This is a genomic window from Aeromonas sp. Marseille-Q7275 (assembly GCF_965119515.1).
Genome location: NZ_CBCPLW010000013.1, coordinates 56,193 through 112,219 on the forward strand (window position 1 = coordinate 56,193; position 56,027 = coordinate 112,219).

General features: G+C 63.7%; 53 protein-coding genes, 2 pseudogenes and 1 riboswitch (2 of these 56 cut by a window edge). Of the genes and pseudogenes, 38 read left to right on the forward strand and 17 right to left on the reverse strand.

Going from position 1 to position 56,027, the window contains the following annotated elements; genetic code table 11:
* The 20 genes from mshE to tldD form a co-directional block, all read left to right on the forward strand.
* On the forward strand, positions 1-201 hold the final stretch of the coding sequence (gene mshE / locus ACWPWQ_RS13455) for an MSHA fimbrial ATPase MshE (protein WP_265435466.1). 1,509 nt of this gene lie to the left of the window's left edge; the window shows 201 of its 1,710 coding nt (coding positions 1,510-1,710); its start codon lies beyond the left edge, outside the window; it ends in the stop codon at positions 199-201.
* Positions 202-204: 3 nt separating this feature from the next.
* On the forward strand, positions 205-1,425 hold the full coding sequence (locus tag ACWPWQ_RS13460; RefSeq protein WP_454010014.1) for a type II secretion system F family protein: 1,221 nt from the start codon (positions 205-207) through the stop codon (positions 1,423-1,425).
* Between the two features lie 220 nt (positions 1,426-1,645).
* On the forward strand, positions 1,646-2,107 hold the full coding sequence (locus ACWPWQ_RS13465) for a hypothetical protein (protein WP_454010015.1): 462 nt from the start codon (positions 1,646-1,648) through the stop codon (positions 2,105-2,107).
* Positions 2,108-2,183: 76 nt separating this feature from the next.
* Positions 2,184-2,843, forward strand: coding sequence for a type II secretion system protein (locus ACWPWQ_RS13470; protein ID WP_454010016.1), 660 nt, complete (start codon positions 2,184-2,186; stop codon positions 2,841-2,843).
* Between the two features lie 18 nt (positions 2,844-2,861).
* Positions 2,862-3,308, forward strand: a complete 447-nt coding sequence (locus ACWPWQ_RS13475) for a prepilin-type N-terminal cleavage/methylation domain-containing protein (protein WP_408839308.1) — start codon at positions 2,862-2,864, stop codon at positions 3,306-3,308.
* 67 nt (positions 3,309-3,375) lie between these two features.
* On the forward strand, positions 3,376-3,858 hold the full coding sequence (locus ACWPWQ_RS13480; RefSeq protein WP_454010017.1) for a pilus assembly FimT family protein: 483 nt from the start codon (positions 3,376-3,378) through the stop codon (positions 3,856-3,858).
* Positions 3,845-4,420, forward strand: a complete 576-nt coding sequence (locus ACWPWQ_RS13485) for a type IV pilus modification PilV family protein (RefSeq protein ID WP_454010018.1) — start codon at positions 3,845-3,847, stop codon at positions 4,418-4,420. Before ACWPWQ_RS13480 ends, ACWPWQ_RS13485 begins: the two co-directional genes overlap by 14 nt.
* Positions 4,420-5,262 carry a PilW family protein gene (locus ACWPWQ_RS13490; protein ID WP_454010019.1) on the forward strand — a complete coding sequence of 281 codons (843 nt, stop codon included), beginning with the start codon at positions 4,420-4,422 and terminating at the stop codon, positions 5,260-5,262. Before ACWPWQ_RS13485 ends, ACWPWQ_RS13490 begins: the two co-directional genes overlap by 1 nt.
* Positions 5,252-5,722, forward strand: coding sequence for an MSHA biogenesis protein MshP (locus ACWPWQ_RS13495; protein WP_454010020.1), 471 nt, complete (start codon positions 5,252-5,254; stop codon positions 5,720-5,722). The genes ACWPWQ_RS13490 and ACWPWQ_RS13495 overlap by 11 nt, the downstream gene beginning before the upstream one ends.
* 200 nt (positions 5,723-5,922) lie before the next feature.
* A complete protein-coding gene (locus ACWPWQ_RS13500) occupies positions 5,923-9,189 on the forward strand; it encodes a DUF6701 domain-containing protein (protein ID WP_454010021.1) in 3,267 nt (1,088 codons plus the stop codon).
* 216 nt (positions 9,190-9,405) lie between these two features.
* Positions 9,406-10,446: a rod shape-determining protein gene (locus ACWPWQ_RS13505; protein ID WP_005308111.1), complete on the forward strand. Its 1,041-nt coding sequence runs from the start codon at positions 9,406-9,408 to the stop codon at positions 10,444-10,446.
* A 41-nt stretch (positions 10,447-10,487) separates the two neighbouring features.
* On the forward strand, positions 10,488-11,396 hold the full coding sequence (mreC, locus tag ACWPWQ_RS13510; protein WP_139439229.1) for a rod shape-determining protein MreC: 909 nt from the start codon (positions 10,488-10,490) through the stop codon (positions 11,394-11,396).
* The gene (mreD, locus tag ACWPWQ_RS13515) at positions 11,396-11,881 is read left to right on the forward strand and encodes a rod shape-determining protein MreD (protein ID WP_025325450.1); all 486 of its coding nucleotides are present in this window, start codon (positions 11,396-11,398) and stop codon (positions 11,879-11,881) included. The genes mreC and mreD overlap by 1 nt, the downstream gene beginning before the upstream one ends.
* Positions 11,882-11,932: 51 nt before the next feature.
* On the forward strand, positions 11,933-12,520 hold the full coding sequence (locus ACWPWQ_RS13520) for a Maf family protein (protein WP_202047758.1): 588 nt from the start codon (positions 11,933-11,935) through the stop codon (positions 12,518-12,520).
* 79 nt (positions 12,521-12,599) lie between these two features.
* Positions 12,600-14,069 (forward strand): ribonuclease G, encoded by a 1,470-nt coding sequence (rng, locus tag ACWPWQ_RS13525; protein WP_025325452.1) that lies wholly within the window; start codon positions 12,600-12,602, stop codon positions 14,067-14,069.
* Positions 14,070-17,972, forward strand: a complete 3,903-nt coding sequence (locus ACWPWQ_RS13530) for a YhdP family protein (RefSeq protein ID WP_454010022.1) — start codon at positions 14,070-14,072, stop codon at positions 17,970-17,972.
* A 34-nt stretch (positions 17,973-18,006) separates the two neighbouring features.
* Complete coding sequence (locus ACWPWQ_RS13535; RefSeq protein ID WP_454010023.1) at positions 18,007-18,339, forward strand: Dabb family protein; 333 nt, start codon at positions 18,007-18,009, stop codon at positions 18,337-18,339.
* Complete coding sequence (locus tag ACWPWQ_RS13540; RefSeq protein ID WP_454010024.1) at positions 18,336-18,923, forward strand: nucleotidyltransferase domain-containing protein; 588 nt, start codon at positions 18,336-18,338, stop codon at positions 18,921-18,923. The genes ACWPWQ_RS13535 and ACWPWQ_RS13540 overlap by 4 nt, the downstream gene beginning before the upstream one ends.
* 19 nt (positions 18,924-18,942) lie before the next feature.
* Positions 18,943-19,749 (forward strand): carbon-nitrogen hydrolase family protein, encoded by an 807-nt coding sequence (locus ACWPWQ_RS13545; RefSeq protein WP_202047754.1) that lies wholly within the window; start codon positions 18,943-18,945, stop codon positions 19,747-19,749.
* Positions 19,750-20,038: 289 nt separating this feature from the next.
* The gene (gene tldD / locus ACWPWQ_RS13550) at positions 20,039-21,487 is read left to right on the forward strand and encodes a metalloprotease TldD (RefSeq protein WP_162519299.1); all 1,449 of its coding nucleotides are present in this window, start codon (positions 20,039-20,041) and stop codon (positions 21,485-21,487) included.
* Positions 21,488-21,620: 133 nt separating this feature from the next.
* Here tldD and ACWPWQ_RS13555 read toward each other — a convergent pair whose 3' ends face one another.
* The 3 genes from ACWPWQ_RS13555 to ACWPWQ_RS13565 all read right to left on the reverse strand — a co-directional run bounded on the left by ACWPWQ_RS13555 (position 21,621) and on the right by ACWPWQ_RS13565 (position 24,141).
* Positions 21,621-21,824, reverse strand: a complete 204-nt coding sequence (locus ACWPWQ_RS13555) for a hypothetical protein (protein ID WP_247627392.1) — start codon at positions 21,822-21,824, stop codon at positions 21,621-21,623.
* Between the two features lie 159 nt (positions 21,825-21,983).
* Positions 21,984-22,694, reverse strand: coding sequence for a MarC family NAAT transporter (locus tag ACWPWQ_RS13560; protein WP_342058946.1), 711 nt, complete (start codon positions 22,692-22,694; stop codon positions 21,984-21,986).
* Positions 22,695-22,824: 130 nt separating this feature from the next.
* On the reverse strand, positions 22,825-24,141 hold the full coding sequence (locus tag ACWPWQ_RS13565) for an MFS transporter (protein ID WP_429162029.1): 1,317 nt from the start codon (positions 24,139-24,141) through the stop codon (positions 22,825-22,827).
* 154 nt (positions 24,142-24,295) lie between these two features.
* On the opposite strand from ACWPWQ_RS13565, the gene ACWPWQ_RS13570 reads away from it, so the two are divergent.
* Positions 24,296-24,973: a Dph6-related ATP pyrophosphatase gene (locus tag ACWPWQ_RS13570; protein WP_454010025.1), complete on the forward strand. Its 678-nt coding sequence runs from the start codon at positions 24,296-24,298 to the stop codon at positions 24,971-24,973.
* 96 nt (positions 24,974-25,069) lie between these two features.
* Here ACWPWQ_RS13570 and ypfJ read toward each other — a convergent pair whose 3' ends face one another.
* Both ypfJ and ACWPWQ_RS13580 read right to left on the reverse strand, forming a co-directional pair.
* On the reverse strand, positions 25,070-25,924 hold the full coding sequence (gene ypfJ, locus ACWPWQ_RS13575) for a KPN_02809 family neutral zinc metallopeptidase (RefSeq protein ID WP_139439220.1): 855 nt from the start codon (positions 25,922-25,924) through the stop codon (positions 25,070-25,072).
* A 74-nt stretch (positions 25,925-25,998) separates the two neighbouring features.
* On the reverse strand, positions 25,999-26,262 hold the full coding sequence (locus ACWPWQ_RS13580) for a hypothetical protein (RefSeq protein ID WP_454010026.1): 264 nt from the start codon (positions 26,260-26,262) through the stop codon (positions 25,999-26,001).
* A 214-nt stretch (positions 26,263-26,476) separates the two neighbouring features.
* Between ACWPWQ_RS13580 and ACWPWQ_RS13585 the strand changes: the two genes are divergently transcribed.
* On the forward strand, positions 26,477-26,998 hold the full coding sequence (locus ACWPWQ_RS13585; RefSeq protein ID WP_202047748.1) for a GNAT family N-acetyltransferase: 522 nt from the start codon (positions 26,477-26,479) through the stop codon (positions 26,996-26,998).
* Positions 26,999-27,111: 113 nt separating this feature from the next.
* On the opposite strand, the gene ACWPWQ_RS13590 is transcribed toward ACWPWQ_RS13585, so the two are convergent.
* On the reverse strand, positions 27,112-27,288 hold the full coding sequence (locus ACWPWQ_RS13590) for a hypothetical protein (RefSeq protein ID WP_139439218.1): 177 nt from the start codon (positions 27,286-27,288) through the stop codon (positions 27,112-27,114).
* A gap of 449 nt (positions 27,289-27,737) precedes the next feature.
* Positions 27,738-29,015, reverse strand: coding sequence for a cation:proton antiporter (locus tag ACWPWQ_RS13595; protein ID WP_139439217.1), 1,278 nt, complete (start codon positions 29,013-29,015; stop codon positions 27,738-27,740).
* A 202-nt stretch (positions 29,016-29,217) separates the two neighbouring features.
* On the opposite strand from ACWPWQ_RS13595, the gene metH reads away from it, so the two are divergent.
* From metH to rimK, 4 genes are all read left to right on the forward strand, one after another.
* Complete coding sequence (gene metH / locus ACWPWQ_RS13600) at positions 29,218-32,913, forward strand: methionine synthase (protein ID WP_454010027.1); 3,696 nt, start codon at positions 29,218-29,220, stop codon at positions 32,911-32,913.
* Positions 32,914-32,952: 39 nt separating this feature from the next.
* A complete protein-coding gene (locus ACWPWQ_RS13605; RefSeq protein ID WP_454010028.1) occupies positions 32,953-33,369 on the forward strand; it encodes a hypothetical protein in 417 nt (138 codons plus the stop codon).
* A 134-nt stretch (positions 33,370-33,503) separates the two neighbouring features.
* On the forward strand, positions 33,504-34,568 hold the full coding sequence (locus ACWPWQ_RS13610; RefSeq protein WP_454010029.1) for an oxidoreductase: 1,065 nt from the start codon (positions 33,504-33,506) through the stop codon (positions 34,566-34,568).
* Positions 34,569-34,681: 113 nt separating this feature from the next.
* Positions 34,682-35,578: a 30S ribosomal protein S6--L-glutamate ligase gene (gene rimK / locus ACWPWQ_RS13615; RefSeq protein WP_025325466.1), complete on the forward strand. Its 897-nt coding sequence runs from the start codon at positions 34,682-34,684 to the stop codon at positions 35,576-35,578.
* A gap of 131 nt (positions 35,579-35,709) precedes the next feature.
* On the opposite strand, the gene ACWPWQ_RS13620 is transcribed toward rimK, so the two are convergent.
* Positions 35,710-36,939, reverse strand: coding sequence for a sensor histidine kinase (locus ACWPWQ_RS13620; protein WP_454010049.1), 1,230 nt, complete (start codon positions 36,937-36,939; stop codon positions 35,710-35,712).
* 29 nt (positions 36,940-36,968) lie between these two features.
* Positions 36,969-37,637 carry a response regulator transcription factor gene (locus ACWPWQ_RS13625; protein ID WP_319912307.1) on the reverse strand — a complete coding sequence of 223 codons (669 nt, stop codon included), beginning with the start codon at positions 37,635-37,637 and terminating at the stop codon, positions 36,969-36,971.
* A 90-nt stretch (positions 37,638-37,727) separates the two neighbouring features.
* Between ACWPWQ_RS13625 and ACWPWQ_RS13630 the strand changes: the two genes are divergently transcribed.
* Together ACWPWQ_RS13630 and ACWPWQ_RS13635 are read left to right on the forward strand one after the other, a co-directional pair.
* Entirely contained in the window at positions 37,728-38,144 is a 417-nt protein-coding gene (locus ACWPWQ_RS13630; protein WP_202047744.1) for a hypothetical protein, read from the forward strand.
* 85 nt (positions 38,145-38,229) lie between these two features.
* The gene (locus ACWPWQ_RS13635) at positions 38,230-38,700 is read left to right on the forward strand and encodes a hypothetical protein (RefSeq protein ID WP_454010030.1); all 471 of its coding nucleotides are present in this window, start codon (positions 38,230-38,232) and stop codon (positions 38,698-38,700) included.
* A 36-nt stretch (positions 38,701-38,736) separates the two neighbouring features.
* On the opposite strand, the gene ACWPWQ_RS13640 is transcribed toward ACWPWQ_RS13635, so the two are convergent.
* A complete protein-coding gene (locus tag ACWPWQ_RS13640) occupies positions 38,737-40,275 on the reverse strand; it encodes an aryl-sulfate sulfotransferase (protein WP_454010031.1) in 1,539 nt (512 codons plus the stop codon).
* A gap of 87 nt (positions 40,276-40,362) precedes the next feature.
* Positions 40,363-40,476, forward strand: a riboswitch (TPP riboswitch).
* A gap of 266 nt (positions 40,477-40,742) precedes the next feature.
* On the opposite strand from ACWPWQ_RS13640, the gene thiC reads away from it, so the two are divergent.
* The 7 genes from thiC to ACWPWQ_RS13675 all read left to right on the forward strand — a co-directional run bounded on the left by thiC (position 40,743) and on the right by ACWPWQ_RS13675 (position 48,457).
* A complete protein-coding gene (gene thiC, locus ACWPWQ_RS13645; protein ID WP_454010032.1) occupies positions 40,743-42,737 on the forward strand; it encodes a phosphomethylpyrimidine synthase ThiC in 1,995 nt (664 codons plus the stop codon).
* Positions 42,734-44,293: a thiamine phosphate synthase gene (gene thiE, locus ACWPWQ_RS13650; protein ID WP_454010033.1), complete on the forward strand. Its 1,560-nt coding sequence runs from the start codon at positions 42,734-42,736 to the stop codon at positions 44,291-44,293. The genes thiC and thiE overlap by 4 nt, the downstream gene beginning before the upstream one ends.
* The gene (locus ACWPWQ_RS13655; protein WP_454010034.1) at positions 44,283-45,062 is read left to right on the forward strand and encodes a HesA/MoeB/ThiF family protein; all 780 of its coding nucleotides are present in this window, start codon (positions 44,283-44,285) and stop codon (positions 45,060-45,062) included. The genes thiE and ACWPWQ_RS13655 overlap by 11 nt, the downstream gene beginning before the upstream one ends.
* 2 nt (positions 45,063-45,064) lie before the next feature.
* A complete protein-coding gene (gene thiS / locus ACWPWQ_RS13660) occupies positions 45,065-45,265 on the forward strand; it encodes a sulfur carrier protein ThiS (protein WP_139439208.1) in 201 nt (66 codons plus the stop codon).
* Between the two features lies 1 nt (position 45,266).
* Entirely contained in the window at positions 45,267-46,034 is a 768-nt protein-coding gene (locus ACWPWQ_RS13665; RefSeq protein ID WP_454010035.1) for a thiazole synthase, read from the forward strand.
* 17 nt (positions 46,035-46,051) lie between these two features.
* Positions 46,052-47,266 carry a 2-iminoacetate synthase ThiH gene (gene thiH / locus ACWPWQ_RS13670; RefSeq protein ID WP_454010036.1) on the forward strand — a complete coding sequence of 405 codons (1,215 nt, stop codon included), beginning with the start codon at positions 46,052-46,054 and terminating at the stop codon, positions 47,264-47,266.
* A 651-nt stretch (positions 47,267-47,917) separates the two neighbouring features.
* A complete protein-coding gene (locus ACWPWQ_RS13675; RefSeq protein ID WP_454010037.1) occupies positions 47,918-48,457 on the forward strand; it encodes an REP-associated tyrosine transposase in 540 nt (179 codons plus the stop codon).
* A 104-nt stretch (positions 48,458-48,561) separates the two neighbouring features.
* Here the strand turns inward: ACWPWQ_RS13675 and ACWPWQ_RS13680 are convergent.
* The 3 genes and pseudogenes from ACWPWQ_RS13680 to ACWPWQ_RS13690 form a co-directional block, all read right to left on the reverse strand.
* Positions 48,562-48,924 (reverse strand): annotated as a pseudogene (locus ACWPWQ_RS13680) (GNAT family N-acetyltransferase); the annotation flags it as partial.
* Entirely contained in the window at positions 48,924-49,340 is a 417-nt protein-coding gene (locus ACWPWQ_RS13685; RefSeq protein WP_454010038.1) for a GNAT family N-acetyltransferase, read from the reverse strand. The gene ACWPWQ_RS13685 and the pseudogene ACWPWQ_RS13680, both read right to left, overlap by 1 nt.
* A gap of 28 nt (positions 49,341-49,368) precedes the next feature.
* Entirely contained in the window at positions 49,369-50,004 is a 636-nt protein-coding gene (locus tag ACWPWQ_RS13690; protein ID WP_454010039.1) for a Vat family streptogramin A O-acetyltransferase, read from the reverse strand.
* 221 nt (positions 50,005-50,225) lie between these two features.
* Here ACWPWQ_RS13690 and ACWPWQ_RS13695 point away from each other — a divergent pair, with 221 nt between their 5' ends.
* Both ACWPWQ_RS13695 and ACWPWQ_RS13700 read left to right on the forward strand, forming a co-directional pair.
* Positions 50,226-50,813, forward strand: coding sequence for a penicillin-binding protein activator LpoB (locus ACWPWQ_RS13695; RefSeq protein ID WP_319916785.1), 588 nt, complete (start codon positions 50,226-50,228; stop codon positions 50,811-50,813).
* A 266-nt stretch (positions 50,814-51,079) separates the two neighbouring features.
* Positions 51,080-51,970 (forward strand): sensor domain-containing diguanylate cyclase, encoded by an 891-nt coding sequence (locus ACWPWQ_RS13700; protein ID WP_139439198.1) that lies wholly within the window; start codon positions 51,080-51,082, stop codon positions 51,968-51,970.
* A gap of 74 nt (positions 51,971-52,044) precedes the next feature.
* On the opposite strand, the gene ACWPWQ_RS13705 is transcribed toward ACWPWQ_RS13700, so the two are convergent.
* Positions 52,045-52,683, reverse strand: a complete 639-nt coding sequence (locus ACWPWQ_RS13705; protein WP_454010040.1) for an exopolysaccharide biosynthesis protein — start codon at positions 52,681-52,683, stop codon at positions 52,045-52,047.
* A 239-nt stretch (positions 52,684-52,922) separates the two neighbouring features.
* Between ACWPWQ_RS13705 and ACWPWQ_RS13710 the strand changes: the two genes are divergently transcribed.
* Entirely contained in the window at positions 52,923-53,519 is a 597-nt protein-coding gene (locus tag ACWPWQ_RS13710) for an outer membrane beta-barrel protein (RefSeq protein ID WP_406569503.1), read from the forward strand.
* 168 nt (positions 53,520-53,687) lie between these two features.
* On the opposite strand, the gene ACWPWQ_RS13715 is transcribed toward ACWPWQ_RS13710, so the two are convergent.
* The 3 genes and pseudogenes from ACWPWQ_RS13715 to ACWPWQ_RS13725 form a co-directional block, all read right to left on the reverse strand.
* On the reverse strand, positions 53,688-54,722 hold the full coding sequence (locus ACWPWQ_RS13715) for an acyltransferase family protein (protein ID WP_454010041.1): 1,035 nt from the start codon (positions 54,720-54,722) through the stop codon (positions 53,688-53,690).
* 173 nt (positions 54,723-54,895) lie between these two features.
* Positions 54,896-55,515: pseudogene (locus ACWPWQ_RS13720) on the reverse strand (PepSY-associated TM helix domain-containing protein).
* Positions 55,516-55,579: 64 nt separating this feature from the next.
* Positions 55,580-56,027, reverse strand: partial view of a TonB-dependent receptor gene (locus tag ACWPWQ_RS13725; RefSeq protein ID WP_454010042.1) — the final stretch only. Its footprint extends 1,595 nt past the window's final position; 448 of the gene's 2,043 nt are visible here — the last part of the coding sequence; the start codon falls outside the window, past its right edge; it ends in the stop codon at positions 55,580-55,582.

Here is a 56,027-nt window from a genome sequence, read left to right on the forward strand (position 1 = left end):
GGCCGGATCGGGGTCTACGAGCTGCTGGAGCTGGATCAACCCATGATGGATGCCCTGCGTCGCAACGATGCGGAGAGCTTTGCCCGGGCGGCGCGCGAGCACGAGCACTACCGGCCCCTGGCCCTGACGGCGTTGGACTATGCCCGGGAGGGGATCACCTCGGTGGACGAGGTGCTCAGGCTGGCCGAGGATCTGGGATAAGCCATGGGCAGCTTCAACTACAAGGGGCGCGACAGCCAGGGTCAGGCCGTCAGCGGCGTGGTGGAGGCCGCCAGCGAGCTGGCCGCCGCCGAGCAGCTGATGCGCCGCGGCGTGATGCCCACCGAGCTGAAGGCGGGCAAGGCCAAGGCGGCCGGCATCGACTGGTCGCTGCTGCTGGAGGGGAGCGTCAAACTGGAGGAGCTGGTGGTGTTCAGCCGCCAGATGTATGCCCTGACCCGGGCGGGGATCCCCATACTGCGCGCCATCGCCGGGCTGGAGGAGAGCGCCCACGGCAAGCCCCTCAAGCGGGCACTCCATGCCCTGGGGGAGGATCTCGGCAACGGGCGGCCGCTGTCGAGCTCGATGCAGGCCCATCCCAAGGTGTTCAACAGTCTGTTCGTCGCCATCATCCACGTCGGCGAGAACACCGGCCAGCTGGAGGAGGCCTTCCTGCAGCTCGCCAACTATTTCGATCTGGAGCTGGAGACCCGCAAGCGGATCAAGACCGCCATGCGCTACCCCAGCTTCGTGATGATGGCCATCGGCATCGCCATGGTGATCCTCAATATCATGGTGATCCCGGTGTTTGCCGGCATGTTCGCCAAGTTCGGGGTGGAGCTGCCGCTCGCGACCCGGATCCTGCTCGCCACCTCCCACTTCTTCGTCCACTACTGGTGGCTGCTGCTCGCCATCCTGGCGGGCATGGTGTTTGGCTGGCGCCGCTGGGTCGCCAGCCTCCAGGGCAAGCTGACCTGGCACCGCTGGCAGCTCAAACTGCCCATAGTCGGCACCATCATAGAGCGCTCCCTGCTGGCCCGCTTCGCCCGCAGCTTCTCCATGATGCTCAAGGCCGGGGTGCCGCTCAACACGGCGCTGACCCTGGTGGCCGATGCGGTGGACAACGCCTATATGGCGGGGCAGATCCGCGACATGCGGGCGGGCATTGAGCGGGGCGAGAGCCTGCTGCGCACCGCAGGGGCCAGCGGCCTGTTCACCCCCCTGGTGATGCAGATGATCGCGGTGGGGGAAGAGACGGGTCAGGTGGACGAGCTGCTGCACGAGGCGGCCGAGTATTACGAGCGGGAGGTGGATTATGACCTCAAGAGCCTCACCGCCCGCATAGAGCCGATCCTCATCGGCATAGTGGCCGTCATGGTGCTGGTGCTGGCGCTCGGTATCTTTACGCCCATGTGGGACATGATGCGAGCGGTGCGGGGTCAATGATAGGCCGCGGCATCTTCACTCCCCTGATGGTGGGACATGATGCGAGCGGTTCGCGGCCAGTAAGGTGGTTCAGCATCTTCACTCCTCCTGGTGGGGGGCGTGATGAGTGCCGTTCGCGGTCAATAGACGGTATCTTCACTCCCCTGATGGTGGGACATGATGCGAGCGGTGCGGGGCCAGTGATGCATGCTGTTTGTGGTAGACAAGGTGCGGGGGAGGCATGAGCAGACAGTCCGAGCAGGATGAGCGCTGGCTGGGGGGTTACAGGCGGCTGATCGCCTGCGTCCTGCTGCTGGTCATCCTTGCCACCCTGGCCCTGAGCTATCGCAGCCACAGGGAGGAGGCGCTGGCGGTCAGCCTGAGCCTGCTGGGGGAGCAATTTGCCGAGCGGGCCCAGCGACTGCACGGGCGCTGGCTCGATGAGCGGCGCCCCGAGGTGCTGCATGCAGAAGGGGTGGCCTGGCAGTTCGATGGGCGGGGCTGGCCGCTGGCGGTGTTGCCGCTGCAGTCACCCTCCGCCAACTGCCGCCAGCTCTGGCTGACGCTGATTGGCCCCGAGGATCCGGGGTTGCCCTCCTGGCAGGCACTCGCCAGCTCGCATGGGGACGGCTGCGAGTTTGGTTGGGAAGGGCACTGGCTGTTCTACCGTTTCAGCGATGGCCGGGTACTGACGAAGCCTTGAGTCGATCTCTCAAGTGCTTCAGCAACATGATTTTTTTCTATCTGCATGAAATAATGCGGACCGTTACGGAGGCAGCATGGCAGCAAATAGAGTGAGCGCCGGTCAGGGACCGGGTCAGATGGCCGGTTTTTCCCTGATCGAGCTGGTGATCGTCATCGTGATTCTGGGGATCCTGGCCGTCACCGCCTTGCCCCGTTTTCTCGACGTGACCGACGAGGCGAAGAAGGCCAGCGTGGAAGGGGTATCCGGCGGTTTCGCCACAGCGGTCTCTCTGGTGCGGGCCCAGTGGGAAGCCGAAGGGCGTGCCAAGCAGGACAGCCTCAACACTGTGCTGTACGACGGTTCCCGTTTCTATCTGACCACGCCGACCGACAGCCAGGTCAGCAACGGCGAGCTCTCCCCCGGTTATCCCATGGACACGGTGGCGAGCGGCGCTCCAGATGTGGATCCGGCCAATCTGACGGCGGCCCGCTGCCTCAATATTTGGGAGGGCTTGTTGCAGAATCCTCCCAAGGCTACTGCCAACTTTGACGAGGTGCGCGGTAGCGGCAATGACCTGAAGTTCTATGCCACGGTGAGCAACAATGGACTGGATTCGGTCTGCCGTTACTATCTGGTCAACAGCCTGAGCAAGGGAAGTGATGGGCGCTATCAGGACCCGCAAGGGAGCACCGATGCCTACATGAGTTTCAGTTACCGCCCGGCCTCCGGCCAGGTGACTACCAATATCAATTGATAAACAGAGGAAAACGTAATGAAAAAGCAATCGGGTTTTACCCTGATCGAACTGGTGATCGTGATCATCATCCTGGGCATTCTGGCGGTCACCGCCGCGCCCAAGTTCCTGAATCTGCAGGATGATGCCAAGAAGTCTGCCGCGCAGGGCGTGCAGGCTGCATTGTCCAGCGCTGCCAATCTGGTCTACAGCAAGGCGGCTCTGAATGGGCAGGAAAAGGCATCTGCAGCAGGTGGTACAGACTTGACCGGGATGACTGGTGTCAAGGTCATCTATGGCTACCCGACCGCAAATACCATTTCCGCTGCAGTGACTCTGGATGGTTGGGTCGCAGCTTCTGGCGCAACCGCTCTCGAGTCAACTTTTGCTCCTGCGAATACCAGCGGCAATACCTGCACCGTAAAATACACTGCTGCAACCAGTGAAGACGCTCCCTTCAAAACTGAGCTGCAGAACTGCGATTAATTGTCTTGGTAAGCGAGGCTTCGGCCTCGCTTTTTCTTTATCCACGATATTCCCGATGAGAGCGTGAATGACGACAGCCAAGGGCTTCACCCTGATTGAACTGGTGATCGTGATCCTGTTGCTCGGGATTCTGGCCGCCTTTGCCGTGCCCAAGTGGCTGGGCAAAGGCGGCTTTGAAACCCATACCCTGCGTGACGAGCTGGTGACCCGGCTGCGGCTGGTGCAGACCATGAACATGCATGAAGGGGAGGCGCGCTGCACCCAGCTGGTGCTGGAGCAGAGTCGCTTCGCTCACCTGACCCAGGCGGGCAGTTGTGCGCCCGGGTCCATCATAGATAAATGGAATGCGGACGAGCGGAGCCGGGGACGCGTCGTCACGGCCTCCGGCGGCATCACCCTGCCGCAAGGCAACTTTACTTTCGACAAGCGCAGCGGCCGGCCGCTCTCACCCTCCACCTGCGTCAATGGTTGCAACCTGGTGGTGAGCAGCGGGCAGGAGAGCGCCCGGCTGCGCATCGAGCCGGAAGGGTATATCCATGCGATCCCCTAAGGCCCGTCGCGGCTTCACCCTGATCGAGTTCGTGGTCGGCATAGTGCTGCTGGCCATCGCGCTGACCGGCATCCTGGGGCTTCTCATCAATCAGGCACCCCAGGGGGTGGATCCGGTGCAGCAGGTGCGGGGCGCCCAGCTGGCCCAGCGGATCCTCGGCGAGGTGCTGCAAAAATCCTTCGATGAACACTCGGATCACAATGGCGGCCGTTTTCGCTGCGCCGAGACCGTCGGCACCCCTGCGATAACCTATCCCGCCTGCACCCCGGTCGCCGATTACGGCCCGGATGGGGGCGAGACGCGCCCCTACGAGTTCAACGACGTGGATGATTTCGATACCGCGGGCAACTGGGTGGACGCCAACCAGTTTACCCAGACGGACGCAGAGGGGGTCAGCGACCAGGAGTATCGCCACTATCAGGTCAGGATCGCCGTCACCCCGGATACCCTGTTCGGGAGCCCGGGCCTGGGGGCCGAATCCATCGGCAAGCGCGTCGCCCTGACAGTGCGGCTGCCGGACCAGAGCGAGCTGGCTTTCACCCTCTACCGGGGGAACTACTGATGGGCAAGCCGCATTCCCGTTATGCCGCGTCCGATGACGCATCTGTTACCACAGCCCGGTACCGCGTCCGACCTGGGCGGGCACGGGGCTTCACCCTGGTGGAACTGGTGATGGTGATCTTGCTGCTCGGGGTCATGGCCACCTTTACCAGCCAGTTTATCGGCATCGGCACCCAGATTTACGGGGATGTCAGCCGCCGGGAGCAGCTGATGAGCGATGCCCGCTTCGCCCTGGAGCGGCTCAACCGCGAGCTGCGCGATGCGGTGCCGGGCTCGGTGCGTATCGAGGATGAGGGGGGCAATCCTCTGGATAAGGGGGCCTGCCTGCGCTTCTGGCCCATCGCCACCGCCAGCCGTTATCTGGGCTCAGCGGCCAGCGGCGGGCTCACCATAGTGGAGCCCGAGGTGCTGCCCCGGGAGGAGGACGAGGCCATCGTCTACCCCCTTGCCGATCCGGCTCTCAACCTGGAGCAGGGGTGCCTCCATGGCAACTGCGTGGCCAGGGTTATTTCGGTGGGGAGCCCGGTCTCGGGGGCCTTGCCGCTGACGATGGATGACACCTTCGCCAAGGAGTCGCCGGGGCAGCGCATCTATTTTGCCCGTCAGCAGGTGCGTTACTGCGTGACGAATGCCGCCCTGACCCGGGCCAGCGCCGCCATAGGCACTGACTTTCACGGGAGCACGCCGGCCCTGATGGCCGAGCATATCCGCCCTGCGCTCTATTACTTCTACCGTGAACCTGCCGCCTTCAGCCAGAGCGAGGTGGGACTGCGGATGGAGCTTGAGCAGCGCGGCGAGCGCGTCCTCTTCAACCACAAGCTGGAGACGCTCAATGTTCCCTAGGCACCCCCGCAGGCTGGCGCCCCAGCGTGGCAGCGCCATCATGGTCGCCCTCTTCGTCATCGTCATCATGGCCCTGCTGGCGGCGGCCATGGGCCGCTTCCTGGTGGACAGCGGCGAGAAGAATACGGTGGAGGTGCGCGGGGTGCGTGCCCTGATGGCGGCCCAGAGCGGGCTGGAAATCGCCCTCTATCAGCTGTTTCCCAATCGCAGTGGCGCCGAGTTGCCCGCCGCCTGCACCAGGGTGGCGGCGTCCCGGGCATTCGACAAGGATCCCGGCCTGAGCGGGTGCCGGGTCTCGGTGAGCTGCAATGAGATCCAGGCCAGCCAGGGGGGAGAGACCAGCACCACCTACCGGCTCACCAGCCTGGGCACCTGTGGCACAGAGGCAGCGGGCGCCAACCCGGGCTTTGCCGTCAGCCGCACCCTGGTGGCGGAAGCCTTTGATGGAGTGATGCCGTGATAGGTCGTCTTTGTTCCGTTCTGTTTTTACTGCTGTTCGGCTTGCCTGTGCAGGCAGCACTGGATTGCAACAGCATCTTCCCTGGCCCGATCCAGAGCCATGACGCGGCTGGCACGCTTTACATGCAGTCAGGTGCACGGGTGGAGAATTACAATGGCCTGGAGGTCTGTTTCAAACGTGTCGCTGGTTATGACTATGAAATGAATTCACAAGCCTGTGGTTCGGGCAAATGCCAGATAACCGGCGTTGCCAGCTTGAAGCAGACTCGGCCCACATTTCCAGGCAGTACGGATTCTGCCAGTTATACAGTTGCGAATTGGACTACTCCCACGGTCATCCTCGGTACCACTCCGAATTACGGCAAGCCAGCCAGCGGCAGTCGCTGGGATCTGGGCAACCTGACCATAGATGGTTCGGTCAATTCCAATGAGTCGGGTAATGTCAGCTTCTCGGACAGTTACACCACCTATGTGATGAAAAATCTGACCATGCAGAATCGTGGCGTGATGACGCTGACGGCGGGCAAGACCTATATCATCGAGGGGGACCTGAATCTGAATGGGGGCAGCCTCATCAAGCTAGTTGGTACTGGCACGACCTCGTTTTATGTTAAGGGCAATATGTCCGCCCACAACGACTCGCAACTGCAGACGGGATCTGGTTTCAAGGCCTATGTGGTCGGCAGCATGACGCTGACCGGCAGCGACCAACTGGCGGGAACCTTCTATGCGGAAGGGGATGCCACCTTCGAAAATCAGGTGGTGTTGCGTGGCCAGCTGAGCGCGAAGAACGTCAGTCTGAAAGGAAACAGCAAGGTTATTTATGAGGAGGCCTTCTCCACCTGCAAAGATATTTTCACCGATCCCCCGATGGAGGGGGTCAGCATGACACCGCCCCCCGGTGTGCTGGTGCCACCCCTTGGGGACCTGGTGTGCAGCAAGCAGGGGAGTGGCACCAGCTGTACCGGCCACAGTGGCAACAGCTTTGGGCCCGGGGATCACGACTTCGACGACGGCAGCATCAGCAACCAGGCCGAGATCATCGCCACCGGCGTGACGGCGAGGATCTATTTCAACAACCTCGACCTGAACAACGCCAGGCTCAACCTCCGCAATCCGCCCGAGCATCTCTTCATCTACGTGAAGGGTGATCTCTCCATCGCCGGCCAGAACCAGATCAATGCCGTCGTCTATGTGGCGGGCAATGTCCGCATGGCCGGCAACTCCACCCTCGAGGGGGCGCTGGCGACGGGAGGCAATGTCGATATCAGCGGAAACGGTGACTACTACTTCGATCAGGATGCCGTCGACAAGGTGGACCTCGGTGGTAACAGCTGCGGGGGGAGCACGGGCGGAACCCAGATCGATCACTTCGAGTTCGATCACTCCGGCCAGGCGCTCACCTGCAACCCCGAGACTGTGGTCATCAGGGCATGTGCCGATGCGAGCTGTTCCCGGCTCGTCACCGAGCAGGTCAGCGCGGTCCTTAGCCTCACCCCCGACACCGCCAGCAATGGCTGGGTGGGGGGCAACCAGCTGACCTTCAGCGGGGGCTCGGCCACGGCCCGGCTGCACAACAACACGGCGGGCACCGTGACCATGGGCGTGGCCGGCTCGACGCCGGTATTCCAGCACCAAACCCTGTGCCGAGCGGGTAGTGGTGCCCTGAGCGCCGCCGCCTGTACCTTGAGCTTTGCCGACAGCGGCTTTGTGTTTGATGTGCTGGATACCTATGCCAACAAGCCACAGGATGTGGTGATCAGCGCAGTCAAGAAAGACGATATTACCAAGCAGTGCGTTCCCGGTTTTGCCAGCGTGAGCAAGCCGGTCAGCTTCTGGGGTTCTTATGTCACCCCGAATGCCAATACATTTGGCAGTCAGGTCACGATAGAGGGAAATTCGGTCTCGACTTATGCCGCCAATGTGGCTTCGCCGACGGGCACTGTCATCAACGTGAACTTCGATAGTCAGGGCAAGGCGACGCTGAAAAATGTCAACTATCCGGATGCGGGCCAGATGCGGCTCCACGCCCGTCACGATGGCAGCGGGGATACCGCGGGTCTGGTGATGACGGGCTCGGATCTGTTTGTCAGCCGCCCGGTCGGGCTCTGCATCAAGGCACCACAGGGAGAGTGTATGCGCGGCGCCAATGCGACCAACGCTGACTACGCCGCCAACTGCCCGGTATTCAAGAAAACCGGGGAGACCTTCTCACTGAATATCCAGGCCGTGGCCTGGCAGGCCAACAAAGACGGCGATCTCTGCAGTGGTAACCTGGCAACCCCCAACTTCGCGCTGGCCAATATTGCCCTCGGCAGCGAGCTGGTGGCACCCAAGCCCGGGAACGGGGCGGTGGTCGGCACGTCCCGCTACGACCACTCCAACCAGAAGGGCAGCAGCAACCTCAACACCGTCGGCCAGTCGGTCAACGAGGTCGGGGTGTTCCGGATGACGGCGACCCCGCCGGCGGCAGGTTATTTCAACTACACCATACCGCCCGCAGCCAGCGTGCCTGTGGGGCGTTTCATCCCGGTGGACTTCAACCTGGTGAGCGGCAACATAGTCCCCGCCTGCGATGCGTTTTCCTATATGGGTCAACCCTTCCTGGCGGAGTTGAATATTCAGGCCCGCAATCAGTTTGGCGAGACAACCCAAAACTATCGAGGGGACTTCGCCAAGGGGGATGCCTACCTGAGTGCGGCCAACAACAAGGATGGGGTGTCGCTCTCAGCCCGGCTGCGCAGTCTGGGGCCGCTACCCTGGGCGGCAGGGGAGGCCGACTTCAAGGGGCCGACCGAGTTTGTCCGCCGCACCGATGGTCAGCCAGACGGCCCCTATCGGGCCCTGTCGTTTGGCCTTTATATGAAAGACAACGATGGTGAGCAGACCCTGATCGCCAGTCCCGACTTCAACGACGGACAGCCGGGGTCATGCAGTGGCGCCGGCTGCAATGCCAGGCTCATCGATGAGGTGCCCATGGAGGCGTACTTCGGCCGGGTGCAGGCCGGCACCCGCCAAGGGGTGGCCACGGCCGGGCTGGCGGTGCCGCTGCAACTGCAATATCACGAGGCGGGTGCCTGGCACGCCATGAACGCGGATCAATGTACCCGTCTCTCCTTGCAAGATGGGGGCATCGAGTTCACCGATGGCAGCCAGAGTTTCGATGAGGGAAGCGGCGATCTGGCGCTGGATGGCAACACCCGGATCCGGCTCGGCCTTGGCCCGATCGCCCCCGGCGGCATGGTGGAGAGGGCGAAGGATGGGGTCATCACCTTGCAGTTTGCTGCCCCGGACAGGGCGGTGCGCATTCCGTTCCGGATCGATCTGGGCAAGCAACCTGAGTCAGAGCAACAACCCGGGCGGCGACCACTCTGGCTTTCTGACCCTGACAGTCTGGAAGGCATGGCGATTTTCGGCCTGGGCCGGGGCAACGATCGCATTATTTATCGCCGCGAAGTGATGCCCTGAAAATGATATGGGGACAGGGAGAGGGGCGCTTTGGGATGGGCCTGCGTCTTATCTCCTTGTTTCGTAGTGTTTGTCGGCCTGAGCGGGTGAGTGATGACTCGCATTTTTGTCGCGCTTGATTGACTGGCGACAGTTTGAGCGCTTGCCCATTGGGGTGGGCATTGGTAAAGTTAGCCGGTTTTCTGCACCTCCAAATTCTTAGGATTTCCCGTAGCCATGTTCAAAAAGCTCAGAGGCGTCTTTTCCAACGATCTGTCGATCGATTTGGGAACTGCCAACACCCTGATCTACGTAAAAGATCAAGGGATCGTCCTTAACGAACCCTCAGTTGTCGCCATTCGCCAAGAGCGCGGGAACGCCAAATCGGTCGCTGCCGTCGGTCATGCCGCCAAGCAGATGCTGGGTCGTACCCCTGGTAACATCTCCGCCATTCGTCCGATGAAGGACGGCGTGATCGCCGACTTCTACGTGACCGAGAAGATGCTGCAGCACTTCATCAAGCAGGTTCACGACAACAACTATTTCCGCCCCAGCCCTCGCGTGCTGGTGTGCGTGCCGTGCGGCTCCACCCAGGTCGAGCGCCGTGCCATCAAGGAATCCGCGCTGGGCGCCGGCGCCCGCGAGGTCTACCTGATCGATGAACCCATGGCCGCCGCCATCGGTGCCGGCCTGCCGGTCTCCGAAGCGACAGGTTCCATGGTGGTGGACATCGGTGGTGGTACCACAGAAGTGGCCATCATCTCCCTGAACGGTGTGGTCTACTCCCAGTCCGTGCGTATCGGTGGCGACAAGTTTGACGAAGCCATCATCAGCTACGTGCGCCGCAACTACGGCAGCCTGATCGGGGAAGCCACCGCCGAGCGCATCAAGCACGAGATCGGCTCCGCCTACCCGGGCGAAGAGGTGCGCGAGATCGAAGTCCGTGGTCGCAACCTGGCCGAAGGGGTACCGCGCAGCTTCACCCTGAACTCCAACGAGATCCTGGAAGCGCTGCAAGAGCCGCTGTCCGGCATCGTCTCCGCCGTCATGGTCGCCCTGGAGCAGTCCCCGCCCGAGCTGGCGTCCGACATCTCCGAGCGCGGCATGGTGCTGACCGGTGGTGGCGCCCTGCTCAAAGACATCGACCGTCTGCTGATGGAAGAGACCGGCATCCCGGTCGTCGTGGCTGAAGATCCCCTCACCTGTGTCGCCCGTGGCGGTGGCAAGGCGCTGGAACTGATCGATATGCACGGTGGCGATCTGTTCCACTACGAATAAGACCCAAAGCCGGCCGAGCGCCGGCTCTTTTTTGACGACTCATGAAACCCATCTTTGGTAGAGGCCCTTCGCTTCAGTTACGGTTGTTTCTCGCCGTCATCATCTCTGTCGCTGCCATCGTCGCGGATTCCCGCTTCGGTGTGTTCACGCACGTCCGCGTCTATCTGAGTTCCCTCGTCAGCCCGCTGCAATACATCGCCAACGCGCCAGGCACCCTGCTCGACACCATGTCGACCCAGGTGCAGACCCGATCCAGCCTGATCGAGCAGACCAAGCAGCAGGAGCAGCAACTGTTCACCCTGCGCTCCCGCCTGCTCAAGCTGGATCAGCTGGAGCACGAGAACCAGCGTCTGCGCGAGCTGCTGGGTTCGCCTGTGCACAAGGAGTCCCGCAAGATGGTGGCCGAGCTGCTGTCGGTGGATTCCGACCCCTTCAGCCATCAGGTGCTGATCAACAAGGGGGCGCTGGACGGCGTCTACAACGGCCAGCCGGTGATCAACGATCAGGGGGTGGTCGGCCAGGTGCTCCACGTGGGCTCCACCACCAGCCGCGTCCTGCTCATCACCGACTCCAGCCACGGCATTCCGGTGCGGGTGCTGCGCAACGATCTGCGCGCCATCGCCTCCGGCAGCGGCGAGCTGGACAAGCTGGAGCTGCGCAACCTGCCGCGCAACACCGACGTCCAGGTCGGCGATCTGCTGGTCACCTCTGGCCTCGGCGGCCGCTTCCCGGAAGGTTATCCGGTGGCGACCGTGACCCGATCCGATTACGTGGAGGGCAAGCCCTTCGCCCAGATCGAGGCCAAGCCCCTGGTGGCGCTGGACAGGCTGCGTTACCTGCTGCTGCTGTGGACCGACAAGAAGCCGGAAGTGCATGACGACGAGGCCATGGCGCCGGTGGCGGCGCCCTCTGCGGCGACGGCCACCTCGGCGGCGGAGGCGACGCGCTGATGCTGCAACCCGCCAGCGGCAGGATCTGGATCTGGATCTCGATCCTGCTGGCCCTGTGTCTCTCGATCCTGCCGCTTCCCTTTCAATTCGAACCCTTCCGGCCGGACTGGCTCGCCATGGTGCTCATCTACTGGGCGCTGGCGTTGCCGCACCGCACCAACGTCGGCACCGCCTGGGTGGCGGGCCTGCTGCTGGACGTGCTGCTCGGCAGCACCCTCGGCGTGCGGGCCATGGCCATGGCCATCACCACCTATCTGGCGGCCTTCCAGTTCCAGAAGATCCGCAACTTCTCCCTCTGGCAGCAGGCGCTGATCATCGGTCTGCTCTCCCTGGTGGGCAAGATCACCGTGTTCTGGGCCGAGCACCTGTTCAGCCGGGCCAGCCTCAACCTGGCCTATTTTTGGTCGACGTTGACAACGATGTTAATATGGCCCTGGATTTTTATGGTCTTGCGCAAGGTACGCCGTCGCTTCAATATCAAGTGAACATGAGCAAAAACAACGGATTGTAACTGCGTCTCATCTCATTGAGTGAATATGAACAAGCACAACGAACTGCAACTCTATCTCGCCTCGGGCTCTCCCCGCCGGCACGAACTGCTGACCCAGCTGGGCTACCGCTTCGAGGTGCTCAGGCTGGATGTGCCCGAGCAGCGGGAGGCGGGCGAAAAGCCCCAGGATTACGTCTGCCGGCTCGCCCGTGACAAGGCGATGGCCGGTGTGGCCGCGGCCCCGACCCCATTGCCTGTGCTGGGGGCCGACACCATAGTGGTGCTGGGAGACAGGGTGCTGGAGAAACCCTCCGACCTGCTCGATGCCAAGGACATGCTGGAGGCGCTCTCCGGCAAGGTTCACCAGGTGATGACGGCGGTGGCTCTGGCCACCCCGGATCGCTGCGACGTGCGGCTGGTCACCACCAATGTGGCATTCCGCAAGCTGGACGAGGCCGAGATAGAGGCCTACTGGCGCACGGGTGAACCCTGCGACAAGGCCGGTGCCTATGCCATCCAGGGAATCGCCGGCAAGTTCGTCAGCCGCATCGAGGGGAGCTACAGCGCCGTGGTCGGCCTGCCCCTGCTGGAGACGGATCTGTTGATCAAGCAGCACCTCGAGCAGACTCGGTAATCCCCTCGTCAGCAGTTCGCTGCTGAGTTACCCGTTGTTCGTCGTGCCAGAATTCAAAACTAGAAAGGCAAGGTAACTTATGTCAGTAGAACTGCTGGTGAACGTCACCCCCTCAGAGACCCGGGTCGCCCTGGTCGAGAACGGGCTGCTGCAGGAAGTGCATGTAGAACGTCAGGCCAAGCGCGGCATAGTGGGCAACATCTACAAGGGCAAGATCAGCCGGGTGCTGCCCGGCATGCAGGCCGCCTTCGTCGACATCGGCATGGACAAGGCCGCCTTCCTGCACGCCTCCGACATAGTGCCCCACACCGAGTGCGTGGCGATCAAGGAGAAGGAGCAGTTCCAGGCGGGCAACATCGCCGAGCTGGTGCGCCAGGGCCAGGACATCATGGTGCAGGTGGTGAAAGATCCCCTGGGCACCAAGGGTGCCCGTCTCACCACCGACATCACCCTGCCGTCCCGCTACCTGGTGTTCATGCCGGGCAGTGCCCACGTCGGCGTCTCCCAGCGCATCGAGTCCGAAGCGGAGCGGGAACGCCTCAAGCGCACGGTGGCGGGCTATGTGGACGAGCTGGGTGGCTACATCATCCGCACCGCCGCCGAAGGGGTGGGGGAGCAGGAGCTGGAGCAGGACGCCGCCTTCCTCAAACGCCTGTGGCGCAAGATCCTGGAGCGCAAGCAGAAGTACCCGCCCTGCAAGATCCTCTACGAGGATCCCAGCCTGGCCTTCCGGGTGGTGCGCGACTTCGTCGGCGCCGAGCTCGACAAGATCCGGGTCGACTCGCGCCAGAGCTTCGAGCTGCTTTCGCATTTCACCGGGGAGTATGTGCCCGAGCTCGCGAACAAGCTGGAGTACTACTCCGGCGAGTCGCCCATCTTCGATCTCTACGACGTGGAGAACGAGATCCAGCGCGCCCTGGAGCGCAAGGTGGAGCTGAAATCCGGCGGCTACCTCATCATCGACCAGACCGAAGCCATGACCACGGTGGACATCAACACCGGTGCCTTCGTCGGCCATCGCAACCTGGAAGAGACCATCTTCAACACCAACGTCGAGGCCACCGCCGCCATCGCCCGCCACCTGCGGCTGCGCAACCTGGGCGGCATCATCATCATCGACTTCATCGACATGCAGTCCGAGGATCACCGCCGCCGGGTGCTGCACAGCCTGGAGCTAGCGCTGGCCAAAGACAGGGCCAAGACCAACGTCAACGGCTTCTCCCAGCTCGGGCTGGTGGAGATGACCCGCAAGCGCACCCGGGAGAGCCTGGAGCACGTGCTCTGCTCCGAGTGCCCCGAGTGCAAGGGGCGCGGCCGGGTCAAGACGGTGGAGTCGGTCTGCTTCGAGATCCTGCGGGAGATCATCCGGGTCAACCGCGCCTACGATGCGGATCAGTTCACCGTCTATGCGGCCCCCTCGGTGGCCGATTACCTGCGGGGGGAGGAGTCCCACAGTCTGGCCGAGCTGGAAGTCTTCATCGGCAAGCAGGTCAGGGTGGTGACGGAGCCGCTCTGTGGGCAGGAACAATTCGATGTGGTGATGATGTAATTGATCTACCGCTGGCTGAGTCGGGGCTGGTTAGCCCTCGGGGTCTTCTTCGTGCTGCTGGCCATCCTGGTCAGCGTGGTACGCCTTGGCGGCCCCCTGCTCAACCAGCACAGGCAGGCGCTGATCGCCACCCTGCTCGGCGACAGCCAGCTGGAGGTGAGCGTCGAGCATGTCGGGCTGAGCTGGACCCAGCGCGGCCCGGCTCTCGAGCTGCAAGGGCTCGCCATCGCCCCCGATTCGGGGCGCTTCTCCCTGCGCCTTGGCAAGGTGTGGGCCCACCTCGACTTCTGGCGCTCCCTCAACGACTGGAAGCCGGTGTTCGGCCAGCTGCTGCTGAGCGACGGCGACATGGCGCTGGATCTGGCGCAGCCGGCCGCCCCGACCGGCGAGAAGAGCCCGGATCAGCAGCGGGCCCTGCTGCGCTTCCTGCTGACCCAGCTCTCCACCTTCGACATTCATGACAGCCGCCTGAGCGTGACCACGGCGCTCGGAGAGGTGCGCGCCCTCAACATCGCCCAACTGCGCTGGCAGAATCGCGGCAAGCGCCATCAGGGGGTGGGCAAGGCCTACCTCATCAACGGGGTGGGCGAGAGCGCCATCGATCTCATCATCGACGTGGATGCCCCACAAGTGCGCCTCGACAGGCTCAAGGGCCAGCTCTACCTGGGGGCCAGCGAGCTGGACATCAGCCCCATGCTGGCGCGGATCCACGCTGGCGAACCCAGGGTGACCGGCCAGCTCGACTTCCAGCTGTGGAGCGAGTTCGAGGGGGGGAGGCTCGGCAACTCCCTGCTGGCCTTTGGTAACAACCACCTGATCTGGAAGGACGAGGTCAAGGGGGAGCCGCACCGGCTCGATCTGCAGGGGGGCAAGATCCAGCTGCGGCGCGACGGTGAGGAGTGGCAGCTCGCCAGCCATGACGTGACCTTCAAGCTCGACGGGGCGACCTGGCTGCAGAGCCGGTTGCAGCTAGAGCGGGTCGGTTCCCGCATCCAGGGCTATGTGCCTGCCATCGATCTCAACCAGATGGCCAACCTGAGCCAGCTGGTCTCGGGCCTCTATCCCGAGCTGACCAAGACCCTCAAGCACACCCAGCCCAAGGGCAAGGTGCAGGAGCTGGTGCTGCAGGCCGATGGCGACTGGCAGGGGCTCTCCCTGAGCGGCCAGCTCAGGGGCTTCGAGACCAGAGCCTGGCACGACGTGCCCGGGCTGCAGAAACTGGACGGCGACTTCTGGCTGACCCCGGCCGGAGGCAGTGCCCGCCTGACCCTGGGCAAGGGCAAGGTGGATCCCGCCCGACACTTCAAGGTGCCGATCCCGGTCGACAGCCTCTCGGCGCGCCTCGACTGGTGGCGGGAGACCCAAGGCTGGGTGCTCTACGGCCAGGACATAGCGCTGGATAACGAGGATTTGAGCCTCGCCAGCCGTTTCCGCCTCGATCTGTTCGAGCACCCCTTCCTCGCCCTGACCGGCCGCATCGACGTGAAGAATGCGGCCCATGCGGATCGCTACTATCCGCTGGCCGTGATGAGCGACGGCCTGGTGGACTACCTGAGCGGCGCCATCAAGGGGGGCAAGGCCAAGGGGGCCGATCTGCTCTGGTATGGCGAGTTCCGTGACTTCCCCTACGACAAGGGCCAGGGGGTCTTCCAGGTTGCCGTGCCGCTGGAGCGGGCCACCTACGAGTTCTTCCCCGGTTGGCAGCCACTCACCGACCTGCAGATCGATCTGTTGTTCCAGAACGCGGGTCTGGATATGCGCAGCAGCGCCACCCGGCTCGGCAAGGCCAGATCCGACGCCGTGCATGCCTGGATCCCGGATCTCTCCCCCGGCGCGCACCTCTATGTGGATGCCAAGGTCCAGGGGGAGGGGCAGGCCATCAGCGGTTACCTGCAGGAGTCTCCCCTCGCGGGCTCCGTGGGTCAGGCGCTGCGGGAGGTCGAGATCCGCGGCCCCATGGAGGGCACGGTCAAGCTCGACATCCCCCTGGATGGCAAGGGCGAGGTCAAGGCCAGCGGAGAGGCGAACTTCCATGACAACAGCGTCAGGATCGCCGCCCTGGATCTGCCCCTGGAGAAGGTGCAGGGACGACTCGAATATGACAACGAGCACACGCACTTCAGCAACCTCAAGGCCAGCCTCTGGAACCAGCCGCTGACCCTGGATTACCGGGGCAAGCAGTTGCCCCACGGCTATCAGGCGGATCTCAAGTTCAAGGGCCTCTGGGACAGCAGCCGCCAGCGCCAGGACATCCCCGCCCTCGAGATGCTCAAGGGGCGCAGCAACTGGACGGGGACCCTGGGGCTGACCCTGCCCGAGAACAAGGCCTTCAGCTTCCAGCTGGCGCTGGACTCCAACCTGCAGGGGATGGGGCTGGATCTGCCGGTGCCGCTCGCCAAGGCGCCCGGGAGCCGGCTCCCCCTCAAGGTCACAGCACGGGGCCGCGACGGCAGCGCCGACATTCGCGCCGTGCTGGGGGCCGATGTGGATATGCAGAGCCGGCTGGTATATGGCGAGGGGGCGGCCTACCTCAGCCGGGTGCGGGTCAACGTCGGCCAGCCCGGGGCCAGGGTGCTGCAAGACAAGCCCATGCTGCTCGCCATCAATCAGCCCCAGGCCGACGTGGCCGGCTGGCTGGCGCGGCTCACGCGCTGGTTGCCGGGCAAGGAGGCGGGGAGCAGCGGCAATGCGGTGGTCGGCCCCGCCTTCCTGCCTCAGGAGTGGTGGGTCGATGGCCTGCTCGCCCAGGCCGACATCGGCAGCGCCAACCTCAAGGCGGTGCACTTCACCGTGGGGCCGGTGAACCTGGCCACCGAGGTGATGATCGACAGCCCCGAGGTGATGGGAGTGGTGCGCATTCCCGTGACGGACAGGCAGCCCATAGACGCCAAGTTCGCCCGTATTCACTGGTCAGGCAAGGGATCCGACCTCAGCCCCGAGCCCGATGCGAGGCAGGACAAGGCCATCATGGATGCCATTCCCTGGCTCACCTTCAGCTGCGTGGATTGCCGCTTCGGTGCCCTGCCCCTCGGGGAGCTCAAAGGGGAACTGGTGCCCGGCGCCAACCGGCTCGATCTCAAGGGGTTGGAGATGCGGCTCGCCGGCAGCACCCTGAGCGGGAGCGCCGAGTGGCTGGCGCGGCCCGGCCAGATGCAGACCCGTGCCCGTGCCCACCTCAGCACCCAGAACAGCGAACTGCTGCTCAAGCGACTCGGCTTCACCTCGCCCATAGGCGACGCGCCGGGCAAGCTGGCGCTGGATCTGAACTGGCGTGACGTGCCCTACCGACTGGATCTGCCGACCCTGGCAGGCAGTGCCGATTACCAGCTGGAGGGGGGCACCCTGCGGGAGGTCAACGACAAGGGGGCGCGCCTGCTCTCCCTGCTGAGCCTCGACTCCCTGATGCGCAAGCTGCGCCTCGATTTTCGCGACGTGTTCGACAAGGGCTTCTACTTCGAGTCCATGTCCGCCTCCGCCAGGATCAAGCAGGGGGTGGTGGAGAACAACGACTTCTACATGAAGGGGGCGGCGGGCAACCTGCGTGGCGAGGGCATCGCCGATCTGGTGCGCTGGCATCTCGATTACGATCTGAGCTTCTCCCCGAACCTGGGCGGCACCCTGCCGGTGGTGGCGGCCTTCTCCCTGACCCCGATCACCGGGCTCTATGTGCTGGCCCTCTCCAAGCTGCTGGAGCCCGTGGTGGATGTGGTGACCCGCATCGACTTCCGGGTCTCGGGCCCGCTGGATGATCCCAAGTTGATCGAGGCCGGCCGGGATCGCGCCCGCATCAAGCTCAACCAGCAGCAGAAGCAGGCGGTGGATGCGGTGGCGCCGAACCTGCCCGCCGAGGAGGTCACCCCCTTCCTGCTGACCCCCAAGCCCGGCGAACCTGCCCGGCGCTGAACGAGTGGCCCGGCACCATCACAAGGAGTGAGCCATGATCCGACATATCCTGCTGATCGCCTTCAAGCCGGACACTCTGCCCGAACAGATAGACGCGGTGCGCGCCGCCTTCCTCGCTATCCCCCATCAGGTCAGCGGCGTGCTGGCGGTGGAGTGGGGGCGGGATGACAGCCCGGAGGGACGGGCCGAGGACTTCACCCACAGCGTGCTGATGACCTTTGCCGACGAGGCAGCCCGCCAGCGCTATCTTCCCCACCCGGATCACGATGCTCTCAAGGCCATCTTCCGCCCGGTTCTGGAACGTATCATAGTGCTGGATTACACCCTGCAGGCCGGCGATGCGGCTGTTGTTGGGGCGCTGTCATGATGGAGGATGAGCGCTGGGGCAAGATTCCACCGCAGCAATTCGCGTTGTTGCGAGCCGTGGTGGAATATGGCAAAGCCCATCCCGCCATTGGTGCCGGGGTGGTGGTTGGTTCGCTTGCCAAAGGAAAGGCGGACCGGGTCTCTGATGTCGATGTCTTGTTGCTGGCCGAGCCGGGCTTTCATCAGCATGGGGAAGAGCTGGTACGTTCCATCGTGGGTGAACGTGCTGTGTTCCACTGTTGGCAAGGAAGACATGAAAATGTCTGTTCCTACTGGCGCTATATCTTTCTGGATATGTCCAGCATCGAGATCCATATCCTTGATCGCGATGCCGGTTTCCCGCTTGCCAAGCCTTACTTGCCTCTTTTTGATAAAACCCATTCTCTATCGGCGCTGGAGGTCGCGGGGCCCGCTCCCAGCCATTGGGATTTCCCTGCCTATATGGGGGACGGTAATGGTCTGGTATGGGAGTTGTTCGATTGCCTCAAATGGGCGGAGCGGGGACAACGGGGATTAGTCAGGCATCATCTGCGTAAACTGTTGGCAGAGATGGATAAAGACCCGAATATTGTGGACCGCGAGTAACGCGGACAAGGAGAGAACCATGTGGTTAGCTGCAATACAGTTGATCTCGGGCCGTCACTGGCAGGATAACCGGGCACAGATTGCCGCCGAGCTGGCGGCGCTGCCCAGGGAGCGCCCCTTGCTGGTGCTGCTGCCGGAAAACTTCGCCCTGTTCGGCGAGCGCCAGGGCTATCTGGACGGGGCAGAGGCCCTGGGTGAGGGGCCCATCCAGACCCAGCTGGCCGCCTGGGCGCGGGAGTACGGGATCTGGCTGGTGGCCGGGGCCATGCCCACCACCATCGCCGGTTCCGACCATATCCACACCAGCTCCCTGGTGTTCGATCCCGGCGGCGAGCTCAAGGGCCACTACCACAAGATCCACCTGTTCGACGTGGACGTGGCGGACAACCACGGCCGCTACCGGGAGTCCGAGACCTTCAGCCCGGGCCAGGAGTGCGTGCTGGTGGACTCTCCCTTTGGTCCCCTCGGCCTCTCTATCTGTTATGATTTGCGCTTCCCCGAGCTCTATCGCCGGCTGGCCCGGGCCGGCGCCCGGGTGCTGCTGGTGCCTGCCGCCTTCACCGCCGTGACCGGAGAGGCGCACTGGGAGCCGCTGCTGCGGGCCCGTGCCATCGAGAACCAGTGCTATGTGGTGGCCGCCAATCAGGGGGGCACCCACGAGACGGGGCGCCAGACCTGGGGCCACAGCATGGTGATCGATCCCTGGGGCCGGGTGCTGGCCTGCCAGGATTCGGGCCCTGCCACCGTGCTGGTGAAGATGGAGCCCGGGCTGGTCGACGAATTGAAACGCACCATGCCAGTGCTGACCCATGCCCGTTTGTTGTGATGGTGTGGCGAAGAACTAAAACGCAGCCGTTTGCCCGTTATGGCGCACGCCCGTTTGCTCTGATGGTGTGGCGAAGAACTAAAACGCAGCCGTTTGCCCGTTATGGCGCACGCCCGTTTGCTTGATTGACGTAGGGTGCAACAAGCGAAGCGCATTGCACCTGTGTCTGTCTTTGGGTTGGCGATGCAATTCACTTCGTTCATTGCACCCTACGAATACGAACTTGTCACCGGGCCACACCGGATGAATTAACCGTTACGACATCTCGCATCGAGAGTGGAGAGAAAGATTGAGTCTATTGAGCCAGGTTAGTGCCTCCCTGTTGGCCCCGAACGATCTCGACGAGGGGCGGCTGCAGCAGCTGCTCGGCAGCCTGATGAGCCATCAGGTGGAGTTCGGCGACCTCTATTTCCAGCGCAGCTGGCACGAGTCCTGGATGCTGGAGGACGGCATCGTCAAGGATGGCAGCTACAACATCGATCAGGGGGTGGGGGTGCGCGCCGTCAGCGGCGAGAAGACCGGCTTCGCCTACTCGGACGAGCTGAGCCTGCTGGCGCTGCAACAGTCGGTGACCGCGGCCCGCGGCATCGCCGCCGCCGGTGCCCAGGGCAAGGTGAAGGCCTGGGCTCGCACCGAAGCGAACCTGCTCTATCCCGCCATGGATCCGCTGCAGACCCTCGACAAGCAGCAGAAGATCGCCCTGCTCGAGCAGATGGACAAGTTCGCCAGAAGCCTGGATCCCGCCATCAATCAGGTGATGGCCTCCATCAGCGGCGTCTATGAAGAGATCCTGGTGGCCGCCACCGATGGCACCCTGGCCGCCGACGTGCGCCCCCTGGTGCGCCTCTCGGTGACCGTCATCGCCGAGAAGGGGGATCGCCGGGAGCGCGGCAGTGCCGGCGGCGGTGGCCGCTTCGGTTACGATTACTTCCTGGAGCTGGACGGGCTGGAGAGCCGGGCGTTTGGCTATGTGCGCGAGGCGGTGCGCCAGGCCCTGGTGAACCTGGAGGCCATAGACGCGCCGGCCGGGACCATGCCGGTGGTGCTGGGGGCAGGCTGGCCCGGCGTGCTGCTGCACGAGGCGGTGGGCCATGGGCTGGAGGGGGACTTCAACCGCAAGGGATCGTCTGCCTTCGCCGGTCGCATCGGCGAGCAGGTCGCCTCCAAGCACTGCACCATAGTCGATGACGGCACCCTGGTGGGTCGGCGCGGCTCCGTCTCCATCGACGACGAGGGGACGCCGGGGGGGTACAACGTGCTGATCGAGAACGGCATCCTCAAGGGCTACCTGCAGGACAAGCAGAACGCCCGCCTGATGGGGGTGCCACTCACCGGCAACGGTCGCCGCGAATCCTACGCCGCCCTGCCGATGCCGCGCATGACCAACACCTACATGCTGGCGGGTCAGCACGATCCGGCGGAGATCATCGCCTCGGTGAAGAAGGGGATCTATGCCCCCAACTTCGGTGGCGGCCAGGTGGATATCACCTCCGGCAAGTTCGTCTTCTCCGCCTCCGAGGCCTACCTCATCGAGGATGGCAGGATCACCGCCCCCATCAAGGGTGCCACGCTCATCGGCAACGGCCCCGAGGCCATGAGTCAGGTCTCCATGGTGGGCAGCGATCTCGCGCTGGATCGCGGGGTCGGGGTCTGTGGCAAGGAGGGGCAGAGCGTGCCGGTCGGCGTCGGTCAGCCCACTCTCAAGCTGGATCAGCTCACCGTGGGTGGCACCTCCTAGGTTGCCTTGGCCGCGCAGCGGCATCACCAGACCCAAGCAAACCCCGGCCCGCAGCCGGGGTTTTGTTTTTGTCGGGGCGCACCAATAAAAACCCCGGTCAGTGGACCGGGGCGGGTGAAGGGGGTTGATGGGCTCAGTTGGCCGATATGGCACGGGCGTCGATATAGAATCGCGCGTGACCTTGTGGATCTATCCTGATCTGGGCGACCAGCCGATCGCTTCGCTTGTATTCCCACCCGCTCTTGATCCGGGTCAGGGCGGGGCTGACGGCCCCGACCACGTTCAGATATTCGTGGAACAGGCTGTAGCTTCCAATCTCGGTCAGCATCTTTTCCATTTGCATGTCTCCTCAAGTGATTGGGTCTGCGCGGGTCACGTTAGCAGCGACCCTCTGAACCTTGCCTGTATAAAAAACACACTACACCGTCCGTGGGCAGGCAACATGATCAGGCGCAAGTTCGGCGACGATTCCCGAGCGAGATGACAGCGTTTTCAGTCAGGGCTGGCGCGCGGCGGGCAGGTGTTCGAGGGCGGCGTGTGACTGCGCCGGGGCCGTCTGCACCGCGGGCGCACCGTGGAACACGGGATCCTGCGCCACCTCCTTGATGCCGTTGATGCAGAACTGCATGCCCATGCACACCAGCAGGAAGCCCATGATCCGGGTCATGGCGTCTATGCCGGTGGCACCGAGGATCTTGCAGACCGGATCCGCCAGCTTGAGCACCCCCCAGCTGAGCAGGCTCATCAGGGCGAAGGCGGTCACCATGGCGGCATAGATGACGAAACGGTTGTACTCGTCGGGCAGCTCGGCAATCTGGGCGGCGCCGCTGATCACCAGGGCCATGGTGCCCGGCCCGCACATGCTGGGCATGGTGAGCGGCACGAAGGCGATGCTCTGGTTGATGTCGACCCCGGCGGCCTGGCTGGGGGCGGGGAACAGCATGCGAAAACCGATGAAGGCGATGATGAGGCCACCGGCCAGCCGCAGGCCGGGAATGGAGATCCCGAACAGATCCAGGATGGAGGAGCCGATGAAGAAGCTGACGCAGAGGGTGGCGAACAGATAGATGGCGGCCAGGTTGATCTGGCGGCGTACGTGCTCACGGGACATGCCCTTGCTCAATCCCAGCAGCAGGGTCGCCGTGGTGGGGGGATTGACCATGGGCAGCAGCGCGAGCAAGGCGATGAATACGACCTGGAAAAACATCTTGCACCTCGGGGTGGTTGGAAAACAACAGGGCCAGACGGGGGTCTGGCCTAAGGGGGGGCTACTCTACGGCAGCCAGGCTGAATATAGCCGGAACGAAGGGGCCCCGACAGTCCGGGGCCCGCAGTTGTCAGGCGGTTTGTGGCGTGACCTGACGCCGAGTGCGCTGTTGCAGCCAGAGCCAGAGACCCAGCACAAGGCCGAGACCGGCCAGGCTGACCACGTAGTGGGAAGGAGCCAGCACGTCGTTCTTCATCCAGAGGGTGACCAGCATGGGGGTGAGCCCGCCGAAGATGGCGTAGGCCACGTTGTAGGAGAACGACAGCCCGGAGAAGCGCACCACGGGCGGGAAGGCGTTGACCATGACATAGGGCACGGCGCCGACTATCCCCACCGCAAAGCCCGCCAGCATGTAGAGCGGCACCAGCTGCTCCATGCCCGCCGCCAGGCCGTGGTAGAAGGCGTAGGTGGCACCGGCCAGCAGCAATGAGCCCAGGACGAAGGTGGGGCCGCTGCCGAGGCTGTCTATCAGGCGGCCGTAGAAGATGCAGCCCAGGGTGAGGGCCACTATGGCCAGGGAGTTGGCGGTCAGGGCATCGGCGGGGCTGATGCCGTGGACCTTCTGCAGATAGGTCGGGGTCATCAGGATCACCACGACGATGCCGGCGGAGAGCAGCCAGGTCAGCAGCATGGAGACGATGACGCTGCCCTTGTGTTCACGGAGCACCGTCTTGAGGGGCAGCTCCTCGGCCAGGGCCTTGTTGGCCTGCATCTCGGCGAAGACCGGGGTCTCGTGCAGCCAGCGGCGCAGGTACATGGCGACTATGCCGAATACACCGCCGAGCACGAAGGCCAGACGCCAGCCCCACTCGCTCACCTCCACTGGGCTCATGCCGCGGTTGATGGCGGTGGCCACCAGGGAGCCGAGCAGTATGCCGGCGGTCAGCCCGGCCGTGAGGGTGCCGCAGGCGACGCCGACCCGGCGGGCGGGCACGTGTTCGGCCACGAAGACCCAGGCTCCCGGGACTTCGCCCCCGATGGCGGCCCCTTGCAGGATCCGCAGCAGCAGCAGCAACAGCGGGGCGGCAATGCCGAGGGTGGCATAGGTGGGCAGCAGGCCGATCAGCAGGGTCGGCAGCGCCATCAGGATGATGCTGAGGGTGAACATCCGCTTGCGACCGATGAGATCGCCGAAGTGGGCCATGATGATGCCCCCCAGCGGGCGGGCCAGGTAACCGGCGGCGAAGATGCCGAAGGTCTGGAACTGGCGCAGCCACTCGGGAATGTCGGCCGGGAAGAAGAGCTCGCCTATCACCACGGCGAAGAAGACGAAGATGATGAAGTCGTAGAATTCGAGGGCGCCGCCCAGCGCCGCCAGGCTCAAGGTCTTGTAATCCTGTCGGTTGAGGGGGCGATTGTGGTCATGATGTGTGCTGACTGTAGTCATATCCTTATGTTTCCCATCGTTTTTTTAGTTATTCTCCCCCATGCTCTGCGGGGATACGCTCACCCACGAGGGTATGCTTTTGTATCCCAGGAAGTAAATCGCACAATTCGCAACACTGTCTTGCAGCACCTTGCGGCAAGGGATTGGAGAGGTCATGACGACGAAAAAGGTACTGCTCTCCTGGAGCAGCGGAAAAGACAGCGCCTGGGCCCTGCATCGCTTGCGCCAGGATCCGGCGATCGAGGTGGTGGGGCTCTTCACCACCCTGAATCAGGCGTTCGAGCGGGTGGCCATGCACGGGGTGCGCAAGCAGTTGCTGATGGAGCAGGCCGCGTGCGTGGGGCTGCCACTGCACTGCATCGATCTGCCCTGGCCCTGCAGCAACGAGGACTATGGCCGGATCATGACCGGCTTCATCGCCGAGGTGCTGGCCATGGGGATCCGCCACATGGCCTTCGGGGATCTCTTCCTCGAGGATGTGCGCGCCTATAGAGAGAAACAGCTGGCGGGCACGGGCATAGCGCCGCTGTTCCCGCTCTGGGGCAGCAAGACCGACGAGCTGGCGCAGGAGATTATGGCGGCGGGACTCAAGGCCAGGATCAGCACGCTCGATCCGAAAAAACTGGATATGAGCCTGGGGGGGCACGAGTTCGACGAGGCGCTGCTGGCGGCGCTGCCCGCCGGGGTGGATCCGTGCGGCGAGAACGGCGAGTTCCACACCCTGGCCTTTGATGGCCCCATGTTCCTGCGGCCCCTGGCGATCCGGGTGGGGGAGACAGTGGTGCGGGACGGCTTCGTCTTTACCGACCTGCTGCCGGATGAGACCCCCTGAGGGCTGGCGCCTCGGCAGAGCGGCAGGTCCATCTCCCATCTGCTGAATGCGACAAGGCCGGATCCCTGGGGATCCGGCCTTGTCGTCTGGCCCGGCTCAGCGGGCGGCGAAGGTGTCGCAGCTGGCGGGCTTGCCGCTGTCAAAGCCGCGCTTGAACCAGGCGAGGCGCTGGGCCGAGCTGCCGTGGGTGAAGCTGTCGGGCACCACCCGGCCCTGACCCCGCTGCTGCAGGCGGTCGTCACCTATGGCCTGGGCGGCGTTGAGGGCCTCCTCCAGATCGCCGTGCTCCAGCACCTGCTCCCGCTCCATATGGTGACCCCAGACCCCGGCGAAGCAGTCGGCCTGCAGCTCCAGTTTGACCGACAGCTTGTTCTGGGCGGCCTGGCTCAGCCCTTGCTGTTGCTGGCGCACCTTGGTCGAGATGCCGAGCAGGTGCTGCACGTGGTGACCCACCTCGTGGGCGACCACATAGCCCTGGGCGAAGTCGCCATCGGCCCCCAGCTTGTCGCGCATGTCCTGATAGAAGGAGAGATCGATGTAGACTGTGCTGTCTGCGGGGCAGTAGAAGGGGCCCATGACGGACTGGCCCTGGCCGCAGCCGGTCTGGGTGGCGCCGCGATAGAGCACCAGCCTGGGGGGCCGGTACTGGCTGCCGCTTCGGGAGAAGATCTCGCCCCAGGTGTCTTCGGTGGAGGCGAGCATCACAGAGGTGAATCTGGCCAGGGGATCGCTGGCCGGCTGGGACACATTCTGGCGCGGCGCCTGGCTCTGCCGGGCCGGTTCGTCGAGCAATGGGCTGAGATCCACGCCGTAGTAACCGGCGATCATCACCACCACGATCAGGATCAGGCGCCCCTTGCCACCGAGGGGCAGGCCGCCGCCCCCGCTGCCACCGCCTTCCTGGCGCCTGTCTTCCACGTTGCTGCTCTCACGGCGATCTTGCCAGCGCATATCTGCCTACTCCCGTCATTGGTGGTGGCAGTAATGATAATGGCTGGTCGTTCGCCTTGCCTAACGCGGGGATCTCACTCGGCCCAGGGCATCTCGGGCAGGCTGTCGAGAAACTCGGCGTAGCGGCTCAGGTTGAAGGGGCCCTGATCCGCCTCCATGGCCATCAGCTCGGCACCCAGGGCGCAGGCGATGTATTGCAGCGCCTCTTCCCGCGGGGTGCCCTTCATCACCAGCCGCATCAGGGTGGCTTTTACCTGCAGGGGATGGCCGTCGGCGAGCTGGTTTTCAACCATCTCCAGCAGCGTCTGTTCGTCAAAAAATTCGGTGGTGTCCGTCATGGGGGGTGTCCTGCTTGTTGTTCTGTGGGATAGGGCGGGCAGTATAGCCGGAACCGCTGCGCGACTCATGTGGCAGGGACTAAATGTCGGCTGCCGGGGGCTGCGGTCGGCCGGTTGCGCTCCATGACGGCCTCCTTTTGGCCGGGGATCTTGCCAAGCGCCGGCTGTGGGGGCAGTCTTGATGGCTGTTGTTCCCATCACACGAGCCCTTGCCATGATCCTCTCCGAGCGTCTCGCCCTGCGCGAGCTCAACCTGACCGACGCCCCCTTCATTCTCGAACTGCTCAACGACCCCGATTTCCATCGCTACATCGGCGATCGCGGGATCCGTACCCTGGACGACGCCGAAAACTACATCCAGCAGGGGCCGGCGGTCAGCTATGCCCAACACGGGCACGGTCTCTATCTGGTGATGCGACGGGAAGACGAGGCCAGGATCGGCATCTGCGGGCTCATCAAGCGCGACACCCTGCCGTGCGAAGACATAGGCTACGCCTTCCTGCCCGCCTTTCGCGGTCAGGGTTACGGCATAGAGGCGGCGCGGGCGGCGCTCAAGGATGGGCGGGAGCGGCTCGGCATCGAGCGGGTCATCGCCATCGTCACTCCGGGCAACGAGCGATCCGTGGCGCTGCTGGGCAAGCTGGGTCTGGTGCGCAGCCGTCTGGTCAGGCTGAGCGAGGATGCCGACGAGTGTCTGTTGCTGGAAGCGGCCGATACCCAGGCCTGCACTGTCTGAGGGATGGCGGGGCCGTCAATCAGAAGCGGGGATCACAAGGCTGAAGGCGAGGGAGACAAGGGGGCCGCCGTGAGCTGCGGCCTGTCTGCATCTGTTGCTGCCGGTGGGCAGGATCAGTTGAGCTCTTCGATGGAGAACTCGCCAGGGATGCCATCACAGGAGATGGCGAAGCCACCGCTGGAGCGGGTGCTGAACTGGATCAGAAACGCATCATAGTCATGCTCTTGCACGGGCAGGTTGATGGGTTTGCTGCGACGCAGGGGTTTGTGTGTCTGTACGGTTTTCATCATGGTATTTCTCTATATAAATTAAATAATTGCTCCTTGTATTTGCAAATGTAGGTCAATGGGCGCGGTCAGATCCGCGCAGGAATACCCAGCCCCATAAGGGCGTCTGCACTATCAAGGAATATGCGGATGCATAGTTCAAATTGGGTGGGCAGATCGGGTCTGCACCGTGAGAGCCGGGCAACGCAGGCAGACAGCCTGACGGTTCTCAAGGCGAGTAAATCAGAGGAAGGTTATGTGGGTACTGGCAGGATTCATCTAACGTTGAAGCATTGCGAACATAAACAGGGCTGATTAACTAGCCGGCGCGCATTCTCTCCTCGAAATGAATAAAAAGCAAACACTAATTGTGCGATGTTGCTACGGTGGCGTATTTTTCACTGTCGCGCCGCCAACGAGAAGGGCTCCCGAGGGAGCCCTTCTGCCTTTGCCAGTCACGGCCTGCGACTGACTCAGTAGTCGCCGCTGGCCTTCTTGGCGGCGGTGATCATGGGGGTGATGGTCATGCCTTGCACCACGATGGAGAACATCACCACCGAGTAGGTCATCACCAGGATCACCTCCCGCAGATCGACGCCGTGCTCCGGCAGCACCATGACCCCCGAGGGCAGCGCCAGTGCCATGGCCATGGCCAGACCGCCGCGCAGGCCGCCCCAGGTGAGGATGCGCACCGAGAAGCGGTTGTAGCTGCGGAACTTGCGGAAGGCCACATAGGGCAGGGAGACGCTGATGAAGCGGGCGGCGAGGCAGAGCGGCACCGCGATGACCAGCAGGATCCAGTCTTGCCAGGCGAGATCCAGCAGCACCAGAGCCAGGCCGATCAACAGGAACAGCAGGGCGTTGAGGAACTGATCCATCAACTCCCAGAAGTGATCCAGGTGGTGGCGGCTCTGCTCGGAGAAGCCGGAGTGGCGGGTCCAGTTGCCTATCATGATGCCGGTGACCACCATGGCCAGGGCGCCGGAGACGCCGATCATGTTGGCAAAGGCGAAGCCCGCGGTCGGGATGCACAGGGTCAGCAGCAGCTCCAGGGAGCCGTCGTCTGTGGCGCTGATCATCACGTGGGCAATGAGGCCCAGCACGGCGCCGAACAGGATGCCGCCCAGGGCCTCATGCAGGAACAGGCCGGCCACGCTGCCGAAGGTGGGCTCGACGCCGCCAAAGGCCACGGCAAACACGGTGGCGAAGATCACCAGGCCGACACCATCGTTGAACAGGGACTCCCCCTCGATCTGGATGGCGATCTGGGGCGGCGCCTTCATCTTCTTGACGATGGCGAGCACGGCAATGGGGTCGGTGGGGGAGATCAGGGCACCGAACAGCATGCAGTAGACCAGTGGCAGTTCCCAGCCCAGCAGCCTGGCGATGAACCAGAAGCCGTAGCCGATGAGGAAGGTGGAGAGCAGGGTCGCCGCGATGGAGAGAATGGTGATCTCCCACTTCTGGCTGCGCAATGCCTTCAGATTGATGCCGAGACCGCCGGCAAACAGCAGGAATCCGAGGATCCCCTTCAGCAGGAAGTTCTGGAAGTCGATGCTTTCCATGGTCTCGACGGCCAGAGGTTCCAGATTGAACCAACCCAACTTACCAAACAGCACCATCAGGGCGGAGATCAGCATGGATCCTGCGGTGATGGCGATGGTGGTCTGGATCTTCACGACATACTGGTTGGCAAAGGCGATGAAGATCGCCAACGCTGCCAAGAAACAGAGTGTGTAGTAGACGCTCATAGTTATTTTTCTCTTTAGTAAACAGCAAGCACGTATCCCCGTTGAGGACGGGCATAGGGTACTCTCGGGCCACATCTTACTCATTACCCATTTGTGAGTATATGCTCGAGATTTCGGACAGATAGACGGCTAGATTTCCATTTGATTTTTTTGCTGCTAGGATGGAGCTCACGCAGTTGCATGGATGTAAGGGGTAGAAGCGGTGTCGAGCATAGAGTCGAGCAAGAAGTCGGACATAACAAAGAAACTGGAAGCCTGTCTCAAGGAGCGGATCCTGATCATCGACGGTGCCATGGGCACCATGATCCAGGGGTACAGGCTCGGTGAAGCGGATTACCGCGGCGAGCGCTTCGCCGACTGGCATACCGACATCAAGGGCAACAACGATCTGCTGGTGCTGACCCGGCCGGCGGTGATCCGCGAGATCCACGATCAATACTGTGCCGCCGGGGCCGATATCCTCGAGACCAACACCTTCAACGCCACTCGCATCGCCATGGCCGATTACGAGATGGAAGCCTTCTCGGCCGAGATCAACCGGGAGGCGGCCCGTCTGGCCCGTGCCGTGGCGGACGAGTGGACGGCGAAAGAGCCCCACAAGCCGCGCTTTGTGGCAGGGGTCCTGGGCCCCACCAACCGCACCGCTTCCATCTCGCCGGACGTGAACGACCCCGGCAAGCGCAACGTCACCTATGACCAGCTGGTGGCCGCCTACACCGAATCGACCCACGCCCTCATCGAGGGGGGCGCCGACCTCATCCTCATCGAGACCATCTTCGACACCCTGAACGCCAAGGCGGCCGCCTTCGCGGTGGATCTGGTGTTCGATGAGCTGGGCTACAGCCTGCCGGTGATGATCTCCGGCACCATCACGGATGCCTCAGGCCGCACCCTCTCGGGCCAGACCACGGAAGCCTTCTACCATTCGCTTCGCCATGTCAAACCCGTGTCGTTCGGCCTCAACTGTGCGCTGGGCCCGGACGAGCTGCGCCAGTACGTGGAGGAGTTGTCCCGCATCAGCGAATCCTGCGTCAGCGCCCACCCCAACGCCGGTCTGCCCAATGCGTTCGGCGAGTACGATCTCGACGCGGGCGAGATGGCGGAGCATATCCGCGAGTGGGCCCAAAGCGGCTTTCTCAACCTGGTGGGGGGCTGCTGCGGCACCACCCCGACCCATATTCGCGCCATGGCGGACGCCGTGGCGGGCATCAAGCCCCGCGCCCTGCCCGAGTTGCCGGTGGCCTGCCGGCTGTCCGGCCTCGAGCCCCTCATCATCACCCCCGAGTCCATGTTCGTGAACGTGGGGGAGCGCACCAACGTCACCGGCTCGGCCAAGTTCAAGCGCCTGATCAAGGAGGGGCTCTACGACGAGGCCCTGGATGTGGCCAAGCAGCAGGTGGAGAGCGGCGCCCAGATCATCGACATCAACATGGACGAGGGGATGCTGGATGCCGAGGCGGCCATGGTGCGCTTCCTCAACCTCATCGCCGGCGAGCCGGACATCGCCCGGGTGCCCGTGATGATCGACTCCTCCAAGTGGGAGGTGCTGGAGGCCGGCCTCAAGTGCGTGCAGGGCAAGCCTGTGGTCAACTCCATCTCCATGAAGGAGGGGGAGGCCAAGTTCATCGAGCAGGCCAAGCTGCTGCGCCGCTACGGCGCCGCCGTCATAGTGATGGCGTTCGACGAGGTGGGCCAGGCCGATACCCGTGCCCGCAAGTTCGAGATCTGCCAGCGTGCCTACCAGATCCTGGTGGATCGGGTCGGCTTCCCGCCGGAAGACATCATCTTCGACCCCAACATCTTCGCGGTGGCGACCGGCATCGACGAGCACAACAACTACGCGGTGGACTTCATCGAGGCGGTGAAGGACATCAAGACCCATCTGCCCCACGCCATGATCTCCGGCGGCGTCTCCAACGTCTCCTTCTCCTTCCGTGGCAACGAGCCGGTGCGGGAAGCCATTCACGCCGTCTTCCTCTACCACGCCATCCAGAACGGCATGGACATGGGGATAGTCAACGCCGGTCAGCTCGCCATCTACGAAGACATTCCGGCGGAACTGAAGGCGAAGGTCGAGGCCGTGGTGTTGAACCTCAATGACAGTGCCACCGAGGATCTGCTCGCCATCGCCGAGAAGTATCGCGGCGCCGGCGCCCAGGCCGAGGATCCCCGGGATCAGGAGTGGCGCAGCTGGCCGGTGGGCAAGCGGCTGGAGCATGCCCTTGTCAAGGGCATCACCGACTTCATCGAAGAGGACACCGAGGAGGCGCGGGCCGGGGCCGAGAAGCCGCTGCACGTGATCGAGGGGCCGCTGATGGACGGCATGAACGTGGTGGGTGACCTGTTCGGCGCCGGCAAGATGTTCCTGCCCCAGGTGGTGAAGTCGGCGCGAGTGATGAAGCGGGCGGTCGCCTACCTGCAGCCCTACATAGAGGCGGAGAAGTCGGGCGGCTCCAGCAACGGCAAAATCGTGATGGCCACCGTCAAGGGGGACGTGCACGACATCGGCAAGAACATCGTCGGGGTGGTGCTGCAGTGCAACAACTACGAGATCGTCGATCTCGGGGTCATGGTCTCCTGCGAGACCATTCTCAAGACGGCGCGGGAAGTGGGAGCGGACATCATAGGCCTGTCCGGTCTCATCACCCCCTCCCTGGACGAGATGGTGCACGTGGCGAAAGAGATGGAACGCCAGGGTTTCAAGCTGCCGCTCTTGATCGGCGGTGCCACCACCTCCAAGGCCCACACTGCGGTGAAGATAGAGCAGAACTACTCCGAACCCGTGGTCTATGTGTCGAACGCCTCCCGCGCCGTCGGGGTGGCCCAGAGCCTGCTGAACCCCGAGCTCAAGCCCGCCTTCGTCGCCCGCATCGACAAGGAGTACGAGATAGCGCGGGATCAGCATGCCCGCAAGCAGCCACGCTCCAAGCCGGTCTCCCTGGCCCACGCCCGCGCCAACCGCCATCAGCTGGACTGGGTCGGCTATGAGCCCCCAGCGCCCCGCGAGCCCGGTGTGCAGACCTTCGAGAACGTGCCCGTCTCTGTGCTGCGCCCCTACATCGACTGGACGCCCTTCTTCCTGAGCTGGGAGCTGGCGGGCAAGTATCCGCGCATCCTGGAAGACGAGATCATCGGCGAAGAGGCGACCAAGCTGTTTGCCGATGCCAACGCCATGCTGGATCGGCTGGAAAAGGATCAGAGCGTGCGCTGCGCCGGCATCATAGGCCTGTTCCCCGCCAATGCCGTGGGGGACAGCATAGAGGTCTATACCGACGAGTCGCGCAGCGAAGTGAAAAAAGTGCTGCACCATTTGCGCCAGCAGAGCGAGAAGCAGGGCTTCCCGAACTACTGTCTGGCGGACTATGTGGCCCCCAAGGAGAGTGGCAAGCCCGACTGGATCGGCGCCTTCGCGGTGACCGGCGGCATCGGCGAGGAGGCCATAGCGCAAGCCTACAAGGCGGATCACGACGACTACAACGCCATCCTGATCCAGGCGGTGTGCGACCGTCTCGCCGAGGCCTTCGCCGAGTACCTGCACGAGCAGGTGCGCAAAGTGCACTGGGGCTATGCCCCGGACGAGGCCCTCAGCAACGAGGAGCTGATCCGCGAGAACTATCGCGGCATACGCCCGGCGCCAGGCTACCCGGCCTGCCCGGAGCACACCGAGAAGGGCAGCATCTGGGAGCTGCTGGACGTGGAGCAGGCCATCGGCATGAAGCTCACCGAGTCCTACGCCATGTGGCCGGGGGCGGCGGTGTCCGGCTGGTACTTCTCCCACCCCGAGAGCAAGTACTTCGCGGTGGCGCAGATCCAGCCCGATCAGGTGGAAGACTATGCCCAGCGCAAGGGCATGACGCTGGTGGAGGCCGAGCGCTGGCTGGGGCCAAACCTGCATTGATCAGGTGGAATGCCATAGTGCAAGTGGCTAGGAGGGAAAATGGACAAGGCAAGAGATGGCGAGATATGGCCGGATGAGGTGTTGATTGCCCGCTGTCTGGCCGAGGCGAATGACGAGGGGTTTATCGACTTCAAGGTCTTCTGCCGGGCGCTGGACGTGTCGGCCTCTGCGTTGGCCGGTTTTTTTCATGAGCGCGATCGTTTCTATGACTCGTCGGAAATGGTTGCCCTGCGTGACGGGCTGAACTTCAGGGTGGAGTGGCGTGAACGCAAGCGGCGGGACGGCACCTCCCACGAGCCGGCACGGTTCGTGGTGAAGCGGGCGCAGATCCATCGGGATCATCTCGTGTGCTTTTTGCAACGGTCGGAGCGATATATCACTCAGACAAGGGTAGAATTTGATCGGGCATTGCTGCGCTGGCGACTGGAGCAAAACGGGGCCGGCCCCCTCCATTGAATCTGCTTCCCCTTTTTATTGATATGAAGGTGATGCCTGCTCTGGGCGTGTCACCTTGCTTGTGCCAGCTGGCGTGACCTGGCCACCCGGTTGGCCCATTCACGGGTCTATGGCCCAGTGGGGATGAAGTCGTTATGAAGATTGGATTTGTCGGCCTGGGGGCCGTGGTGGAGACCGCCTATCTGCCGGCATTGCGGGCCCTGGCGCCAGAGATGGCGATCTGGGGATTCGACCCCGCCCGCAGCCTGCCGGGAGTGGACTCGCTGCCGACCCTGGCAGCCCTGCTGGCCTTGCCGCTGGACAGGCTGGTCATCGCCACCCTCTCATTGCTGCATCTGCCGGTGCTGGAGCAGGCGCTGGCAAGCCCCATCCCCTTGATCCTGGTGGAGAAGCCTGTGGTGGCGACCCTGGCCCAGCAGGCCCGACTGCAGGCTCTGCTGGCGGATCCCGAGGTCGCCGCCCGGGTGCTGGCGCTGGATCACTGGATGGCCCGCAACGCCGTCCAGCGGCTGCTGAGTGGCGGGCTGGGGGATGACTGGCGGCCGCAAGCCGGGCAGACTGGCCCCATTTCTTCCGTCACCCTGGCCAATGTGGCCTCGCTGGAGGGCTTCCTGCTGGAGCCCTGCGGCCTCGACGAGCAGGGGCACCCCTATGCCCTCAACTTCGCCACCGGCGAGCCGGATCGGCGAGTCCTGCGTCACCCCGACGGGGTGATCCTCGACATCGGCACCCATCTGCTGGCGATGATCCGCGAGCTGCTGGTGGCCCTCGGCGGGGATGACAGCCTGCATCTGGCCGCGGACGGGGTCTGCGATCGGCTTGGCCAGCCCATCCGGCGCGGGGATCTGGAGACCGCCGAGGGGCGTGCCTGTCTGCGCGGCGAGGCGGCCGGGGTACCCCTGACCCTCTGGCTCGACAAGTACGCCGGTCCCGGGGTGGAGAAGAAGGGGCTGTGCCTGCATCTCAGGGATGGACGGCGCATCGAGCTGCTTCGCAGCGGCAATCTGGAGTGGCTGCACCATCACGACGCCGACGGGATGCGGGGCTGGCAACATGAGGGGCCCCTCTATCGCGACTGCATAGCCCAAACTCTGCTGGCCCCCGTGCCGCTGGGCGGCTGGGCCGGGACCACTGCACGCCGGTTGCAGGAGGTGGCGCTGCTGCTGAGCCTGCAGCAGGGGTTGCGTGGTCCGCATTGAATCTGGTTCTGCGGTTCTTGCAGAACGCCGAATGGTGAGGGGAAAGGATTGGCGTTGCCAGTCGTTCATGGCACCTTATACTCTCCAGTCCGATTATCAGGTCTGTCATTTCCATGAATATTGCCATTTTATCCCGCGAGCCCAACAACTACTCCACCCGCCGTCTGGTCGAGGTGGCGCAGGCGCGCGGGCATCAGGTCGAGGTGCTCGACACCCTGCGCTGCTACATGAACATCGCCTCCCACAGCCCCTCCATCCACTACGAAGGACGGGAACTGGAGAGCTATGACGCCGTGATCCCGCGCATCGGTGCCAGCATCACCTTCTATGGCACCGCCGTGCTGCGCCAGTTCGAGATGATGAATACCATGGCCCTCAACAGCTCGGTGGCCATCAGCCGCTCCCGGGACAAGCTGCGCGCCATGCAGCTGCTCTCCCGCCACGGCATAGGCCTGCCCATCACCGGCTATGCCCACAGCACCCACGACGTGCCCGACCTCATCACCATGGTCGGCGGTGCGCCCCTGGTGGTGAAGCTGCTGGAGGGGACTCAGGGGATAGGCGTGGTGCTTTGCGAGACCCAGAAGGCGGCCGAGAGCGTGATCGAAGCCTTCATCCAGACCAACAACAACATCCTGGTGCAGGAGTATATCCGCGAGGCCAACGGCGCCGACATTCGCTGCGTGGTGGTGGGTGGCAAGGTGGTGGCGGCCATGCGTCGTCAGGCCCAGCCGGGGGAGTTTCGCTCCAACCTGCACCGTGGCGGCGAGGCGTCGGCCATCAAGATCACCCCGGAAGAGCGGGCGACCGCGGTACAGGCCGCCAAGATCATGGGGCTGGACGTGGCCGGGGTGGACATCCTGCGCAGTGCCCGCGGCCCCCTGGTGCTGGAGGTGAACTCCTCCCCCGGCCTGCAAGGGGTGGAAGCCGCCTCCGGCAAGGATGTGGCGGGCAAGATCATCGATTTTCTGGAGCTCAAGGCGAGTCGCAAGCACAAGCCGGCGGAGTGAGTCCCGGACGAGAGTCAGACAGGTAAAAACAGGGCGTCCTCGGGCGCCTTGTTGCTATCTGGTCGGGTGGGCGGCGGGCTTGCCGGGGTCTCCCTTCTCCCCTTGCGGGAGAAGGGCCGGGGATGAGGGGGCTATGCCTTCGCGGGGTCGGCGGTGATCATCGCCAGCCTGGCGCTGAAGACCCCATCCTCCAGCCGGGTCTCTATCTGCCAGCCCAGCTTCTCGCAGATGCGCTGGATGATGGTGAGGCCGCAGCCGTAGCCCAGGATCTGATCCGGCGCCGCCGCCGTCGGGTTGCTGATGGTGAGCACCTGCCCCTGCAGCGCGATCTCGATGTGACCCTCGGCGTAGCTCAGGGCATTCTTCAGCAGGTTGCCGAGCGCGATGGCGAGCAGTGAGAGGGGGGCCTGCACCTCGCTCTGCTCGTCCAGATTGAGGCGGATGTCCAGGTTCTCGCGCTGCAGCAAGGGGGCGAGGCGCGCCAGCTCCCGCTGGATCAGCGGTGCCACCCATTGCGGGGGGCGCTCGACCGCTTCCTTGCGCCCCAGCAGCAGGAAGGTCTCGGTGAGCAGGGCCATCTCGTCGCTGGCGGCGCGAATGCGGCTGGCTGCCCGGGCGGCGGGGGCGGGCAGGTCGCTCACCTTGCCGAGCAGGGCGGCCGAGCCCTGGATCACCATGTTGGGGGTGCGCAGCTCATGGCTGGCGAAGCGGCTGAACTCCTGCTCCCGGGCGAACACGGCGGCCACCTCGTGCTTGCCCGCCAGCAGCGCCAGCTCGATCTCCCGCAGCTCCTGCCAGGGAGCGTCCGGCACGAAGTCGACCTGATCCGGGGTGAGGTGGGCGACGCGCTGACGCAGCCTGTCCAGGGGTCGGGTGATGTGGCGCACCAGCCAGATGCCGAACGCTATGCAGCCGAGCAACAGGGCCAGCCCGATCAGCCGGGTGACCAGGTGCAGCCTGTCTTCGTAAGGATCCAGGTAGTCGTCGGCGTCGTCGTTGAACACCAGATAGAGCAGGCCCTGGCCAGAGGGGTGGGCGCGCACCAGGAAGTGTTTGTCCTCCTCCCCCAGCTGGTGCTCGAAGAAGCCGGGGGTCTGGTAGGGTTTCAGCCAGGCCGGCAGGCGTCCCGCCTCCGTCCAGTAGCTGGAGAACTGGCGCGGGCTGGGGGCGGGGGCCGCCTGGCCGAGCCGCAGCCAGTCATCGTTGTAGCGGGTGACCTCGGCCTCCAGCCAGTGGCGCAGGCTGAGCTCCTCCATCTTGTTCTCGGCCACCACCATCAGCAGGCTCAGGATCAGCAGCAGCAGCAAGCCGGCCCCGCCCAGCGCCAGGATCAGGCGCTGGCGCAGGCTCGGCAGGCTCAAGGCTTGCTGGCTTGGGGAGGCAGGGGGGCTCATGGTTTGACCAGCCGGTAGCCCTGGCCGTGCACTGTCTCCAGCATGGGGCTGGGGAAGGGCTTGTCCAGGGCGTTGCGCAGCGCATAGATGTGGCTGCGCAGGGCATCGGAGTCGGGCTCCTCATCGCCCCAGACGGTGTCGAGTACCTCCTGGCGCGTCACCAGCTGGGGGGCCCGTTTCACCAACAGAGTGAGGATCTGGAACGGGATCTTGCCGAGCTTGAGCTCCACCCCGGCGCGGGTGGCTCGGCCCGCGGCGGGATCTACCTCCAGCTCGCCGAACGCCAGCGCCCCCATGTCGCTGCGGGGGCCGCGCAGGGCTAGGGCCTGCAACCGCACCTCCAGCTCCTCCATGGCGAACGGCTTGACCAGGTAGTCGTCGCCCCCCGCCTTGAAGCCTGCCAGCTTGTCCTCCAGGCTGTCGCGGGCGGTGAGAAAGAGCACAGGGGTGGCGATGCCGTCCGAGCGCAACCGCTCGACGGTGCGCAGGCCGTCGAGGCGCGGCATCATGACGTCCATGATGATGACGTCGAAACGCTGCTCGGCCAGCAGTTGCAGGGCGGCCTGGCCGTGATAGGCGCAGTCCACCCTATGCCCGGCCAGCTCCAGATAATCCATGACGGTCTCAGCCACCTGGGGACTGTCTTCCACCACCAGTATTTTCATGCTCTGATCTCCTGGTTTGGGCCGAGATTTCACGGCCATTTCACACCGGATGAGACATCCTGTGTGCCAGTGTAACCCCGAGGATCCCCGATGAAGAAGTCTCTCTGCGCCCTCTGGCTATTGATTTTATTGCCCTTTGGCCTGGTGCAGGCGGCCGAATTCAAGCTGACCGGCCGCACCAGCTGGCAACTGGGCCAGTTGATGGTCAACGGTATTCCCTTCGTGATCGATGATCAGACCCGCTTCAAGGATGGGCTGGACGAAGACGATCTCGGCGGCACCTGGGTCGATCTGGAAGGGGTGATCGAGGGGGACAGGCGGCTGGTCCGCGAGGTGGAGCCGCTGGAGGAAAAGCACGAGATGGAGCTGGAAGGGCCTGTGGCTCAGGGGCGGATCTGGGGTTATGTCACCTCGGACGACAGCCTGGCCCCCTTCGAGGGGCGCTGGCTGGAGCTGGAGTGCCGCTTCGACGGCATGCGTCTGAGCCGCTGCCGGGAGGACGACTGAGCCGCAGCACCAACCGACCGGAAAAATTGCCCGTCCAGGCCCATAGTTAAACCTCCTTGCCGGGTTGACCATGGGCCTGCTTGCTATGACCAGAACCGCCTTGTTCCTGCTGCTCTCCTTTCACGCCCTTGCCGACGAGCCCGAACTCTGGCTGGTGGAGCTGGAGCACAACGACGGCATCCGCCTGCAGTTCCAGGGGGCCGAGCTCGAGCTCGGCAGCGCCACCCTGATCGGGGCGGCGCAGTTTGACGATCTCAGGCCCGGCATGCACCTCGCCATCCAGAGCCGGTACGGCGTGGCCGAGCAGATCCGGGTGCTCGCCACGGCGCCGGATCCGGCCCAGAGCAGCCAGTGGCTGCGGGCGGAGGACAGGCTGGTCGCCACCGCAGGAGAGAGCCTGCTGCTGCAGCAGCTGGGGGTGCTGGTGTTTGATGCCGGTACCCGCTGGGTGAATGGCAGCCGCGCCGATCTGCAACCGGGTCGCAGACTGGTGCTGAGCCGGGATGATGAGGGCCGTCTGACCGAGATCCTGATCCCCAACCCGGAGGATGAATGAAGAAATAGCGCCACAAGGTGGCGCTATTTTTGTCGCTTATTGGAAGTGTATGTTCTCGAGAGGTATCTGGATGGCGTTCCAAGAGGTGGCGCAGGGGATCGGGCTTGGGTAGGTAAACTCGAACAGTTTCTGTTTATCCTTGTTGATCCCCTGAATGATCACGCGGCTGCGGTTATCTGCGGCCGCATAGTTGATCAAGAGATCTCCTTTATAGGATATCTTGTCTTCGTAGATGCTGGAGCAAATATCCGAATAGATACCGTCATCAAAACTCCATATCACTTGCCCGGTCTTATTTTGGCTATCGATATCGAATATCGCCGCTTGGCTGGTTGCGAGATCTATCCCGGTTGGCGTGCCAGTTGGGTTATTACCGCTTCGTCGGCCATTGTTGAACAGCATCAATTTTCCTGATTTGTTTATCGAAACTGCATGCTGCCCTATAGGCACTTGCCCTGAGGAGAGTGACAAGGCCAACTTTTGGAGAGAAGGGTAGGAGTACCAGTGCTTGGTCTCGTCCCCCAGCAACCAGATGATCTTCCCTGTGTTGTAATCCAGTTTTACCACGAAGTTTTCACGGCTGGAGACCAGCAAGGTGTCATCGGCTGGATCATAGGTGGCTGCGTTCATGTGGAACCAGTCTACACCATTTCTGACAAAGTTGCTGGGATCATCCCCCTCCTGCACCATATATTCAGAGAATATCTTACCGAGATCCCACTCTTTAATCACATTACCTGATTCGTCTATCTCACTTAAAAATGACTCTATTTTTAACGCACCATCAGTTGTGCCATCGAGCTCAATCAATATACCTTTTTTGCCCGGGTCTATATTATGGTGAAAATATGCATCATTTCCCATTTTTGTGTCATTGATGACAGTGGAGTCAGTTTTTCCATAAAGTGAAATTATATCTATGGTGGCCCCGCTAGATCCCGTCACTGGACGTCCAGTAATAAAAATATTGTTCATGAATATCGATGCCATGGAATCTCGCTTGGTTTCCGCATCCCACCTAACTTCACCATCAATATCCATGATAATGGGATTTTTCAATCTACTTTTCAAATAAAAATAACTGTAACTGGGTGTGGCGGTGGGCTTGATACTGATGCCAACGTTGTCATAAATACCTGCATTATCAACATAGGTGGCCGCGGGGACCATCTTCTGAAATGAGTAGATGCTGTCATCGATATACTGAATGTCTATTGTGAGTTCATTCAGATAGTCGCTGTAGAGGCCAAATATTGGAACTTGGATGCTGTTATTTGTAGCGTCAAATAGTCCATTGTTGGACAGATAGCTCCAATCATATGTGGCAGAGACAGGCTTGGCAAAATTGCCATCTTTTGTCTTTATACGGAAGGATATGTTTTTTATTTTGCCAGTATCCAGTCCATTCATATTTAATGCCGAAATAAACACTGACGTATGCTGATCATCTTCAATAACCTGTGTCGCAGGGTCATAAGCAGATTGCTCGGCCAGAGTCTTGCTGTCATTGCTACTGTCGCATCCATATAAGCCGAAGCAGCACATGCCAAGAATAAGTGTCTTTTTGTGGTTCATAATAAACATCATCCCTATGTTAATGAACAAGATTCATTGTAGTGAAAAAATCATGGTTGAGTTAAAAGATAGGCCGTATATACTGGCGCCATCTTGTCGGAGTGCTGACCGTCGAACGACGCAAAGCTGAGACCGTTAATTCGGGATCCGTGGAACCTGATCAGGTTAAGACCTGCGAAGGGAAACAAGGGTAACTTGCGAGTTGCCGCGCCGGGGGAGTAGCCACTTCCCCCTTGCCTTGAGGGGAGCCCCCAGGCAAGGGCTGGCGCACAGGAGGGAGGTCGTCCCGCCGCTTGCCCGTCAGGGCGGCGAATGTCCCCGCAAGGGGGCGGGACGGCAGAGCAGGGATGATCCATCCCGCGCTCGCTCCCTCTTGAGAGCGCACCCAGATTGCAAGTTCATCACTTCTCCTCGAACTCCAGACAAGCAAACACCCATAACTTCAACCAGTTAATGTGAGTTTTGCTATGTCTACCTCTTCTGAAAACAGCAAGTCCGTGCCCGCCAGCCGCCGGGAGCAGCGCTCCAGTGCCCAGGCCTTTATCGACAATCTCAAGGGCATGGCCCATCCCAACTCCAGACGCATCTTCATCCAGGGTTCTCGCCCCGACATCCGGGTGGGGCTGCGGGAGATCGTCCTGGCCGACACCCTGGTCGGCGGCAGCAAGGAAGCCCCCCAGTTCGAGCCCAACGATCCCGTGCCCGTCTACGACACCTCGGGGGCCTATGGGGACGAGCGTGCCGAGATAGACGTGCGCCGCGGTCTGCCGCGCCTGCGTGAAAACTGGGTGCTGGAGCGTGGCGACACCGAAGCCCTGGATGATCTCAGCTCCGCCTTCACTCAGGAGCGCCTCGCCGACGAGGGGCTGGATCACCTGCGATTCGAGCATCTGCCTAAACCGCGCCGCGCCAAGGCGGGCAAATGGGTGACCCAGCTGCACTATGCCCGTCAGGGGATGGTCACCCCGGAGATGGAGTTCATCGCCATTCGCGAGAACATGGGTCGCGAGCGGGTGCGCTCCGAGCTGCTGCTGCGCCAGCATCCGGGTCAGGGCTTTGGTGCCCGCCTGCCGGAAAACATCACCCCCGAATTCGTGCGCGACGAGGTGGCCGCCGGCCGCGCCATCATCCCCAGCAACATCAACCACCCGGAAGCCGAGCCCATGATCATTGGCCGCAACTTCCTGGTGAAGATCAACGCCAACATAGGCAACTCGGCGGTCACCTCCAGCATCGAGGAGGAGGTGGAGAAGCTGGTGTGGTCCACCCGCTGGGGCGCCGACACCGTCATGGATCTCTCCACCGGCCGCTACATCCACGAGACCCGGGAGTGGATACTGCGCAACAGCCCTGTGCCCATCGGCACAGTGCCCATCTACCAGGCCCTGGAGAAGACCAACGGCATCGCCGAGGATCTCACCTGGGAGCTGTTCCGCGACACCCTGCTGGAGCAGGCCGAGCAGGGGGTGGACTACTTCACCATCCACGCCGGCGTGCTGCTGCGTTACGTGCCCATGACCGCCAAGCGCCTCACCGGCATCGTCTCCCGTGGCGGCAGCATCATGGCCAAGTGGTGCCTCTCCCACCACAAGGAGAACTTCCTCTATCAGCATTTCCGCGAGATCTGCGAGATCTGCGCCGCCTATGACGTGGCCCTGTCGCTGGGTGACGGTCTGCGCCCGGGCTCCGTCTATGACGCCAACGACGAGGCCCAGTTCGCCGAGCTGCACACCCTGGGGGAGCTCACCAAAATCGCCTGGGAGTACGACGTCCAGGTGATGATAGAGGGGCCGGGTCACGTGCCCATGCACATGATAGAGCGCAACATGACGGAGCAGCTGGAGCACTGCCACGAGGCGCCCTTCTACACCCTGGGCCCGCTCACCACCGACATAGCCCCCGGCTACGATCACTTCACCTCCGGCATAGGCGCCGCCATGATCGGCTGGTACGGCTGCGCCATGCTCTGCTACGTCACCCCCAAGGAGCACCTGGGGCTGCCGAACAAGGAGGACGTCAAGCAGGGCCTCATCACCTACAAGATCGCCGCCCACGCCGCGGATCTCGCCAAGGGGCACCCGGGCGCCCAGATCCGCGACAACGCCATGTCCAAGGCGCGCTTCGAGTTCCGCTGGGAGGATCAGTTCAACCTGGCGCTGGATCCCGAGACCGCCCGCGCCTACCACGACGAGACCCTGCCCCAGGAGTCCGGCAAGGTGGCCCACTTCTGCTCCATGTGCGGCCCCAAGTTCTGCTCCATGAAGATCACCCAGGACGTGCGCGACTACGCCGCCAAACTCGAGGCGGTCGAGGTGAAACTGGTGGGCATGAATGGCCAGCAGGAGCGGGTGGTGGCCGAGGTGGAAAGCGGCATGCACCGCATGGCAGAGACCTTCAAGGAGAAGGGGGGCGAGCTCTACCATCAGGCGGCGGCCCTCAAAGAGGAGCAGGAAGAAGCATGAGCAGCAAGCCCATCGTCTGGACCATAGCTGGGTCAGATTCCGGGGGCGGTGCCGGCATCCAGGCCGATCTGCACAGCCTGCACGCCCTCGGGGTGCACGGCTGCTCCGTCATCTCCGCCATCACCGCCCAGAACTCGGTGGCGGTGAAGATGGTGGATCCTGTGCTGATGCAGACCTTCTGCGCCCAGATCGACGCCCTCGGCGTCGATCTGCCCCCGGCTGCCATCAAGATCGGTCTGCTGCCGACCCGGCTCCATGTGGAGGTGCTGGCCCGGCGACTCGATACGATAAGCGCCCCCTTCGTGGTCTATGACCCCGTGGCCATCGCCAGCACAGGCACCCCCATGGCGGAGCCCAACATGCTGGCGGCGGTGCGCGAGCACCTGCTGCCCCGTTTGTCGCTCATCACCCCCAACGGCCCCGAGCTGGAAGCCCTGACCGGCATTCCGGCGACCAGCCCCGCGCTGGTAAGGGCGGGCGCGGCCCGGCTGCGTGAACTCGGTGCCCGCGCCGTGCTGGTGAAGGGCGGTCACCTTGAGTGGAGCGGGGATCTCTGTCTGGACTACTACCAGGACGAGCACCGCGAGTTCTGGCTGGCGGCGCCACGGCTCGATACCCGCCACGGTCACGGCACCGGCTGCTGTTACGCCAGCGCCATCGCGGCTGTGGTGGCGCTGGATTATCCGGTGGAGGATGCCATCACCCTGGCGCGCGCCTATCTGCAGCAAGGGCTGGCAGGGGCGCAGGGGGTGGGAGCGGGCCCAGGCCCCATCGCCCACCTCGGCTGGCCCGGGGATCTCGGCCAGTTCCCCCGGGCCGTGCTGGCAGGATCAACGCTGGATCGCCGCTTCGGACTTTATGAGACAAGCAGCGCACGCCTGCCCGAGGGGCCCTTTGCCCCGACCGAACACTGTCTCGGCCTCTACCCGGTAGTGGATTCGGTGCCGTGGCTGGAGCGGCTGCTGGAAGCCGGGGTCAGGACACTGCAACTGCGCATCAAGGCGCTGCCCGCCGCCCAGGTGGCGCCGGCGATCGCCGAGGCGGTGGCCCTGGGGCGCCGCTTCGGGGCCCGGCTCTTTATCAACGACTACTGGCAGCAGGCCATAGCCGCGGGCGCTTACGGCGTGCATCTGGGTCAGGAGGACATGGAAACGGCGGATCTCGCCGCCATTCAGGCCGCCGGCCTGCGCCTTGGCATCTCCACCCACGGCTACTTCGAGCTGATGCGGGCCCGCGAACTCGCCCCCTCCTATATCGCGCTCGGCCATATCTTCCCCACCAATACCAAGCAGATGCCGTCCCGCCCCCAGGGGCTGGTGCGGCTGCACCACTACCGAGCCCTGATGGCGCAGTGGCCCACGGTCGCCATCGGCGGCATCGGCGAGGATCGCGTGGCGGTGGTCAAGGAGAGCGGGGTCGGCAGCATAGCCCTGGTCTCGGCCATCACAGGGAGCGACGACTGGCGGGGGGCGACCGCCCGCCTGCTGGCTGCCGTGGGGGCCGGAGATCCGGCGTGCTCCGCCATCCCGGCAAAGGAGGTGGCACATGCTCTCTGACGAGGCGTCGCTGAGCGACGAAGAGTACCTGAGATACGGCAGGCAGCTGATGTTGGCCGAGATAGGGGAAGAGGGGCAGGTGAGGCTGAAAGCCAAGTCGGTGCTGATCGTCGGCCTCGGCGGCCTCGGCTCGCCGCTCGCCCTCTATCTGGCCGGGGCCGGGGTGGGGACGCTGTGGCTCGCCGATGGCGACACCCTGGATTCCAGCAACCTGCCGCGCCAGATCCTGTTCGACGGGGAGGGGCTGCGCGGCTCCAAGGCGGAGCTGGCCAGGGAGCGGTTGGCGGCCCACAACCCCTATGTGGAGCTGATAGCCATCAACCAGCGCCTCGATGGGGCCAGCCTGCCGGAGTTTGTGGCCGAGGTGGATCTGGTGATCGACTGCTGCGACAACCTCGCCAGCCGCCACGCCATCAACGCCGCCTGCGTCGAACAGGGCAAGCCCTGGATCTCGGCGGCCGCCGTCGGCTGGCAGGGTCAGCTGATGGTGCGCAGCGCCCCTGAGCATGCCTGCTACGCCTGCCTCTACCCGGCGGATACCGAAGTAAGGGAGAGCTGCCAGAGCAGCGGCGTCACCGGCCCCCTGGTGGGGGTGATGGGTTCCCTGCAGGCGCTGGAAGCGCTCAAGCTGCTGCTCGGGCGCCCCAGCCCGGTGGCAGGCACCCTGCGCCGCTTCGATGCCTTGACCCATGAGTGGCAGTGCCTGCAACTGCCCGCCGACCCCGACTGCCCGGTCTGCGGCAGCACCAACCCGGCCCTGAAGGATTAACCATGAAGATCCGATTGAACGATATCGAGCTGACGCTGCCCACCGGCCAGCGCCTGACTGAGTTGCTGGCGGTGCAGGAGATTGCCCCCCAGGGGGTGGCGGTGGCCCTCAACGGCGCCGTGCTGCCCCGCAGCCGCTGGTCAGAGACCCGCCTCAATGACGGGGACGAGATCCACCTTTTCACCGCCATCGCCGGAGGCTGAGATGCTGACCATAGCGAACCATACCTTCTCATCGCGCCTCTTTACCGGCACCGGCAAGTTTGCCCGCCCCGACCTGATGGCGGCCGCCATAGCGGCGAGCGGCTCCCAGCTGGTCACCATGGCCATCAAGCGCCTCGAACCCGGCAAGCGCCACGACGACATCCTGAGCCCTTTGCTCAAACTCGGGGTCAAGCTGCTGCCCAACACCTCGGGGGCCAAGACGGCCGCCGAGGCGGTGTTTGCCGCCCACCTGGCCCGGGAGGCGCTGGGGACGAACTGGCTCAAGCTCGAGATCCACCCCGATCCCAAATACCTGCTGCCCGACCCCATAGAAACCCTCAAGGCTGCCGAACAACTGGTGAAAGAGGGTTTCGTGGTGCTGCCCTATTGCGGCGCCGATCCCGTGCTCTGCAAACGGCTCGAAGAGGTGGGCTGCGCCGCCGTGATGCCGCTCGGCGCCCCCATCGGTTCCAATCAGGGGCTGGTGACCCGGGAGTTCCTCTCCATCATCATCGAACAGGCCAATATCCCCGTGGTGGTGGATGCGGGCATAGGGGCGCCGAGCCACGCCGCCGCCGCCTTCGAGCTGGGGGCCGACGCCGTGCTGGTGAACACGGCCATTGCCGTGAGCGGGGATCCGGTGGCCATGGGCCGCGCCTTCGCGCTGGCCTGCGAGGCCGGTCGCAGCGCCTATGAGGCGGGCCTCGGGGCGCGCGGCAGCCAGGCCCAGGCCTCCAGCCCCCTGACCGATTTCCTGGGGGCGCTATGAGTCATGAGGCTGGAACCATGAGTGACTTCGAGCCTTTCGCACCACCCCAAGTGCGCCCGAGTGATAGCCCCCCTCTCCCTTTGGGAGAGGGGTTGGGGGTGAGGGCTGAGGAGCCGTCCTTTATCGACCGCTGGCAGGAGCTTGACTGGGACGACGTGGGCATGCAGATCCGCGCCAGGACGGCCCTGGATGTGGAGCGTGCCCTGAGCGCCCCGCGCCGCACCCTGAGCGATTTTATGGCGCTGATCTCCCCGGCCGCCGAGCCCTTCCTGCCCCGGATGGCGGAGCTGTCGGAGTGCCTCACCCGCCAGCGTTTCGGCAATACCGTGGGTTTCTACGTGCCCCTCTATCTGTCGAACCTGTGCGCCAACGACTGCTCCTACTGCGGCTTCTCCATGAGTAACCGCCTGAAGCGCAAGACCCTGAACAGCGAAGAGATAGAGCGCGAGTGTCTGGCCCTCAAGGCGCGCGGTTTCGACAGCGTGCTGCTGGTGACCGGCGAGCACGAGACCAAGGTGGGCATGGACTACTTTCGCGAGCATCTGCCGCGGATCCGCCGCCACTTCAGCACCCTGGCGATGGAGGTGCAGCCCCTGTCGCAAGCCGAATACGCCGAGTTGAAGACCCTGGGGCTGGATGCCGTCATGGTCTACCAGGAGACCTATCACGCCCCCGCCTACGCCCGCCATCACCTGCGCGGCAACAAGCAGGATATCGCGTGGCGCCTCGCCACCCCGGACCGGCTGGGGCGCGCCGGCATCGACAAGATTGGCCTGGGGGCGCTGATCGGCCTGTCGCCGGACTGGCGCGCCGACAGCTACTTCGTGGCCGAGCACCTGGCCTGGCTGGAGCGCCACCACTGGCAGAGCCGCTATTCCCTCTCCTTCCCGCGCCTGCGCCCCTGCACCGGGGGGCTGGAGCCCGAAGTGACCATGTCGGACCGCCAGCTGGTGCAGCTTATCTGCGCCTGGCGCCTCTTCTCGCCGACCCTGGAGCTGTCCCTCTCCACCCGGGAATCCCCGGCGTTTCGCAACGGCGCCCTGCGCCTCGGCATCACCCAGATGTCGGCGGAGTCACGCACCCAGCCCGGCGGCTATGCGGAAGGGGACAAGGAGGAGCTGGAGCAGTTCGCCATCCACGACGACAGAGCCCTGGGTGAGGTGGCCGCCGCCGTGCGGCAAGCGGGGTTGCAGCCGGTGTTCAAGGACTGGGAGGCGTTTTTGGGCCGATAGGGGCGGCCAGGCCCCCCTTTGGCCTGGCAGCTGCCCGGCATAACGGTTGGGCGCTGTTCGGTCTCGCGCCTTGCTGGCTTTGATGCGTAGGCTCCCTCCCCTGGGAAGTGGAGGGCAGGGGTGGGGTCTTGATGCGGCAATACAGTGCCGTCGTAGGGTCGATTAGCCGTCAGGCGTAATCGTCCGCTCCGCGTGATGGGGGGTGGCACGGCTTCGCAATGCAGGACGCGAGGCCGCCGGCCTCGAAGGGGTTTCACCCGCCCTTCGGGCTGGGGCGAGTGACTTTGGAAAGACCCAAAGTCACCAAAGGTCTTCTCCCCCGCCAATCGGACCGCTGCGCGGTTTCCCTCGGGTCAGGTGCAAGGTCGGACGGACCGCCGCAGACGGCACATCCCTGTGCCGGCTGCGGCTGCGCCCTCATCCCTGATGGCGCTCCTGACCTTGCCCCTTCCCCTCGGCGGATTGGAGGGGGAACCAAGACCGTGCCCGCCATAACCTCAGGGAAATCGTAGGGTGCAATAAGCGGAGCGCATTGCACCGCTTTTGTTTGGTGGGGAGATCGAGGTGCAATTCACTTCGTTCATTGCACCCTACGTTTTGCTTCGTTTGAACCACATTTAACGACATGGTTGATTGTGGATTGGGCAAGGCATGGCGAATTACAAACGGGCATGGCAACCGGGGGGAACCTGGTTTTTTACGGTCGTGCTGGCTGAGCGTCAGAACAACCATCTACTGGTCGAACGGATCGATCTGTTGAGGAAGGTTGTCAGGGAGGTGCAAGAGAGTCATCCATTCCGGATCCACGGCTGGGTTGTCTTGCCCGAGCATTTACACGCCTTGTTGGAATTGCCGGATGGGGACACCAACTTTCCGCTGCGCTGGCGCCGAATCAAGAGCAAGTTTTCGCGAGCAATACCCAATTCAGAGGTTCGTTCAGAATCTCGTTGGCGTCGTGGTGAGCGGGGTATTTGGCAGCGTCGCTATTGGGAGCATTTGATCCGTGATCAGGAAGATTTCAACAATCACCTCGATTACATACATATCAACCCCGTCAAACATGGATTGGTAACAGCCCCGAAAGATTGGCCTTATTCCACCTTCCATCGTTGGGTTCAACAGGGCAGGTATCCATTATCATGGGGCGACACCTCCATGCCAAAATATGAAACACCATGCGAAAACAAATAAATGAAATTAACGTAGGGTGCAATAAGCGGAGCGCATTGCACCGCTTTCGTGAGGATAGAGGTGCAATTCACTTCGTTCATTGCACCCTACGACTACTGCACTAAGTCACGTAACAGGGCGACCGCCTGTCGGGTGATGCCGCAGCCTTGGTGGGATTGGCGCACCCAGTAACCGATATTGCCGTAGCGATGATGGGCGGCCAGCTGGTTGATACCTGCGCCACCCAGTAGCTGGCCGGTGGCGGCGCAGAAGAGGCCCATATCGTAGGCGCGCCCCGCCGCGCGATCCTGATAGCAAGTGGCAAACCACGCCAGCGCCTGCTCTCGATTGAACGAGGGAGTGCACCAGCTCATCCATCTGCCAACCGTCTCGATGGATTCGTGGGCCGCGCGGACAAACTCGTCGGCATCGCCCGGCTCGAAGGGGCGAATGACGAGATTGGCGTTGGCAAGGCGCTGGAATGGCATCACTTATCCTGCTTTTTCAGGAAGTAACTGATATGCCCAGGCGGCATATCGGGCAGCTGGCCAAAGACTTCGTAACCCTGCTTCTGGTAGAAGGGAAGGGCCTGGAAGCTGGTGGTTTCCAGATGGTAATTGGTGATGCCCTTGCTCTGGGCGTACTGCTCCATGGCGCCGAGCAGGCAGGTGCCCCAGCCATCCTTGCGGATGCTTTCGTCAATCCAGAGCCCCTCGATATGGAGCCAGCCCCATTTAATCTCTCCCAGAATGCCGCCCAGCACGGCCCCCTCTTCATCCTTGATAAAGCTGGCGATCCGCTCGCGCAGATGGGTGCCGGCGTGATCCAGGTTGTAGCCTGAGAGGCCAATACGCAGCGCTTCAATCTCATCGTCCTGAGGGGGTTGGGGTGTGGTCAATTGCATAGTGCTTCCTGCTTGATGGTGGTTGTCTCTATCGGGTTGCCGCTTCCAGCTCGGCTATCTCCCCGCCGCTGATCAAGTTCAAATTCCGGCTGATCCGCTCCACCGGCCAGCCCCACCAGGCGAGGGCGTTGAGGCGGGCTATGGTGTCGTCGTCGAAGCGGTAGCGGATCACCTTGGCGGGGTTGCCGCCGACGATGGCGTAGTCGGGCACGTCGGTGGTGACCACGGAGCGGGCGGCGATGATGGCGCCGTTGCCGACCCTGACGCCCGGCATGATCAGGGCCTCATAGCCAATCCAGACATCGTTGCCGATAAGGGTATCTCCCTTGTAAGGCAACGTGCCCGGTGCGGGGGCGGCGCTCTCCCAGCCGTTGCCGAAGATAAAGAAGGGGTAGGTGGAGAAGCCGGAGCTCTGGTGGTTGGCACCGTTCATGATGAACTTGACCCCGCGGGCGATGGCGCAGAACTTGCCGATGATCAGCTTGTCGCCGATGAAGGGGAAGTGGTAGAGCACGTTGCGCTCAAAGCCTGCGGAATCCTCCGGGTCGTCGTAGTAGCTGTAGTCACCCACCTCGATATTGGGCCCCTTGATGGTGTTCTTGATAAAGCACACCTGGGGGAAACCCTCCATGGGGTGGGGATTGGCGGGGTCGGGTCCGTGCATGGGGTGCTCCTCTGGGATCTGGGCTCAGGCTACCCTAACGGAACCGGACGGCCCCTTGCCACCTTTTTGTACGGCCCGGTTCGCCAGCCTTTGTCGCCCCCGTCCCATATGCGCATCGACCTGGGGCCGGTTTGTCTCTAGCATGGAGGGGAGGCGGAGCCGGGCTCCGTCAATGGATGATTGACGAAGTGCGCCTTGCGCACTTCCGGTGGAGAGAAAAGATGAAGCTGCGTTCCTTGTTGATGGTGGGTGCCCTCTTGCTGGGCGGCTGTGCGGTCAATCCCTATGGGGGGACGCCTGCGCCGGTCGGCGAGCCGGACAAGCCGGTGAGCCAGCCAGAGAAACCTGTGGCCGAGCCTGACAAGGCAGAGCCGGTGCCTGCGCCCGCACCCGTGGCCCCGACCGGCTTGGCGCTCGCCATGGCGGATGCCTTTCTGAAGGCCCCCGAGGTGCAGGCGCTGAGCCAGGATGGCAGCCCTGTGCTGCTGCTGATGGCGCCCCAGAACGGCACAGGGGAGCCCTTCAGTACCCAGCCCATGGCGGTGGCCATGAGCCAGCGCATTCAGGCAAACAGCGGCTTTCGCTTCGCGGATCCCGGCCAGGTGGCGGCCATCACGGGTCAGCTCGAGTACCAGCAGGGGGGCATGAACCCCGCCTCCCTGGTGCGCCTGGGTCGCCAGACCGGGGCCGGTTACATGCTCTACGGGGATCTTCTCTCCGAGGGGAGCCGCTACCGCCTCGCCATGAGCCTGATGGATCTCAAGAGCGGCGAGCTGCTCTGGAGCGGGAGCCGCTCCGCCAGCCGCTGATCCCCTCATCCCGGCCACCGAAAACGCCATCGAGCCCCTCTCGATGGCGTTTTCGTTTCCAGGCGCCAGCGCGCTCGCCGCGAGCACCTGTCATGGGCCGAGTGGCGCCATATCCCTCTCTGCGGGTACCGATGGCGGATCCGGGGAAATAGCCCTTCACTACCACACCTGCGGCGCAGCCACGGTATTCTGGCCGTATGCGATACTGAACGGGGCGTCTATAACAGACAGCACAGGGCCCTCCCCGCAGATTAAAAGGAGCACAGATGGCTCTCTCAGTGGCACAACTCTATGAAGTGATGACCCAGTTGCCCGACCCCGTCTTCATCCTCAGTGAAGATGGTCATTACATCGAGTACATAGGCGGGGTGGAGCAGCAGTCATATCAGGATGGCAACCCCCTGATCGGCAAGCGGTTGTTCGACGTGCTGCCGGCAGACAAGGCGTTCTGGGTGATGGAGCAGGTGGCGCGTGCCCTGGCCGGCGGCCAGGTGCAGGTGGTGGAGTACGATCTCTCCCCCGCCGAGGTGGAGGGCATAGATGCCGAGGCGGGGCCCCAGGGGATGCAGCGCTTCGAGGGCAAGATAGCGCCGCTGCCCTCCCTCTACGACGGCAAGCGGGCCGTGGCCTGGATGACCCGCAACATCACCCGCCAGCACGAGCTGCAACGGCGGCTCAAGCGGCTCGGGGAGACGGATCAGCTGACCGGCCTCTACAATCGCCACTTCTTCTTCGATCAATACCACCAGAGGGTGCAGGGCCAGCCGCTCACCGGCCTCATCATGCTGGATCTCGATCACTTCAAGCAGATCAACGATCGCTACGGTCACCAGGCCGGGGACAGGGTGCTGTGCCGGGTCTGCGAGTGCGTGTCCGCCCAGCTGCGGGGGGAAGATCTGTTCGTGCGCAGCGGCGGCGAGGAGTTTCTGATCCTGCTGCCGCAGATAGACGAGGGGATATTGCTGAAGGTGGCGGAGCGGATCCGCGCCGCTGTGGCGGCCATGGCGCCGGATCCGGCCCCCGTCACCGTGAGTCTGGGCACCACCTTGATCCGCCCGGGGGAGGAACTCAGCGCCGTGCTGGCCCGGGCGGACGAGTGGCTCTATCGGGCCAAGCGGGGCGGGCGCAACCAGGTGGCCCACGACGGGGATCCCTGAAAAGCCCCCGGGCTTGCAACGAAGGAGGGCGACCCTGTGTCGCCCTCCTTCGTTTGTCTGCATCTGCGCTCGTCTCAGCCAAACAGCGTCGAGATGTTCTGGCCCGCCATCAGCAGGCCTATGGCCAGCACGCTGAACCAGACCAGGGTGGCGCTCACCAGGGCGTAGCCGAGGGCGACGAAGAGACCGTCCCGCTGCAACATGCCGATGGCCAGCAGCAAGATGGCCCAGGCGGGCATGGCGTTGGTGAAGGGAATGGCGCCGAGCGGCAGCATCAGCAGCAGGGCCGCCAGCATGATCAGCAGGCCGTTGCAGCGGTTGATGGCGTAACTGCCGGTCAGGATCAGCAGGCGCGGCCGGATGAGGCGGTCGATGCGGGCCAGCAGATCCGCTCCCTTGTGCAGGGCCGGTTTGATGTGCGCGGCGGCGAAGCGCCGCTCCATCAGGACGGCGGGCAGCCAGGGCACCCGGTTGAGGGTGATGCCGATGCCGATGAAGAGGATCAGGAGCCCAAACGGCGTGCTGACGCCGGGGATGGAGACCGGCAGCAGGAAGGGAACGGTGAGCAGCACGCAAAACAGCAGCATGCCCTGCTCCCCCACCAGAGCCAGCATCTGGCGCAGGCTGATGTGGCTCTCCTCGATGGCGTGGGCGGTGGCCCGCAGAGTATCGGAGAGCGTGCTTTGTGGGTCGTTGAGTTGCGCGGCAACCATTCCTGAGATCCTCGTCCTGTTAACGCCACCTCTGTGGCGCCGACAGCTTACGTGGCAGAGGTTAATCCCAGATGAATAATGTGAGCCGGCGCAAGCTTTGATGAAAAGAGCAGGCGGGGAACGTGGGCGGGCCGCCAAAACGGGGCGATACAGCCCCCGTCAAGGGGCGGATGGAACGGGCTCTGATATGCTTTTGACGCAATCCATGCAACCGGGAGAAGAGCGTGACGCGAGCGATGATGATGCTGGGACTGTGCTTGCCGCTGACGGGCTGGGCGGCCGAGCCCGCCGCCTCGGGCTGGCAGCTGACCCCTTTCCTGGGTTACAGCTCGTCCATCGACTTCGAGGCCATGGATGAACCCGCTCCCACGCCGCACTCGACCGGCATCGACTCACTGCAAGGGGAGAGCTCGGGCAACTGGGGCCTCTTCATCAGCCGGGAGGTGGATGATCCCGGCATGGTGGAGCTGCTCTACAGCCATCAGTCCACCCCCATCTCCCCGGATCAGCCGGACAGGCTGACGGTGGATACCCTGCACTTCGCCGGGGCACTGACCCTCTCGGACAACCTGATGGCACCCTATCTCGGCGCCGGGATCGGGGTGACCCGCTTCGATGCCTATGACAGCGAGACGGCCCCCTCCATGTCCCTGGCGCTCGGGGTGCAGCCGCGCCTGGGGCAACATCTGGCGCTGCGGGCCGAGGTGCGCGGCTACGGCTCCCTGCTCAATGACGACAGCGCGTTTCTCTGCAACCCCGAGGTCTGCGCCTTCCGGGTGCGGGGGGATCTGCTCACCCAGTGGCAGGCCAATATCGGCTTGACCCTGAGGTTCTGAGCCCGCTCTTTGGGCCGGTTTATGGGATGCCGAAGGTGAGACGGCTCTGGGACTCATTGACGTCAAATTCCCTGTCGTGCACCGCGCTGGCACCCATGGTGAGCCCCCGCTGCTCGTATGGCTTGGCTCATGCAGGCTCGCTGGCTGCAGAGGCCTGCGCGAGCGGCCTCAGCGAGCCCGCAGCAGCCAGCCGCTGATCCGGTTTGTCGCCAGCAGTCGGCAGGCGAGCAGGGAGAGCACCAGCAGCACCGGCACCTTCGCCAGCTCCCACCACAGCAGCTTGCCCTGGGGGCCGAACACCATCAGCCAGACCACCAGCATCATGTGCAGGCAGTAGAGACCCAGCACTTTGGGGGCCTGGCGTTCCAGCCAGCTGCCCCTGCCCCAGTTTGGGTTGGCCAGCAGCAGGCCGAACAGGCCGAGCGCCCAGGGCAGGGAGCCCAGCAGAAAGTCGTGACGGTTGAGAGGCACGGCGGCGAAGTGCAACAGGCCCGCGGCCTCCAGGGCATAGAGCCCCATCCCCGCCACCATCAGCAGGGCGCTTCGCCTGGCATCCGGTTGCCAGCCACGCAGGCGTAGCTCGGCGCCAAGGGCCACGAACAGCAGCGAGAAGAAGGGGCCGTTGCGGGTCAGCAGGGCCCACTCCCCCCCTAGCAGCGGACCATAGGAGCCGCCTATCAGGGCAAGCCCGTAGAGCAGGGCGCCCGCCACCAGAGCCAGTCGGGGTAGCCTGACCCGCCAGCAGAGGGCCAGCAGCAGGACGGCCAGCATCAGGGCGGGCAGGAACCAGAGGTGGATCATGCCACCCACCCACCAGGCGTTGAGAGGATCCCCCAGCTGCATCTGCCACTGGCCCGCCATGCTGGTCAGATAGCCTTCCGTCATGGCCGCGACCGGGTTGAAGGGCACCAGCAGATAGAGCAGGCTCCAAACCAGCCAGAGCCCCAGCAGGGGGCGGCAGTAGCGCAGCGCCACCGCCATCGGCTTGCCTGCGGCGAGGGCGGGTTGCAGGAAGTAGCCGGCGCAGAGGAAGAAGAGCGGCACCGCGAAGCGGCACAGCTGGTTGATGACGGCCCCGAGCCAGAGGTAGGGGGTGCCGTCCCAGAGGGTGGGATCGAACGGATTGCTGAAGGGGGAGAGGTGAATGGTCATCACGGCCAGGATGGCCAGGACTCGCCCGCACTCGATGCTGGAGATGCGCATGATGGTTTCCGACGGCTGAAACCCGGCACCCTAGCAGCCGGGCACATGCCTCTTCCAGCCGGGGGGCCGTCAACTGTGACTCCCATCGGTGGCCGGTTACCCTTTGTTACCCGGGGAATGGGCAGGGTTACCCCGGGTGGGAGGCGGATCCCGTTTTGGTGTCGGTAAAAGCCCTAGAGCAGGGCGACCAGCACTGTCGCGACGGCGCCCGTCAGCAGCAGGGCGATGCCACGGCCGGCCGTGCCGTGCAGCTTGTTCCACATCAGCAAACTGGTGAGGGCCAGCAGCAGCATGGCCAGCGCCGCGAGATCGCCGACCAGTTGCCAGGCCAGGCCGGTGCCCATGCCGCGATGCAGCCGGTTGAGGCTGGCGGCGACGTTGGCCTGCTGCAGCTCGATCTGCACCAGCAGGGTACCCTCCACATAACTGGCGGCCAGGCTCTGGCGGAGGGTGACGCCGCGCAGCCCCCAGCGCGCCGGCAGGGTGAGGGGGCCTGTGGGGGTGGGCAGGGTCCGGGCCGGGTGATGCTGATCCGCCCCTCCTCCAAGCCCTCGGGGTAACGCTGTTGCAGCAGGGCTTTCAGTGCGTCAGGGCTCGCCAGCGGCGTGGCCAGCGTTATCTCCTCGCTCGACTTTTCGGTGTGGGGGCCGGGCAGGGGCAGCACGGCCCTGTGCTGGAGCCAGAGGCCGGTCAGGCCGTAGAGCAGCATCAGGGTGAGGGTGGCAAAGCCCGCCCAGGCGTGGATGCGGCGCACCCACTTGTTGTTGTGAAGGGGGAGTCTCTTGGGTTTCATCATGGTGGCGCGTCATAAAAAACTGGCCAGCAGAGGCTGGCCAGTTTGGCTGTGGGCAGGAGGATCAGAAGCGGTAGGCGGCGGTGAGATTCAGCTGACGGGGGCTGCCCGGCATGATCTGGGCCGCGCTGGTGGCGCTGACGAAGTAGTCGTGGTCGGTCAGGTTCTCCACGCTGAGCTGGGCATCCCAGTGCTGCCAGCGGTAGCCGGCGCGGGCGTCATAGCGGGCGTAGCCCGGCAGCACAGTGGTGTTGGCGTTGTCGGCGAAGCGATCCCCCACCGCCGTCACCCCGGTTTCCCCATACCAGCCCTGCTTGCCGCTCTGGTAGCCGGCGAACAGCTGGCCGTTCTCGCGGGAGACGTTCATCGGCCGCTTGCCCTGCAGATCCGCATCCGCCTTGACCAGCTCCGCATCCTGGATGGCGATGCCGCCGTGCAGGTAGAAGGTGTCGGTGAGCTGGGCGCGGGCGCTCAGCTCTATGCCGTCGGTGCGCTGCAGGCCGGTGAGGAGC

Excerpts from the sequence above, each read along its gene's own strand:
- ACWPWQ_RS13635 (WP_454010030.1), top strand. The coding sequence starts at position 38,230 with ATGACCAGAACCGCCTTGTTCCTGCTGCTCTCCTTTCACGCCCTTGCC.
- ACWPWQ_RS13595 (WP_139439217.1), bottom strand. The coding sequence starts at position 29,015 with ATGAGCGTCTACTACACACTCTGTTTCTTGGCAGCGTTGGCGATCTTC.
- thiE (WP_454010033.1), top strand. The coding sequence starts at position 42,734 with ATGAGCAGCAAGCCCATCGTCTGGACCATAGCTGGGTCAGATTCCGGG.
- ACWPWQ_RS13715 (WP_454010041.1), bottom strand. The coding sequence starts at position 54,722 with ATGCGCATCTCCAGCATCGAGTGCGGGCGAGTCCTGGCCATCCTGGCC.
- ACWPWQ_RS13655 (WP_454010034.1), top strand. The coding sequence starts at position 44,283 with ATGCTCTCTGACGAGGCGTCGCTGAGCGACGAAGAGTACCTGAGATAC.
- ACWPWQ_RS13570 (WP_454010025.1), top strand. The coding sequence starts at position 24,296 with ATGACGACGAAAAAGGTACTGCTCTCCTGGAGCAGCGGAAAAGACAGC.
- ACWPWQ_RS13480 (WP_454010017.1), top strand. The coding sequence starts at position 3,376 with ATGACGACAGCCAAGGGCTTCACCCTGATTGAACTGGTGATCGTGATC.
- ACWPWQ_RS13490 (WP_454010019.1), top strand. The coding sequence starts at position 4,420 with ATGGGCAAGCCGCATTCCCGTTATGCCGCGTCCGATGACGCATCTGTT.
- ypfJ (WP_139439220.1), bottom strand. The coding sequence starts at position 25,924 with ATGCGCTGGCAAGATCGCCGTGAGAGCAGCAACGTGGAAGACAGGCGC.
- thiC (WP_454010032.1), top strand. The coding sequence starts at position 40,743 with ATGTCTACCTCTTCTGAAAACAGCAAGTCCGTGCCCGCCAGCCGCCGG.
- ACWPWQ_RS13630 (WP_202047744.1), top strand. The coding sequence starts at position 37,728 with ATGAAGAAGTCTCTCTGCGCCCTCTGGCTATTGATTTTATTGCCCTTT.
- mreD (WP_025325450.1), top strand. The coding sequence starts at position 11,396 with ATGCTGCAACCCGCCAGCGGCAGGATCTGGATCTGGATCTCGATCCTG.
- ACWPWQ_RS13605 (WP_454010028.1), top strand. The coding sequence starts at position 32,953 with ATGGACAAGGCAAGAGATGGCGAGATATGGCCGGATGAGGTGTTGATT.
- ACWPWQ_RS13705 (WP_454010040.1), bottom strand. The coding sequence starts at position 52,683 with ATGGTTGCCGCGCAACTCAACGACCCACAAAGCACGCTCTCCGATACT.
- ACWPWQ_RS13470 (WP_454010016.1), top strand. The coding sequence starts at position 2,184 with ATGGCAGCAAATAGAGTGAGCGCCGGTCAGGGACCGGGTCAGATGGCC.
- ACWPWQ_RS13485 (WP_454010018.1), top strand. The coding sequence starts at position 3,845 with ATGCGATCCCCTAAGGCCCGTCGCGGCTTCACCCTGATCGAGTTCGTG.
- ACWPWQ_RS13640 (WP_454010031.1), bottom strand. The coding sequence starts at position 40,275 with ATGAACCACAAAAAGACACTTATTCTTGGCATGTGCTGCTTCGGCTTA.
- ACWPWQ_RS13625 (WP_319912307.1), bottom strand. The coding sequence starts at position 37,637 with ATGAAAATACTGGTGGTGGAAGACAGTCCCCAGGTGGCTGAGACCGTC.
- ACWPWQ_RS13475 (WP_408839308.1), top strand. The coding sequence starts at position 2,862 with ATGAAAAAGCAATCGGGTTTTACCCTGATCGAACTGGTGATCGTGATC.
- ACWPWQ_RS13500 (WP_454010021.1), top strand. The coding sequence starts at position 5,923 with ATGAATTCACAAGCCTGTGGTTCGGGCAAATGCCAGATAACCGGCGTT.
- ACWPWQ_RS13465 (WP_454010015.1), top strand. The coding sequence starts at position 1,646 with ATGAGCAGACAGTCCGAGCAGGATGAGCGCTGGCTGGGGGGTTACAGG.
- ACWPWQ_RS13560 (WP_342058946.1), bottom strand. The coding sequence starts at position 22,694 with ATGTTTTTCCAGGTCGTATTCATCGCCTTGCTCGCGCTGCTGCCCATG.
- ACWPWQ_RS13555 (WP_247627392.1), bottom strand. The coding sequence starts at position 21,824 with ATGGAAAAGATGCTGACCGAGATTGGAAGCTACAGCCTGTTCCACGAA.
- thiS (WP_139439208.1), top strand. The coding sequence starts at position 45,065 with ATGAAGATCCGATTGAACGATATCGAGCTGACGCTGCCCACCGGCCAG.
- ACWPWQ_RS13690 (WP_454010039.1), bottom strand. The coding sequence starts at position 50,004 with ATGCACGGACCCGACCCCGCCAATCCCCACCCCATGGAGGGTTTCCCC.
- ACWPWQ_RS13685 (WP_454010038.1), bottom strand. The coding sequence starts at position 49,340 with ATGCAATTGACCACACCCCAACCCCCTCAGGACGATGAGATTGAAGCG.
- rng (WP_025325452.1), top strand. The coding sequence starts at position 12,600 with ATGTCAGTAGAACTGCTGGTGAACGTCACCCCCTCAGAGACCCGGGTC.
- ACWPWQ_RS13700 (WP_139439198.1), top strand. The coding sequence starts at position 51,080 with ATGGCTCTCTCAGTGGCACAACTCTATGAAGTGATGACCCAGTTGCCC.
- ACWPWQ_RS13585 (WP_202047748.1), top strand. The coding sequence starts at position 26,477 with ATGATCCTCTCCGAGCGTCTCGCCCTGCGCGAGCTCAACCTGACCGAC.
- ACWPWQ_RS13590 (WP_139439218.1), bottom strand. The coding sequence starts at position 27,288 with ATGATGAAAACCGTACAGACACACAAACCCCTGCGTCGCAGCAAACCC.
- ACWPWQ_RS13610 (WP_454010029.1), top strand. The coding sequence starts at position 33,504 with ATGAAGATTGGATTTGTCGGCCTGGGGGCCGTGGTGGAGACCGCCTAT.
- ACWPWQ_RS13460 (WP_454010014.1), top strand. The coding sequence starts at position 205 with ATGGGCAGCTTCAACTACAAGGGGCGCGACAGCCAGGGTCAGGCCGTC.
- thiH (WP_454010036.1), top strand. The coding sequence starts at position 46,052 with ATGAGTGACTTCGAGCCTTTCGCACCACCCCAAGTGCGCCCGAGTGAT.
- ACWPWQ_RS13675 (WP_454010037.1), top strand. The coding sequence starts at position 47,918 with ATGGCGAATTACAAACGGGCATGGCAACCGGGGGGAACCTGGTTTTTT.
- ACWPWQ_RS13540 (WP_454010024.1), top strand. The coding sequence starts at position 18,336 with ATGATGGAGGATGAGCGCTGGGGCAAGATTCCACCGCAGCAATTCGCG.
- rimK (WP_025325466.1), top strand. The coding sequence starts at position 34,682 with ATGAATATTGCCATTTTATCCCGCGAGCCCAACAACTACTCCACCCGC.
- ACWPWQ_RS13665 (WP_454010035.1), top strand. The coding sequence starts at position 45,267 with ATGCTGACCATAGCGAACCATACCTTCTCATCGCGCCTCTTTACCGGC.
- ACWPWQ_RS13495 (WP_454010020.1), top strand. The coding sequence starts at position 5,252 with ATGTTCCCTAGGCACCCCCGCAGGCTGGCGCCCCAGCGTGGCAGCGCC.
- ACWPWQ_RS13565 (WP_429162029.1), bottom strand. The coding sequence starts at position 24,141 with ATGACTACAGTCAGCACACATCATGACCACAATCGCCCCCTCAACCGA.
- ACWPWQ_RS13505 (WP_005308111.1), top strand. The coding sequence starts at position 9,406 with ATGTTCAAAAAGCTCAGAGGCGTCTTTTCCAACGATCTGTCGATCGAT.
- mreC (WP_139439229.1), top strand. The coding sequence starts at position 10,488 with ATGAAACCCATCTTTGGTAGAGGCCCTTCGCTTCAGTTACGGTTGTTT.
- ACWPWQ_RS13520 (WP_202047758.1), top strand. The coding sequence starts at position 11,933 with ATGAACAAGCACAACGAACTGCAACTCTATCTCGCCTCGGGCTCTCCC.
- ACWPWQ_RS13535 (WP_454010023.1), top strand. The coding sequence starts at position 18,007 with ATGATCCGACATATCCTGCTGATCGCCTTCAAGCCGGACACTCTGCCC.
- ACWPWQ_RS13545 (WP_202047754.1), top strand. The coding sequence starts at position 18,943 with ATGTGGTTAGCTGCAATACAGTTGATCTCGGGCCGTCACTGGCAGGAT.
- ACWPWQ_RS13580 (WP_454010026.1), bottom strand. The coding sequence starts at position 26,262 with ATGACGGACACCACCGAATTTTTTGACGAACAGACGCTGCTGGAGATG.
- ACWPWQ_RS13695 (WP_319916785.1), top strand. The coding sequence starts at position 50,226 with ATGAAGCTGCGTTCCTTGTTGATGGTGGGTGCCCTCTTGCTGGGCGGC.
- ACWPWQ_RS13710 (WP_406569503.1), top strand. The coding sequence starts at position 52,923 with ATGATGCTGGGACTGTGCTTGCCGCTGACGGGCTGGGCGGCCGAGCCC.